At 65.1% G+C, this 56,099-nt stretch carries 53 protein-coding genes and 2 tRNA genes; 34 read left to right on the forward strand and 21 right to left on the reverse strand.

Annotated features, from left to right (window positions below):
- Positions 1-53 precede the first annotated feature (53 nt).
- Entirely contained in the window at positions 54-527 is a 474-nt protein-coding gene (locus A5773_RS13950; protein WP_066949219.1) for a MarR family winged helix-turn-helix transcriptional regulator, read from the reverse strand.
- A 116-nt stretch (positions 528-643) separates the two neighbouring features.
- On the opposite strand from A5773_RS13950, the gene A5773_RS13955 reads away from it, so the two are divergent.
- From A5773_RS13955 to A5773_RS13970, 4 genes are read left to right on the forward strand one after another with little or no spacing between them, the layout of a single operon-like run.
- On the forward strand, positions 644-2,692 hold the full coding sequence (locus A5773_RS13955; RefSeq protein ID WP_082948234.1) for an ABC transporter ATP-binding protein: 2,049 nt from the start codon (positions 644-646) through the stop codon (positions 2,690-2,692).
- Positions 2,689-3,540, forward strand: a complete 852-nt coding sequence (locus A5773_RS13960) for a CbiQ family ECF transporter T component (RefSeq protein WP_066949213.1) — start codon at positions 2,689-2,691, stop codon at positions 3,538-3,540. The genes A5773_RS13955 and A5773_RS13960 overlap by 4 nt, the downstream gene beginning before the upstream one ends.
- A gap of 21 nt (positions 3,541-3,561) precedes the next feature.
- On the forward strand, positions 3,562-4,023 hold the full coding sequence (locus tag A5773_RS13965; RefSeq protein WP_066949209.1) for an SRPBCC family protein: 462 nt from the start codon (positions 3,562-3,564) through the stop codon (positions 4,021-4,023).
- Positions 4,016-5,818: a sulfatase-like hydrolase/transferase gene (locus A5773_RS13970; protein WP_156659288.1), complete on the forward strand. Its 1,803-nt coding sequence runs from the start codon at positions 4,016-4,018 to the stop codon at positions 5,816-5,818. Before A5773_RS13965 ends, A5773_RS13970 begins: the two co-directional genes overlap by 8 nt.
- A gap of 79 nt (positions 5,819-5,897) precedes the next feature.
- On the opposite strand, the gene A5773_RS13975 is transcribed toward A5773_RS13970, so the two are convergent.
- Positions 5,898-6,344: an Lrp/AsnC family transcriptional regulator gene (locus tag A5773_RS13975; RefSeq protein ID WP_066949203.1), complete on the reverse strand. Its 447-nt coding sequence runs from the start codon at positions 6,342-6,344 to the stop codon at positions 5,898-5,900.
- Positions 6,345-6,455: 111 nt separating this feature from the next.
- On the opposite strand from A5773_RS13975, the gene ddaH reads away from it, so the two are divergent.
- The 4 genes from ddaH to A5773_RS13995 are packed head-to-tail and all read left to right on the forward strand — an operon-like array spanning position 6,456 to position 10,880.
- On the forward strand, positions 6,456-7,301 hold the full coding sequence (gene ddaH, locus A5773_RS13980) for a dimethylargininase (protein WP_066949200.1): 846 nt from the start codon (positions 6,456-6,458) through the stop codon (positions 7,299-7,301).
- Positions 7,298-8,533, forward strand: a complete 1,236-nt coding sequence (rocD, locus tag A5773_RS13985) for an ornithine--oxo-acid transaminase (RefSeq protein WP_066949197.1) — start codon at positions 7,298-7,300, stop codon at positions 8,531-8,533. The genes ddaH and rocD overlap by 4 nt, the downstream gene beginning before the upstream one ends.
- Before the next feature lie 26 nt (positions 8,534-8,559).
- Positions 8,560-10,005: an amino acid permease gene (locus tag A5773_RS13990; RefSeq protein WP_156659286.1), complete on the forward strand. Its 1,446-nt coding sequence runs from the start codon at positions 8,560-8,562 to the stop codon at positions 10,003-10,005.
- Positions 10,002-10,880, forward strand: a complete 879-nt coding sequence (locus tag A5773_RS13995; RefSeq protein ID WP_066949191.1) for a universal stress protein — start codon at positions 10,002-10,004, stop codon at positions 10,878-10,880. Before A5773_RS13990 ends, A5773_RS13995 begins: the two co-directional genes overlap by 4 nt.
- Here the strand turns inward: A5773_RS13995 and A5773_RS14000 are convergent.
- The 3 genes from A5773_RS14000 to A5773_RS14010 form a co-directional block, all read right to left on the reverse strand.
- Entirely contained in the window at positions 10,877-12,199 is a 1,323-nt protein-coding gene (locus tag A5773_RS14000) for a sugar ABC transporter substrate-binding protein (protein ID WP_066949188.1), read from the reverse strand. The two genes, A5773_RS13995 and A5773_RS14000, sit on opposite strands and share 4 nt — an antisense overlap.
- Positions 12,200-12,278: 79 nt before the next feature.
- The gene (locus tag A5773_RS14005; protein ID WP_066949185.1) at positions 12,279-13,094 is read right to left on the reverse strand and encodes a carbohydrate ABC transporter permease; all 816 of its coding nucleotides are present in this window, start codon (positions 13,092-13,094) and stop codon (positions 12,279-12,281) included.
- Complete coding sequence (locus A5773_RS14010; protein ID WP_156659292.1) at positions 13,081-13,950, reverse strand: carbohydrate ABC transporter permease; 870 nt, start codon at positions 13,948-13,950, stop codon at positions 13,081-13,083. Before A5773_RS14010 ends, A5773_RS14005 begins: the two co-directional genes overlap by 14 nt.
- A 74-nt stretch (positions 13,951-14,024) precedes the next feature.
- Between A5773_RS14010 and A5773_RS14015 the strand changes: the two genes are divergently transcribed.
- From A5773_RS14015 to A5773_RS14035, 5 genes are all read left to right on the forward strand, one after another.
- A complete protein-coding gene (locus tag A5773_RS14015; RefSeq protein ID WP_066949225.1) occupies positions 14,025-15,542 on the forward strand; it encodes a TldD/PmbA family protein in 1,518 nt (505 codons plus the stop codon).
- The gene (locus A5773_RS14020; RefSeq protein WP_066949178.1) at positions 15,539-16,912 is read left to right on the forward strand and encodes a TldD/PmbA family protein; all 1,374 of its coding nucleotides are present in this window, start codon (positions 15,539-15,541) and stop codon (positions 16,910-16,912) included. Before A5773_RS14015 ends, A5773_RS14020 begins: the two co-directional genes overlap by 4 nt.
- A 40-nt stretch (positions 16,913-16,952) precedes the next feature.
- The gene (locus tag A5773_RS14025; protein ID WP_066949175.1) at positions 16,953-17,819 is read left to right on the forward strand and encodes a carboxymuconolactone decarboxylase family protein; all 867 of its coding nucleotides are present in this window, start codon (positions 16,953-16,955) and stop codon (positions 17,817-17,819) included.
- 393 nt (positions 17,820-18,212) lie between these two features.
- Positions 18,213-18,635, forward strand: a complete 423-nt coding sequence (locus tag A5773_RS14030; RefSeq protein ID WP_066949172.1) for a hypothetical protein — start codon at positions 18,213-18,215, stop codon at positions 18,633-18,635.
- Positions 18,636-18,932: 297 nt separating this feature from the next.
- Positions 18,933-19,328: a DUF732 domain-containing protein gene (locus A5773_RS14035; RefSeq protein WP_197505438.1), complete on the forward strand. Its 396-nt coding sequence runs from the start codon at positions 18,933-18,935 to the stop codon at positions 19,326-19,328.
- A gap of 123 nt (positions 19,329-19,451) precedes the next feature.
- Here A5773_RS14035 and A5773_RS14040 read toward each other — a convergent pair whose 3' ends face one another.
- On the reverse strand, positions 19,452-22,061 hold the full coding sequence (locus A5773_RS14040; RefSeq protein WP_066949169.1) for a cation-transporting P-type ATPase: 2,610 nt from the start codon (positions 22,059-22,061) through the stop codon (positions 19,452-19,454).
- Positions 22,062-22,265: 204 nt separating this feature from the next.
- Here A5773_RS14040 and A5773_RS14045 point away from each other — a divergent pair.
- The 4 genes from A5773_RS14045 (at position 22,266) to A5773_RS14060 (ending at position 26,151) form a co-directional block, all read left to right on the forward strand.
- A tRNA-Ile gene (locus A5773_RS14045) sits at positions 22,266-22,342 on the forward strand.
- Positions 22,343-22,700: 358 nt separating this feature from the next.
- On the forward strand, positions 22,701-23,954 hold the full coding sequence (locus A5773_RS14050; protein ID WP_067791344.1) for a cytochrome P450: 1,254 nt from the start codon (positions 22,701-22,703) through the stop codon (positions 23,952-23,954).
- Positions 23,947-24,645: a TetR/AcrR family transcriptional regulator gene (locus A5773_RS14055; RefSeq protein WP_066946029.1), complete on the forward strand. Its 699-nt coding sequence runs from the start codon at positions 23,947-23,949 to the stop codon at positions 24,643-24,645. Before A5773_RS14050 ends, A5773_RS14055 begins: the two co-directional genes overlap by 8 nt.
- A 303-nt stretch (positions 24,646-24,948) precedes the next feature.
- Entirely contained in the window at positions 24,949-26,151 is a 1,203-nt protein-coding gene (locus A5773_RS14060; RefSeq protein WP_066946025.1) for a cytochrome P450, read from the forward strand.
- A gap of 37 nt (positions 26,152-26,188) precedes the next feature.
- Here A5773_RS14060 and A5773_RS14065 read toward each other — a convergent pair whose 3' ends face one another.
- From A5773_RS14065 to A5773_RS14090, 6 genes are all read right to left on the reverse strand, one after another.
- Complete coding sequence (locus tag A5773_RS14065; RefSeq protein ID WP_066946022.1) at positions 26,189-26,584, reverse strand: nitroreductase family deazaflavin-dependent oxidoreductase; 396 nt, start codon at positions 26,582-26,584, stop codon at positions 26,189-26,191.
- 45 nt (positions 26,585-26,629) lie between these two features.
- Entirely contained in the window at positions 26,630-27,043 is a 414-nt protein-coding gene (locus A5773_RS14070; RefSeq protein WP_066946018.1) for a limonene-1,2-epoxide hydrolase family protein, read from the reverse strand.
- A gap of 78 nt (positions 27,044-27,121) precedes the next feature.
- Entirely contained in the window at positions 27,122-28,237 is a 1,116-nt protein-coding gene (locus tag A5773_RS14075; RefSeq protein ID WP_067791346.1) for an NDMA-dependent alcohol dehydrogenase, read from the reverse strand.
- A complete protein-coding gene (locus tag A5773_RS14080) occupies positions 28,234-28,434 on the reverse strand; it encodes a ferredoxin (protein WP_067791348.1) in 201 nt (66 codons plus the stop codon). The genes A5773_RS14075 and A5773_RS14080 overlap by 4 nt, the downstream gene beginning before the upstream one ends.
- Positions 28,435-28,439: 5 nt before the next feature.
- Positions 28,440-30,788: a CaiB/BaiF CoA-transferase family protein gene (locus A5773_RS14085; RefSeq protein WP_067791350.1), complete on the reverse strand. Its 2,349-nt coding sequence runs from the start codon at positions 30,786-30,788 to the stop codon at positions 28,440-28,442.
- Between the two features lie 219 nt (positions 30,789-31,007).
- Positions 31,008-31,697, reverse strand: coding sequence for a TetR/AcrR family transcriptional regulator (locus A5773_RS14090; RefSeq protein WP_066946009.1), 690 nt, complete (start codon positions 31,695-31,697; stop codon positions 31,008-31,010).
- Positions 31,698-31,922: 225 nt separating this feature from the next.
- Here A5773_RS14090 and A5773_RS14095 point away from each other — a divergent pair, with 225 nt between their 5' ends.
- The 4 genes from A5773_RS14095 to A5773_RS14110 all read left to right on the forward strand — a co-directional run bounded on the left by A5773_RS14095 (position 31,923) and on the right by A5773_RS14110 (position 37,142).
- On the forward strand, positions 31,923-33,149 hold the full coding sequence (locus tag A5773_RS14095; RefSeq protein WP_197505721.1) for a cytochrome P450: 1,227 nt from the start codon (positions 31,923-31,925) through the stop codon (positions 33,147-33,149).
- 65 nt (positions 33,150-33,214) lie between these two features.
- Positions 33,215-34,420 (forward strand): amidohydrolase family protein, encoded by a 1,206-nt coding sequence (locus tag A5773_RS14100; RefSeq protein WP_082948236.1) that lies wholly within the window; start codon positions 33,215-33,217, stop codon positions 34,418-34,420.
- A gap of 8 nt (positions 34,421-34,428) precedes the next feature.
- Positions 34,429-35,952: an aldehyde dehydrogenase family protein gene (locus A5773_RS14105; RefSeq protein ID WP_067791352.1), complete on the forward strand. Its 1,524-nt coding sequence runs from the start codon at positions 34,429-34,431 to the stop codon at positions 35,950-35,952.
- Between the two features lie 17 nt (positions 35,953-35,969).
- Positions 35,970-37,142 carry a CaiB/BaiF CoA-transferase family protein gene (locus A5773_RS14110; RefSeq protein WP_066958341.1) on the forward strand — a complete coding sequence of 391 codons (1,173 nt, stop codon included), beginning with the start codon at positions 35,970-35,972 and terminating at the stop codon, positions 37,140-37,142.
- A gap of 392 nt (positions 37,143-37,534) precedes the next feature.
- Here A5773_RS14110 and A5773_RS14115 read toward each other — a convergent pair whose 3' ends face one another.
- From A5773_RS14115 to A5773_RS14145, 7 genes are read right to left on the reverse strand one after another with little or no spacing between them, the layout of a single operon-like run.
- Complete coding sequence (locus tag A5773_RS14115) at positions 37,535-37,720, reverse strand: FAD/NAD(P)-binding protein (protein WP_066958339.1); 186 nt, start codon at positions 37,718-37,720, stop codon at positions 37,535-37,537.
- Entirely contained in the window at positions 37,717-38,736 is a 1,020-nt protein-coding gene (locus tag A5773_RS14120) for an NADP-dependent oxidoreductase (protein WP_066958337.1), read from the reverse strand. Before A5773_RS14120 ends, A5773_RS14115 begins: the two co-directional genes overlap by 4 nt.
- A complete protein-coding gene (locus A5773_RS14125) occupies positions 38,733-39,710 on the reverse strand; it encodes an alpha/beta hydrolase (protein ID WP_082948237.1) in 978 nt (325 codons plus the stop codon). Before A5773_RS14125 ends, A5773_RS14120 begins: the two co-directional genes overlap by 4 nt.
- Entirely contained in the window at positions 39,707-40,681 is a 975-nt protein-coding gene (locus tag A5773_RS14130) for an enoyl-CoA hydratase/isomerase family protein (RefSeq protein ID WP_066958334.1), read from the reverse strand. The genes A5773_RS14125 and A5773_RS14130 overlap by 4 nt, the downstream gene beginning before the upstream one ends.
- A 51-nt stretch (positions 40,682-40,732) precedes the next feature.
- On the reverse strand, positions 40,733-41,599 hold the full coding sequence (locus A5773_RS14135; protein WP_067791354.1) for an alpha/beta fold hydrolase: 867 nt from the start codon (positions 41,597-41,599) through the stop codon (positions 40,733-40,735).
- On the reverse strand, positions 41,596-42,462 hold the full coding sequence (locus A5773_RS14140; RefSeq protein ID WP_067791363.1) for an alpha/beta fold hydrolase: 867 nt from the start codon (positions 42,460-42,462) through the stop codon (positions 41,596-41,598). The genes A5773_RS14135 and A5773_RS14140 overlap by 4 nt, the downstream gene beginning before the upstream one ends.
- A 56-nt stretch (positions 42,463-42,518) precedes the next feature.
- Positions 42,519-43,373 (reverse strand): SDR family NAD(P)-dependent oxidoreductase, encoded by an 855-nt coding sequence (locus tag A5773_RS14145; RefSeq protein ID WP_067791364.1) that lies wholly within the window; start codon positions 43,371-43,373, stop codon positions 42,519-42,521.
- Between the two features lie 263 nt (positions 43,374-43,636).
- On the opposite strand from A5773_RS14145, the gene A5773_RS14150 reads away from it, so the two are divergent.
- The gene (locus tag A5773_RS14150; protein ID WP_066958329.1) at positions 43,637-44,233 is read left to right on the forward strand and encodes a TetR/AcrR family transcriptional regulator; all 597 of its coding nucleotides are present in this window, start codon (positions 43,637-43,639) and stop codon (positions 44,231-44,233) included.
- Positions 44,234-44,395: 162 nt separating this feature from the next.
- On the opposite strand, the gene A5773_RS14155 is transcribed toward A5773_RS14150, so the two are convergent.
- Entirely contained in the window at positions 44,396-45,130 is a 735-nt protein-coding gene (locus A5773_RS14155) for a hypothetical protein (protein WP_067264065.1), read from the reverse strand.
- Positions 45,131-45,410: 280 nt separating this feature from the next.
- Here A5773_RS14155 and A5773_RS14160 point away from each other — a divergent pair, with 280 nt between their 5' ends.
- The 11 genes from A5773_RS14160 (at position 45,411) to A5773_RS14210 (ending at position 54,930) form a co-directional block, all read left to right on the forward strand.
- Positions 45,411-45,908, forward strand: coding sequence for a hypothetical protein (locus A5773_RS14160; RefSeq protein ID WP_067791366.1), 498 nt, complete (start codon positions 45,411-45,413; stop codon positions 45,906-45,908).
- A 133-nt stretch (positions 45,909-46,041) separates the two neighbouring features.
- Positions 46,042-47,136, forward strand: coding sequence for a cytochrome P450 (locus A5773_RS14165; protein WP_067264062.1), 1,095 nt, complete (start codon positions 46,042-46,044; stop codon positions 47,134-47,136).
- Between the two features lie 375 nt (positions 47,137-47,511).
- On the forward strand, positions 47,512-48,582 hold the full coding sequence (locus A5773_RS14170; protein WP_067791356.1) for a phosphotransferase family protein: 1,071 nt from the start codon (positions 47,512-47,514) through the stop codon (positions 48,580-48,582).
- Positions 48,583-49,228: 646 nt separating this feature from the next.
- On the forward strand, positions 49,229-49,381 hold the full coding sequence (locus A5773_RS14175; protein WP_156664343.1) for a hypothetical protein: 153 nt from the start codon (positions 49,229-49,231) through the stop codon (positions 49,379-49,381).
- A 165-nt stretch (positions 49,382-49,546) separates the two neighbouring features.
- Complete coding sequence (locus A5773_RS14180; RefSeq protein WP_066958317.1) at positions 49,547-50,548, forward strand: MoxR family ATPase; 1,002 nt, start codon at positions 49,547-49,549, stop codon at positions 50,546-50,548.
- Positions 50,549-50,565: 17 nt separating this feature from the next.
- Positions 50,566-51,432, forward strand: coding sequence for a DUF58 domain-containing protein (locus A5773_RS14185; protein ID WP_066958315.1), 867 nt, complete (start codon positions 50,566-50,568; stop codon positions 51,430-51,432).
- Positions 51,422-51,895 carry a hypothetical protein gene (locus A5773_RS14190; protein WP_066958313.1) on the forward strand — a complete coding sequence of 158 codons (474 nt, stop codon included), beginning with the start codon at positions 51,422-51,424 and terminating at the stop codon, positions 51,893-51,895. The genes A5773_RS14185 and A5773_RS14190 overlap by 11 nt, the downstream gene beginning before the upstream one ends.
- Complete coding sequence (locus tag A5773_RS14195) at positions 51,886-52,863, forward strand: hypothetical protein (RefSeq protein WP_066958310.1); 978 nt, start codon at positions 51,886-51,888, stop codon at positions 52,861-52,863. Before A5773_RS14190 ends, A5773_RS14195 begins: the two co-directional genes overlap by 10 nt.
- On the forward strand, positions 52,860-53,783 hold the full coding sequence (locus tag A5773_RS14200) for a VWA domain-containing protein (RefSeq protein ID WP_067791361.1): 924 nt from the start codon (positions 52,860-52,862) through the stop codon (positions 53,781-53,783). Before A5773_RS14195 ends, A5773_RS14200 begins: the two co-directional genes overlap by 4 nt.
- On the forward strand, positions 53,780-54,523 hold the full coding sequence (locus A5773_RS26050; protein ID WP_067264052.1) for a hypothetical protein: 744 nt from the start codon (positions 53,780-53,782) through the stop codon (positions 54,521-54,523). Before A5773_RS14200 ends, A5773_RS26050 begins: the two co-directional genes overlap by 4 nt.
- Before the next feature lie 20 nt (positions 54,524-54,543).
- The gene (locus A5773_RS14210; protein ID WP_066958303.1) at positions 54,544-54,930 is read left to right on the forward strand and encodes a YchJ family protein; all 387 of its coding nucleotides are present in this window, start codon (positions 54,544-54,546) and stop codon (positions 54,928-54,930) included.
- Here the strand turns inward: A5773_RS14210 and A5773_RS14215 are convergent.
- Positions 54,922-54,992, reverse strand: a tRNA-Cys gene (locus A5773_RS14215). The genes A5773_RS14210 and A5773_RS14215 overlap by 9 nt on opposite strands.
- 113 nt (positions 54,993-55,105) lie before the next feature.
- On the opposite strand from A5773_RS14215, the gene A5773_RS14220 reads away from it, so the two are divergent.
- Positions 55,106-56,011: a YgcG family protein gene (locus A5773_RS14220; protein ID WP_067264050.1), complete on the forward strand. Its 906-nt coding sequence runs from the start codon at positions 55,106-55,108 to the stop codon at positions 56,009-56,011.
- Positions 56,012-56,099 lie beyond the last annotated feature (88 nt).

A 56,099-nucleotide genomic window follows, 5' to 3' on the forward strand; every position in this document is an offset into this window, starting at 1 on the left:
GCTCGACTTAGTGTCTACCCGCCGGCCACCGTCCATCCACCGGGGTCCTGCGATCACAGGGTGTGGCGCCGGCCCGCCACCGATGCATTGTCGAGCAGCCGGCGCAATACCTTGACCGCGTCCGTCAGCACCTGGCGGTCCACCGGCTCGAGCAATGCCAGTTGCGGTTCGATCGCGGCGGCACGGTCGGCGCGAACGGCGTTGAGCGTGCGCTTCCCCTGGGGGGTGATGCGGATCCGGACCGCGCGGGCGTCGCCCGGGTCCACGGTTCGGGTGACCAGGCCGGCGTCCTCGAGCCTGCGCACCTGCGTGGTCATGGTCGGTTGCGAGCAGTGATCGACTGCGGCGAGGTCGCCGATCCGGGCCTCTCCATGCGCTTCGATCGTGGCAAGCAGCCTGGCCTGCGCCGCAGGCAGGGGCATCTGGATCCGCTGGGTGGCCAGCCGGTTGAGCCGCGCCACTACGGCGAGCAAATCCGCGCCCAGCTGTTGGGCCTCGATGTTTGCGGTCTCGACAACTCTGTCCATGTCTCCATAGTTCCATAGCTTTGCTAAGTGAGACGAATGGCGGCCGGCCGAACCGGGTCGGAAGTTACTCAGTGTGATGAAGCGACTTGGCGCCGCGCCCTGGCACAATCAGTGAAGTGAATGCCCGTCGCCCCGTCCGTTCGCGCCGTCGGGGTGGACCGTTACAACCGGCCGAATTGGCACAGGCATCGGTTATGGGGGCGCTCTGCGCGGTCATCGCGATCATCGCCGGAGTAATTCCGTTCGCCCAGGGACTGGCGCTGCTGGGCACGGTGCCGATGGGGCTGCTGGCCTACCGTTACCGGCTGCGAGTGCTGCTCGCCGCCACCTTTGCTGCCGGAATGATCGCCTTCCTCATCTCCGGGCTGGGCAGTTTCCTCACCGTCGTCAACTGCGCATACATCGGCGGGTTGACCGGATTCGTGAAACGCAGGGGCAGGGGCACCCCGACGGTGCTCGCCTCGTCCCTCGTCGTCGGGCTCGCCGTCGCCACCGCAACGGTCGGCATGTTGATGGTGCTGAATCGGCTGCGGCATCTGATTTTTCAGGTGATGACGGCCAACGTGGATGGTGTTGTCGCATTCCTCAAACGGGTGGACCTGCAATGGCTCGGCGCCGACGTGAAGCGGTGCTTCGAATTCGGGCTGCATTACTGGCCGTGGCTGATGCTCGGCTATGTCACCTACGGGGTGATGTTCTCGTCGTTGATCGGGTGGTGGGCGCTTTCGCGCCTGCTCGAACGGATGGGCAACGTTCCGGACGTGCACAAACTCGACGCCCCTGACGAGTCGCCCGGCGCCACGATCGGGCCGGTGCCGGTGCGGTTGGAGAAGGTGCGGTTCCGCTACCCGCACGCGAAGCAAGACGCCCTGCGCGAAATCAGCCTGGAACTCCAAGTCGGAGAACACGTTGCCGTCATCGGCGCCAACGGTTCCGGAAAGACGACGTTGACCCTGATTTTGGCCGGTCGGCAACCGACGTCGGGTACCGTGCAGCGCCCGGGCGCGGTGGGGTTGGGCATGTTGGGCGGCACGGCGCTTGTTCTGCAGCACCCGAAGAGCCAGGTCTTGGGAACCCGGGTCGCCGACGATGTGGTCTGGGGGTTGCCGCCGGGCACCGAGGTCGATGTCGACCACTTGCTCCGCGAAGTAGGTCTCGAGGGTTTTGCCGAGCGTGATACCGGCAGCCTGTCCGGTGGGGAACTGCAGCGCTTGGCCCTGGCCGCGGCGCTCGCCCGGGAGCCGGCGCTATTGATCGCTGACGAGTTCACCAGCATGGTCGATCAACAGGGCCGTAACGTCCTGTTGAACGTGCTGTCAGGCCTTCCCCAACGGCATCGGACTGCGCTGGTGCACATCACGCATTTCGACAACGAGGCCGCGTCGGCGGACCGGACCATCAACCTCAGCGATTCCCCCGGCAACGCCGGCATGGTCGAGACGGCTCCGCCCCCGGCGCCGGCCATCGCAGTCAAGCGGGGTTTCAGCAAGCCGGTACTCGAAATCGTCGACGTCCGACACGAATACAACAGTGGCACGCCCTGGCAGAAAACCGCGCTGCGCGGGATCAGCTTCGTAGTCGAACAGGGCGACGGGATTTTGATCCACGGCGGCAACGGGTCGGGCAAGTCGACGCTGGCGTGGATCATGGCCGGGCTGACCGTTCCCACCAGCGGTGCCTGTCTGCTTGACGGTCAACCCATCCGTGAGCACGTCGGCGCGGTGGGGTTGTCGTTTCAGACGTCGAGGCTGCAATTGATGCGCAGCCACGTTGGCCTGGAAATCGCTTCCGTGGCCGGGTTTTCGGAGCGTGACGTGAACCGCGTGGCCGCTGCTCTGCGCGCGGTCGGTCTGGAGCCCGCCATGGGCAATCGCCGCATCGACCAGCTCAGCGGTGGCGAGATGCGGCGGGTGGTGCTGGCCGGACTGCTGGCGTGCTCGCCACGCGTGTTGATCCTCGACGAGCCGTTAGCCGGGTTGGACATCGGTAGCCAGCGGGGCCTGCTGCGCCTGCTGGCCGATCTGCGCCGTCACCGAGGCCTCACCGTGGTGGTTATCTCGCACGACTTCGTGGGTTTGGAAGAGGTGTGCCCAAGGGTCCTGCATCTGCAGAATGGCGCGCTGCAGTCTCTGTCGGCCACCGCCGCGGCCGGGGGTGTGGCGTGACCACAACCTCATCCTCCGCATCGGGGAGAAAACGGCGCAGTTCTCGTCCGGTGGTGCTGCTGGTTCCGGTGCCCGGAAGGTCGGCCATTCACAACTTGTGGGCCGGCACCAAACTGCTGGTGGTATTCGGTGTTTCGGTGTTGCTGACCCTCTATCCGGGCTGGGTGACCATCGGGGCGGTGGCCGTGCTCGTGGTGGCGGCGATCTGGATCGCACATATCCCCCGGGGTGCGGTTCCGTCGATTCCGCGGTGGCTATGGGTCCTCCTGGCATTGGGTTTTGTGACCGCGGCGTTGGCCGGCGGTAGCCCCGTGATCTCGATTCACGGCGTCAACATCTGGCTCGGCGGAGCGTTGAACTTCCTGCGGATCACCGCGCTGTCGATCGTTCTGCTCGGGCTGGGGGCCATGGTGTCCTGGACCACCAACGTCGCCGAAATCGCCCCGGCGCTGGCCATTTTGGGCCGCCCGTTCAAATGGCTGCGGATTCCGGTCGACGAGTGGGCGGTGGCCCTGGCCCTGGCGCTACGCGCCTTCCCGTTGTTGATCGAGGAATTCCAGGTGCTCTACGCCGCTCGTCGATTGCGGCCCAACCACATGCCGCAGGGTCGCAAGGCTCGGGTTCGCCAGACGACGGGCAACTCGATCGACTTGGTTGCCGCCGCCATCGTGGTGACCCTGCGGCGTGCCGACGAGATGGGCGACGCGATCACCGCTCGCGGCGGCATCGGTCAACTCTCCGCCGATCCGGCGCGGCCGAGATTGGGTGATTGGGCGACGCTCGCGGTCACCCTGGCGATCAGCGGTGCCGCGGTGGCGATCGAGACGATATTCCATCTGACTCGATGATCATTCGCGTAGCGTGAGCGCGTGGCCGACATCCACCGGACTCGCACGATCGCGGCTCGCATCGGTGACGTCTGGGAGACGCTCGCGGACTTCGCGGCGATCAGTTCGTGGGCCGGCAATGTCGACCACTCGTGCATCTTGTTTTCCGGACCGGACGGAGCTCCCGTCGGGACCGCCCGGCGGGTGCAGGTCAACCGCGACGCACTCGTCGAGCGCATCACCGAGTTCGACCCGCCCCGCGCCCTCGGCTACGACATCGAAGGCCTGCCCAGGCGCCTGCGCAGGGTGTCCAACCGCTGGACGCTGGCACCCGCCACCGCCGATTCGGCCGCCGCGACGGCGGTGACCCTCACCAGCACCGTCGAAATCGGTCCGCACGCAATGCAAAAGCTGGCCGAACTGGCCCTGTGCCGCGTCCTCGCGCGACAGTCCGAATCAATGCTCGCCGGGCTTGCGAATCGATTGGAGCATGCTGGTGTCTGATCGCCCCGACGTCATCGTCATCATGACGGACGAGGAACGCGCGGTGCCGCCGTACGAGGCTCCCGACGTGCTCGCCTGGCGCGACCGGAGGCTGACCGGGCGCAAGTGGTTCGACGACCACGGCGTCAGCTTCGCTCGGCACTACACCGGCTCGCTGGCCTGCGTGCCAAGCCGCCCAACCATTTTCACCGGACACTATCCCGACTTGCACGGCGTCACCCAGACCGACGGCATCGGAAAGACCGCCGGCGATTCGCGCATGCGCTGGCTACGCCAGGCTGAAGTGCCCACGCTGGGCAATTGGCTGCGGGCCGCCGGCTACGACACTCACTACGACGGCAAGTGGCACATCTCGCACGCCGACCTCACCGACCCGAGGACCGGTGGGCCGCTGGCGACCAACGATGAGAACGGTGTCGCCGACGCCGCCGCGGTGCGGCGCTACCTGGAGGCGGATCCGTTGGGGCCGTTCGGATTCTCGGGATGGGTCGGCCCGGAGCCGCACGGGGCGGCACTGGCCGATGCCGGTATCCGCCGCGACCCCCTGATCGCCGATCGGGTGGTCGCATGGCTCACCGACCGCTACGCCCGCCGCCGCGCCGGCGACCCCGCCGCGCTGCGCCCGTTCCTACTGGTCGCCAGCTTCGTCAATCCCCACGACATCGTGCTGTTCCCGACCTGGTCGCGGCGGAGCCCGGTCAAGCCGTCGCCACTCGACCCGCCCGCGGTGCCCGCCGCGCCCACCGCGGACGAAGACCTGTCCACGAAACCGGCGGCGCAGATCGCCTTTCGCGAGGCCTACTACTCCGGCTACGGCCCCGCGCCCGCGATCGAGCGCACCTATGGGCGCAACGCGCAGCGCTACCGCGACCTGTATTACCGGCTGCACGCCGAGGTGGACGGACCGATCGACCGCGTCAGGCGTGCCGTCACCGAATGCGGCTCGCGCAACGCCGTTTTGGTGCGCACGGCCGATCACGGCGACCTGCTGGGCGCCCACGGCGGTCTGCACCAGAAATGGTTCAACCTCTACGACGAGGCCACCCGCGTCCCCTTCGTCGTCGCCCGCATCGGTGCGCACTCGACGCGGCCACGGCTGGTCACCGCACCCACCTCACACGTCGACCTGGTCCCCACGCTGCTGGCGGCGGCGGGCGTCGATGTCGCGGCGGCGACCGCCACACTGGCCCAGTCGTTCTCGGAAGTACATCAGCTGCCCGGCCGGAACCTCATGCCCATCGTGGATGGTGCCCCGGCCGACGAGACCCGCGCCGTCTACCTGATAACCCGCGACAACATGCTCGAAGGGGACAGCGGCGCTTCGGGATTGGCTCGCCGCCTGAAACGGACCGTCGATCCGCCTGCGCCGCTGCGCATCCGGGTCCCCGCCTACACCGCCTCCAACTTCGAGGGGCTGGTGGTCCGCGTCGACGAGGCGACGGCCACCGGTGGCGCAGGCCATCTCTGGAAGCTGGTGCGCACTTTCGACGACCCGAGCACCTGGACGGAACCAGGAGTGCGGCACTTGGCGGCCAACGGGCTCGGGGGAGAGGCTTACCGGACGTCCCCGCTCGACGATCAGTGGGAGCTATACGACCTCACCGCGGACCCGATCGAAGCGATCAACCGTTGGCCCGATCCGGATCTGCACGGCGTGCGTCAACACCTGCGGACCGAGCTCAAGCAGGCCAGGGCCAGTTCCGTCCCGGAGCGAAACCGTCCGTGGCCCTATGCATCTCGCCGACCGCCGACGGCGGGGCCGTCGAGGCTGAGGCGCCTCGTTCGAAAGCGCTGAGGCCGCGAGCGTAACGGGACTGCGAATATGGACTGCAATTTCGCAGTGTCGTTACGCGCGCGCCGCGCGCGACCGCGTCTCAAGTCCGCATCCGGTCGATGAGATTCGACAGCACGACGATGCTTTCGCTGCGTTCGATGTCCGCGCTCGAGCGGATGCGTTCGAGCGCCGCCTCCAGATGACGCATGTCGCGGGCCAGCACATGCAGGATCGCATCCGACGTGCCGGTGACCGTCGCCGCGCTGACCACCTCGGGCATGTCCACCCACGCCGCCCGCAGTCGCTCGGGCTCGATGGTGCCGTGGCAGAACACCTGCACGTAGGCCTCTGTCTTCCAGCCGAGCGAGCTAGGGTCGACAACCGTCGTGAAGCCCCTGATCACACCGTCATCGAGCATCCGATCGACGCGGCGCTTGACCGCCGGCGCCGAGAGGTTCACCGTCTGGCCGATTTCCGCAAAGGTGGCCCGGGCGTTTCTGGTCAGCTCGGCCAGGATGCGCTCGTCCGTCTCATCCAGGCGGTCCATCCGTGACTCCTTAATAAATCGCCGTTACACGCGCAATGGCGCAATAGATCGACTATAGATGCGCAAGAAACGTCGTTTGCTTGTTTTAGGAGGCGCAAATACCGTTGATCTATGACGGATTCGTACGTGGCGGCACCCGCGACTGCCAAGCTCGTGCGCACGCCGCGGGCCCGCCGGTACGCGATGACGCCGCCGGAGTTTTTCGCGGTGGAGTACGCGATCAACCCCTGGATGGACATCGCCACGCCCGTCGACGTCGGCGTCGCGAAGGCCCAATGGGACGCCCTGCGCACGAGCTACCTACGGCTGGGGCACCGGGTGGAAGTGATCGAGCCCGTGCCCGGGCTCCCGGACATGGTGTACGCCGCCAACGGCGGATTCATCGCGCGCGACGTCGCGATCGTCGCGCGGTTTCGATTCGCCGAGCGGACGGGCGAATCACGCGCCTATGCCGAATGGATGTCCTCACTCGGGTACCGGCCGGTGTCCACCCGTCATATCAACGAGGGGCAGGGCGACTTGCTGATGGTCGGGGAAACGGTGTTGGCGGGTTACGGCTTTCGCACCGACCGGCGCGCGCACCCAGAAATCTCCGCGGCGCTGCGGGTGCCGGTCGTCTCGCTCGAGCTGGTGGATCCGCGCTTCTATCACCTCGACACCGCGCTGGCGGTTCTCGACGACCGCACCATCGCGTTCTACCCGCCGGCGTTCAGCGCGGCCGCACAGGACCAGCTGCAGGCGCTGTTTCCCGACGCGATCGTGGTCGGAAGCGCCGACGCGTTCGTGCTCGGCCTCAATGTCGTCTCCGACGGCCTGCACGTCGTCCTCCCCGCCGCGGCAACGGGTTTCGCCGCGCAACTGCGTGCGGCCGGTTTCGAGCCGGTCGGCGTCGACCTGTCCGAGCTCCTCAAGGGCGGCGGTTCGGTCAAGTGCTGCACATTGGAGGTGTTTCCGTGACGATCCTCGACGCCCGGACTTCGACCCAAACCGAGGCGGCGATCGGCCTGGTCGAACGCTATGCGGCGCATAACTATTCGCCGCTGCCCGTGGTGGCGGCCAGCGCGGAGGGTGCGTGGATCACCGACGTCGAGGGCCGGCGTTATCTGGATTGCCTGGCCGCCTATTCGGCGGTCAACTTCGGCCACCGCAACCCCGAGATCACCGCGGCGGCCCATGCCCAGCTCGACGCCGTCACGTTGGTGAGCCGCGCGTTCCATTCCGATACGCTCGGCCCGTTCTGCGCCGCCCTTGCCCAGCTGTGCGGCAAAGACCTGGTGTTGCCGATGAACTCGGGCGCCGAAGCCGTGGAGAGCGGTCTCAAAGTCGCCCGCAAGTGGGGTGCCGAGGTCAAGGGTGTGCCCGACGGCCGCGCCAATATCATCGTGGCGGACAACAACTTCCACGGCCGCACGATCAGCATCGTCAGCTTCTCTTCGGATCCCGTGGCCCGGGACGGATTCGGACCGTTCACCCCGGGATTCCGCTCCGTGCCCTTCGGGGACGCCGCCGCTCTGGCCCGCGCGATCGACGACGACACCGTCGCGGTCCTGCTCGAGCCGATCCAGGGCGAGGCTGGCATCGTCGTTCCGCCCGACGACTACCTGCCTACCGTGCGCGCCTTGTGCAGCGAGCACGACGTGCTGATGATCGCCGACGAGATTCAGTCCGGCCTGGCGCGCACGGGGCACACCTTCGCGTGCGATCACTGGGGCGTGGCGCCGGATGTCTACCTGCTCGGCAAGGCGCTGGGCGGCGGCGTCGTTCCCCTGTCGGCGGTGGTCGCCGACGACGAGGTCCTGGGCGTGTTGCATCCCGGCGAACACGGGTCCACCTTCGGCGGCAACCCGCTGGCGGCCGCCGTCGGCACCACCGTGGTTTCCATGCTGGGTCGCGGAGAGTTCCAAGCCCGCGCGGCGCAGTTGGGCGCGCACCTGCACGCGCGCCTGCGCGAACTGGTGGGTCACGGCGTGCTGGCGGTGCGCGGCCTGGGACTGTGGGCCGGCGTCGACGTCGACCCCGCGCTCGGGACTGGCAAGCAGCTGAGTCTTCGGCTGGCCGACCGTGGTGTGTTGGTGAAGGACACCCACGGGTCGACGTTGCGATTCGCGCCACCGCTGGTGATCGGCGAGCAGGAGATCGACTGGGCGATTGAGCAGTTCGCTATGGTGTTGCGGGAGGCTGGCCCATAATCAGCTGATCGAGCAAGGAGGGGCCATTGCCACCCACGTCGATCAGCTTGAAAGAGCAGATGCTGCGGCGCCGCCCGGTTGTCGGCACGCCCGTCGCGTACGGGGCCGCGGACCACCTCAAGCGAACCATCGGCACCTTCCAGTTGACCATGTTCGGGGTCGGCTCGACGGTCGGGACGGGCATCTTCTTCGTCATGTCTCAAGCCGTGCCGGAAGCCGGCCCCGGAGTGATTCTCTCGTTCCTCATCGCCGGGCTCGCGGCCGGGCTGGCGGCCATCTGCTACGCCGAATTGGCCTCCGCCGTACCCGTTTCCGGATCTTCCTATTCGTATGCGTACACCACTCTGGGCGAGGTCGTCGCGATGGGGGTGGCGGCCTGCCTGCTGCTCGAATACGGGGTGTCGACCGCCGCGGTCGCGGTGAACTGGAGCGGTTACCTCAACAAGCTGCTCAGCAATGTCTTCGGTTTCCAATTGCCGCATGTCTTGTCGGCCGCGCCGTGGGATGCGCGGCCCGGCTGGCTGAATCTCCCGGCGATCATCTTGATCGGGATGTGCGCGCTGCTGCTCATCCGCGGCGCCAGCGAATCAGCCAGGGTCAACACGATCATGGTGCTGATCAAGCTGGGAGTTCTGGTCATCTTCGCGATCGTCGCGTTCACCGCCTTCGATGCGAGCCATCTCCGCAATTTCGCGCCATTCGGCGCTGCGGGCATCGGCTCGGCCGCCGGCACCATCTTCTTCTCTTATATCGGCCTCGACGCCGTGTCCACCGCCGGTGACGAGGTGAAGAACCCGCAGAAGACCATGCCGCGCGCGCTGATTGCGGCGCTGGTGACGGTCACGAGCGTCTACGTGTTCGTCGCGCTCGCCGCACTGGGCACCCAGCCGTGGCAGGACTTCGCCGGGCAGCAGGAGGCCGGCCTGGCCACCATCCTCGACAAGGTCACCCGCGGCAGTTGGGCCAGCACGATTCTGGCCGCGGGCGCCGTCATCTCGATCTTCTCCGTCACCCTGGTCAGCATGTACGGGCAGACCCGCATCCTGTTCGCGATGGGACGCGACGGGCTGCTGCCAACGCGCTTCGCGCGCGTGAACACGAACACCATGACGCCGGTGGGCAACACGGTGATCGTGGCCATCGCAGCCTCTGCGCTGGCCGCCTTCATACCGCTGGAAAAGTTGGCGGACATGGTGTCCATCGGGACGCTCACCGCGTTCGTCGTCGTATCCGCCGGAGTGATCATCTTGCGGGTGCGCGAGCCCGACTTGCCGCGCGGCTTCAAGGTTCCCGGTTATCCCGTCACGCCCGTCCTTTCGGTGCTGGCGTGCGGTTACATCCTCGCCAGTTTGCACTGGTACACCTGGATCGCGTTCAGCGGCTGGGTCGCGCTCGCATTAGCCTTCTACTTCGTGTGGGGCCGCCATCACAGCGCGCTCAACAGCGAAGCGCTCGAGCGGGACGCGCTGTGACCGTCGTCGTCGGTTACCGTGCCGGCAAGGTGGGACTCTCGGGTTTGCACCTGGGCGTGCGCATCGCGCGCACCCGCGGAACCTCGCTCACCGTGGTGACGATTGTGCCCAAACCGTGGCTGACGCCGTCGCTCGCCCGCGTCGACGCCGAATACGAGCTGTGGGCCGATGCCATGGCCGACGAGTCGGCGAAGGAGGCCGGCGGCGTCCTGAACACGGTGGCCGACGGAATCGCGGTCACGTACCTGCACCGCGCGCACGGCTCCGTGTCGGGGGGACTCCTCGAGGTCATCCACGAGATTGACGCCGACGTGCTGGTGCTGGGTTCGTTGCCCAGCGGCGGGCACGGCCAAGTGCTGATCGGCTCCACCGCCGACTGGCTGCTGCATGCGTCGCCCGTTCCGGTGGCCATCAGCCCCCGCAATTACCGTGCACACCAAGGCAAGTTGACCCGCCTCACCTGTGCCTACTCGGCCACCCCCGATGCGATCGACGTGGTGAGACGCTGCTTCGAGTTCGGTCAGCGATTCGGCGTGCCGATGCGGGTGATCACGTTTGCGGTCCGTGGCAAGACGATGTATCCGCCGGAGGTCGGGCTCGAGGTCGAGGATCAGGTATTGCAGGCCTGGGCGTCGCAAGCGCGCGGCATCCTCGAGGAGCTGAAGACGAGCGGGATCGTCAGCGAAGATGTTGCGCTGCAGGTGGTTACCGGCCGCAGTTGGAAAGATGCGCTGGCGGAGGCGGATTGGCAGGAGGGCGAGATCCTGGCATTGGGCACCCGGCCGCGCGGCGACATCCGGCGGGTCTTCCTCGGTTCCCGCAGCGCGAAGATCATCCGGGAAAGCCCCGTGCCGGTGCTGGTGCTGCCGGGCTAACGCTGCGCCGCGGCGTTCGCGGCCGCCTGCGCCCGCTTCAGGGTTGCCGCGATATCGCCGCGGCCCAAGAACATCTCGTCGAAATAGGGCCGCAGGGCATCGTTGCCGGCGGCGAAGCCGGCGCCGCCGGGAGCCGCGATGCGCGGGCCGTTGAGCACGGCGAAGAAGGGTGTGACGTCGACGCCCCTGGTGGACCAGTAATGGAAGTAGACCGGCTGAGCCGACAGGACCGCCGGGATGGCCGCGCCCTCGCGACCCAGGAACTCGTTGCCCTCCTTGCTGCCCATCCAGGCCAGGACCTGACGCACCGCGTCGGGATGTTTCGTCGCGGCATTGCCCGCCGCCGCAATGCCGTTCGTGACGCTCACCCGTCCGACCGGGCCCACCGGCATCATCGCCACCCCCCAGCGGAAGCGGGCATCGCGGGCCACCGGCGCCAAGTTGTAGGTGCCGGACTGGAACAGCGCCATCCTGCCGGCCAGGAACTGGTTGCGGGAGAAGTCGCCGTTGTCGTTGGTGTCGGACGCCGGCGGCGCGACGTGGTCGTCATTGATCAGGCCGACCAGATAGCGGAAGGCTTGCACGGCACCGGGATTGTCGAACGCGAACGTGTCGCCGCGCTGGAAAACACCGCCGGCCGAGCCGATGTAGTTGAGGTAGATACCCTGCGGGTCGTTGGCGGCGTTGTAGCCCCACTGCCGGACCCGTCCGGCGTCGAAACCCGCCGTGTTTCCGGGACGTCCGTCGGCGTCCACGGTGAGCCGGGTGAGCATAGGCCGCAGCGTGTCCTCGTCAGCGGCGCCCCACCGCAACCCGTTCAGCTGGGCGGGGTCGACGCCGGCCGCGGCGAGCAGGTCTGCGTTGTAATACAGCGCGATCCCGGCATCGGTCAGCTGCGGCACCCCCCACAGCGTGTCTCCACGGGTGAACTGGCCGACGACCGCCGAATCCCACGCCGGGGCGGCCCTGTCGATCTTCATCAGCCGACCACTGTCGGCGTAGGCGGCCAGATAGGCGTTGGACAGCCAGAAGATATCGTCGGCACTGCCGCCGGCGATATCGGTGCGAAGCGTGTCGAAGTACGTCGAATACGCGACCACGCTGGTGTGCACCGCGATATCGGGATGCGCGCGATTGAACGCCTCGAACGACTGCCGATAGGCCGCGGCGATCTGCTCGGCCCAGACCCGCACCGTCACGACGATTTTGCCGCCGGGGGGCTGGCCGGAGTAGTCCAGCAGTACCGCGGTCGCACCCAACAGCACTGCGACCAGCGCGAGCGCCCCGGCCATCAGCGTCGAAAAGCGGGGCCGGCTCATGTCGCGCACCGAGATTGCCGTGGTGGTCGTGGATCGCCCGGAATCGCAGCCGTTACGGCAATCTCGGCGCGCGAACGGCTCACTTGAGCCCCGAGACGACGATCGATGCGACGATGTGACGCTGGAAGACGACGAACAGCGCGATCAGCGGGACGATCGCGACCGTCGTCGCCGCCATGACCAACGTCCACTGCGAGTTGAACCGCGACTGCAGATCGGCCGTCGCCACCGTAAGCACCCGCCACTTGTGGCCACTGGTGATCACCAAGGGCCACATGAAGTTATTCCACTGCGAGACAACCGTGATCAGCGTCAAGGCGGCCAACACCGGTCGGCTGGACGGAATCACCACGTGCACGATCACGTCCAAGGTGTTGGCTCCGTCCAGGTGGGCGGCGTTGACCAAGTCGTTCGGGATGATCCGAAAGTGCTCCCGCAACAGGAAGATCGCGTACGGCGAGCCGAACATGAAGGGCAGCACCAGCGCCCAGAACGTGTTACGCAGGCCGAGCTGGGCCATCATCAGATACAGCGGCACCACCGTGACCGTCCCCGGCACCATCAACGTCGCGATGTAGACCCAGAACAGAGCGTCGCGCCCCGGAAACTGCAAGCGGGCGAACGCGTATGCGGCCAATACCGAAAAGGTCAACTGGCCCACCAGGATCACCGCGGTCATCAACGCGGTCACCGCCGCCGCGCGGCCGAATCCGGCTCCACCGAGGTCGGCGTAGTTGGACAGAGTGAATGGTCGTGGCAGCTGCAGCGGCGTACCGGTGGCGAACTGGTGCGCCGAGGTGAACGAGGTCAACAAACCAAGGAGAAAGGGGACCAACGTGATCAGCGCACCGAGGATGAGCCCGCCGTAAATGGCGAGCCGGCTAAGTGAGGTCATAGCTGATCCGCCGCCGGAAGTAGAGGTGCTGCACCATCGTGGCGCCGATCAAGATGACGAACAGCACCACCGCCATCACCGACGCCCGCCCGATGGCCGCCGCGCCAAAAGCCTCGGCGTAGATGCGGTGGGCTACCAGATCGGTGCTGCCCCCCGGTCCGCCGCCGGTCAACGCGTAGACCATGTCGAAAACCTGTGCCGTGCTGACAATTCCGGTCACCAACACGAAGAACGTGGTCGGCCGCAGCATGGGCAGGGTGATGCGCCAGAACCGTTGCCAAGCGGTGGCGCCGTCGGTGCGCGCGGCGGCGTGAATGTCGTCGGGGATCGCCAGCAGGCCCGCCAGGAACGACAGGGAGACGTAGCCGACGTTGGTCCACACGACGACGGCCGACACGAGCGGCAGGGCAAAGCTGGGGTCCGAAAGCCATTCGATGCTGTGTCCCAGCAGGGTGCTCACGGCCCCGTCGGTCGGGGCCAAAATCCAGCGCCACAGCACGGCGATCGCCAGCGGCGCGCAGATCCAGGGCAGCACGTAGAGGGTGCGGAACAGGCCGGTGCCGGGAAGCTGGCGGGCCAGCATGGACGCGGCCAGCAGGCCCAGCACCGTCTGCGCCGGCACCACGATCGCCACGAAGAGAGCCGTGACGATCAGCGAGTTGGCGAAGTTGCGATCCGTCAACACCGACCGCCAGTTGGCCACGCCCACATAGTGCAGCGGGCCCAGCAGGTCCCAGCGGTAGAGGCTCAGCCAAATCACCACGAGGATGGGCAACAGCAAGAAGGCCACGACGCCGAACAAGCTGGGCGCCAGCAGGGCATAGCCCAGCGCGGTGGAACGAGGCTGTGTCCTCAGGGCGCCGCTGGCCATGGAGGTAATTAAAGCGGGCGGGGCCGGGGTTTGGGGTGAACGGCCGTTACGGTGGATCCGTGACACCGAACCGGGGGATCGATGCCGACTTCCTGAACCTGCCCCGCCACCAGTTGGCCGAGGCTGCGCTTTCGGCGGCCGGCGCGGCCGGCGCCAGCTATGCCGACCTGCGGGTTCACCGCATCGTCACCGAGATCATCCAGCTGCGTGACGGCGAGCTCGAGACGGCGGTTGTCAACCGCGAGGTCGGTCTGGCGGTGCGGGTGATCGTCGATGGCACGTGGGGATTCGCCTCGCACGCCGAGCTCGCGCCCTCGGTCGCGGCCGAGACGGCGCGTCGCGCCGTGCAGGTGGCCACCACCCTGGCGACGCTGAACAGCGAGCACGTCGAGTTGGCGCCCGAGCCGGTGTACGCCGACGCCACCTGGGTTTCCGATTACCGGATCGACCCGTTCAGCGTCCCGGCGAGCGACAAGATCGGTGTGCTGGAGGAATACTCCGGCCGGCTGCTCAGTGCCGACGGCGTCGATCACGTGTCGGCCGTTCTCACCGCCGTCAAGGAGCAGACGTTCTACGCCGATACCTTCGGATCGTCGATCACCCAGCAGCGGGTGCGGGTGCAGCCGTCGCTGGAGGCGGTGACCGTCGACGCGGAGGCGGGCAGCTTCGACTCGATGCGCACGCTGGCCCCGCCGACGGGGCGCGGCTGGGAAGTGCTCGCCGGCGACGAGGTGTGGAACTGGACCGACGAGCTGGCGCAGTTGCCGTCGCTGCTCGCCGAAAAGGTCAAGGCGCCCAGCGTGACGGCGGGGCGCAAGGACCTGGTGATCGATCCCACCAACCTGTGGTTGACCATTCACGAATCCATCGGGCACGCAACAGAATACGACCGGGCCATCGGCTATGAGGCCGCTTACGCGGGAACGTCTTTCGCCACGCCGGACAAGCTCGGCACCATGCGGTACGGCTCCCCGGTGATGAACGTGACCGCCGACCGCACCGTCCAGCACGGGTTGGCCACCATCGGTTACGACGACGAGGGGGTGGCGGCGCAAAGCTGGGATCTGGTGCGCGACGGGGTGTTCGTCGGCTATCAGCTCGACCGGGTGTTCGCTCCGCGTCTCGGGCAGCCGCGGTCCAACGGGTGCTCGTATGCCGACTCGCCGCATCACGTGCCGATTCAGCGGATGGCCAACGTGTCGCTGCAGCCGGCGCGCGAGCACGTCAGCACCGCCGACCTGATCGGCCGCGTCGAGGACGGCATCTACATCATCGGCGACAAGTCATGGTCAATCGACATGCAGCGCTACAACTTTCAGTTCACCGGCCAGCGGTTCTTCCGCATCCGCGACGGTCGGCTGGATGGTCAATTGCGAGACGTCGCCTACCAGGCCACCACGACCGATTTCTGGGATTCCATGGAGGCCGTGGGCGGCCCGTCGACCTGGCGGTTGGGCGGCGCGTTCAACTGCGGCAAGGCGCAGCCCGGCCAGATCGCCCCGGTCAGCCACGGCTGCCCGTCGGCCTTGTTCCGCGGCGTCAACGTGCTCAACACCCGGACCGAGGGCGGCCGATGATCACCCCGCAGCATGTCGTCAACCTTGTGTTGGAGGAGGCCGCCAAGCTCGGCGGTGCCAGCGAGACCATGGTGCTCGTCACCGACAAAGTCGAGGCAACGTTGCGCTGGGCGGGCAATTCGATGACCACCAACGGTGTTTCGGTCAACCGCAGCATCACGGTGATCTCCGTCGTCCGCGCAGGGTCCAGCGCACGGGTCGGCACGATGGTTTCCGCCGAGGTGGATCCGCGGGTGATCCCCGAACTGGTGGCGGCGTCCCAGGAGGCGGCCCGCTCGGCGCCCGAGGCCGGTGACGCCGCGCCGCTGTTGACCGATACCGGGGCGCCGGTCGATTGGGACGCGCCGGTGCCCGGAACCGGGCCGTTGGTGTTCGCCGATGTCGCCGACTCCTTGAGTCGTGGGTTCCGTGGCGCCGATCGGTTGTATGGCTTTGCGCACCACAGCGTTTCGACGACGTTCCTGGCATCGTCGACCGGAGTGCGCCGCCGCTACACCCAACCCGCCGGGGCGGTGGAGATCAACGGCAAGCGCGGCGACGCAAGCGCATGGGCCGGTATCGGCACGCCCGACTTCGTCGACGTGCCAATGGATTCGCTGCTCGAGGAGCTGTCGATGCGGCTCGGCTGGGCCGAGCGCCGCGTGGAACTTCCCGCGGGGCGCTACGAGACGATCATGCCGCCGTCCACGGTGGCCGACATGATGCTTTACCTGGCCTGGTCGATGGCCGGCCGGGGCGCACAGGAAGGCCGCACTGCCTTCTCGGCGCCGGGCGGTGGGACGCGGGTGGGGGAGCGGCTCACCGAACTGCCTCTGACGCTGTTCTCCGATCCGATGGCGCCGGGGCTGGCGTGCACGCCGTTCGTCGCGGTGAGCAGCTCGTCGGAGACGGCGTCGGTCTTCGACAACGGCATGGAGATCGGTCAAGTGGACTGGATCCGCAACGGGGTGATCAACGCGCTGGCGTACCCGCGCGCGACCGCGGCCAAATACGATGCCCACGTCGCGGTGGCCGCCGACAACCTGGTGATGACCGGCGGATCGGCCGAGCTTGCCGACATGATCGCGGCCACCGAACGCGGCCTGCTGCTGACCACGCTGTGGTACATCCGCGAGGTCGACCCCACCACGCTGTTGCTCACCGGGCTGACTCGCGACGGCGTCTACCTCATTGAAGATGGCGAGGTGACCGCCGCCGTCAACAACTTCCGGTTCAACGAAAGTCCGCTGGACCTGCTGCGGCGGGTCACCGAGGCCGGGGCGAGCGAGAAGACCCTGCCCCGGGAGTGGGCGGACTGGGCCACCCGCGCTGCCATGCCGTCCCTGCGGATACCGGACTTCTATATGTCTTCGGTGAGCCAGGCGCAATAGGCGATTGCCGCCGGGCCGGCCGCGTTCTAGCGTGTGACGAATGGTGGCTCCGGTTTCGGTCCAAGAAGATCAGCTCTCCCGGTTGGTGGCCCTGGCTCCGGGCTCGCCGGCGGACGCGCGCATTGCGGCCCTAATTCGGCGGACGTGCGCCCAGACGCTGTCGCTACCGCCACTGCCCAGTCCCGTCGATGTCGTCGCGCCCGAGTCGGAGGCCGAAGCCGTCGCCACCGAGTTCGCCGAGCAGTTCAGCGCCGACGTCTCCGCGATCACCGAAGGGCAGCGGTCCCGGTTGATCAAGCACCTGGGCGATAAAGCATTTGGCGTAGTGGTCCTGATGTATATCGCCGACTTCGTGCCGCGGGTGCGGGCCGGGCTGGAAGCGCTCGGAGTCGGATCGGGGTACTTGGGCTGGGTCGACGGCACCATCGAGTGGGACAGCACCACCGACCCGCAGGGGCCGGTGTTCAACGACTTCTTGCCCGCGGTGGCCCGGATGCGTGCGCTGGACCCGGTCACCTCCGAGCTGGTCCGGCTGCGCGGGGCGGCTCAGCACAATTGCCGGTTGTGCAAGTCGCTGCGCGAGGGCACGGCACTCGATGCCGGCGGTTCGGAGACGCTCTACGACGAGATCGATCGCTTCGAGTCGTCGGCGCTGCTCGATGACCGCGCGAAAGCGGCCCTGCGCTACGCCGATGCGTTAATTTGGACCCCTGCGCACCTCGCCGCCGACGATGTCGCCGAGGTGCGCTCCCGGTTCTCCGACGCCGAGGCCGTCGAGCTCACCTTTGACATCATGCGGAATGCAAGCAACAAAGTTGCCGTCGCTTTGGGCGCCGACGCCCCCAGGGTGGAGCAGGGTACCGAGCGATACCTGCTCGGAGCCGACGGCAAGACCGTCTTCAACTGAGCCGTTCGGCGGCCGAAGCGGCCCCGGTGCGGGGCGATTAGCCAATGGTCAAGAGGCTTTCGACCCTGCCTAGGAGGCCTCAGCGGGCGTGGATCGGACGACGGCCCGAGGCCCGGGGCGAAGTAGCGAATGTTAACCATCCGTACACGGTCACGCAAACTAAAGTTCGCCGCTCAGGCCGCAGGTACTGGCTAAATTTATGTCGCGACACCAAAACTCATATGTGAACTCATATGTGCCGGTGATCTCAGATGGCAGCGCCGCCTGAGTTTACGACCATAGACCGCGTGACTGTTAGCCGTTGCCCGGATCGCTGTCGGTTAGCAGTTACCACACAAGGCTTGGCTTGCGTCGGAGAGCAACTTCGCTTCCCACGCAGAGGGAGGACCGGAGATGACAACCACCCGTTCGCGCCCGCGCATGCGCGGGTCATCGGTCTGGGTTGCAGGCGTCGCGCTGGGGGCCTCGATGCTCGGTGGCGCGGTGCTGTCGGCGCCGCAAGCCTCGGCGTCTTGCCAATTGAGTCCGAAAGACGACCAGTACATCCAGCTGCTCGCGCAGAACAAGATGGTCCACAACGCCGACTTCAGCGATTGCACCGAGGCCGCCGAGGGACGGTGGTTCGCCGACCAGGTCCGCAACCATCCGAATCCGTTCGGAGAGGCCCAGGAGCTGGTCAACATGATCACGAACACGACGTCGATGAACCAGGCCCAGGCCGAGTGGGAGGTCGAGTCGGCGATCTACGTCTACGCGCCGGACGTGATCCCCAAGATCAAGGATCAGGCCGCGCACGCAGACTGGCCGACGGCGTAACGACTCGGCTCGCCAGCTAACTCAAGTAAGGCACCGGCACCGCCGGCATCGGCGATCAAAGCGAAGCGCGTGATTGCCCGTCGGCGGCGGCCGTCGATCGCCTGCGGGTCACCTGGCGGTCGGAAGCTTCTGAATCGCAACGATTTTGGCTAACCACTGTTCATTCATTGTTTGACGAACCGGTCGTTTGCGACGCTCGTCGACGGTGGTACTAGAGCGTTAGCGCGAAAGGAAAATCAGCAAATTTCCACGATGAGGGGGTCTGGAGAAGTGACGACTACACGATCGCGCGCGCAGATGCTGGCGGTGGGGGCCGCCGGCGTTGTGGGAGCCGCAATGTTCGGTGGTGCCGTGCTCACAGCGCCGCATGCCTCGGCGTCGTGCAACATGAGCCCCGCCGACGATCAGTACATCAAGCTGCTGGCGCAGAATAAGATGGTTCACAACGCGGATTTCAATGATTGCAGCGAGGCCGCCGAGGGACGGTGGTTCGCGTCTCAGATCCGGTCCAACCCAAACCCGTTCGGAGAGGGTCAGGAGCTGATCAACATGATCACCAGGACCACGCCGATGAGCCAAGCCCAGGCCGAGTGGGAAGTTGAGTCGGCGGTCTATGTCTATGCACCGGACGTGATTCCCAAGATGAAGGACGAGGCCGCGCGGCAAGTGCCCGGGCAGCCCGCGCCCGTGTGACGCCCCGATGCCGCCCCCGGCGGCGTACTTCGCGGGCGTGAGCTGGCCTGTGCGTAAGGAATGTTGAAGCGCCGAAAGGGCTTTGGCTCTTTGCGTTCGCTATGCAGTGAAACTGCACGAAGGTCAGGGATGCGCCTCAACCCGTACTGCGCGTGATTTCGAGGACGCTGGTCGGCGATGCGCCCGCCGGTACTTGTCCAGCGCGTCGACGCCAAACAGGAGCGGCATCGCGGCCAGGGCGACGGCCCAGCCCCACAGGGGTGGATTCCATTGACCGAGCAACCGTGCGATGGGTGGCACCCACAGTTCGACAAGGGAAAAGGCCAGCCCGATGAACGCCGCGGGCACCAGGAGCCGGTTGGTGACCCAACCCAACGCTCCCGGCCAGCGCGAGGAGGACCTGCACGCGAAGACGTTGGCGGTCTGGGCGAAGACGACGGTGATGAATGCCGCGCCGGATGCCATTGCCAGGTTGTGCCCGGTCGGGAATGGGTTCGGGGGACGCCAGCCGAGCGCCATCAGGGACACCACGAAGGCGGTGAGCGAGACGGCCGCCTCGAGCGGCCCTAGCACCCCGAAGGCCCGGCGCAGCACCGTGCGGTTCATTAGCCGGCCGTGAACCGGTGGTCCCTCGAGCAAGTGCTTCGCGGGCGGCTCGGCGCCGAGTGCGACCGCCGACAAGGTGTCGGTGCCGATGTCGAGCGCGATGATCTGCAGAACACCGAGCGCGAGTGGGAACAGGCCGCCCGAAAGCGCCCAGACGAGGAAAGGTGCCAGCTCGGCAACATTGTCGGTCAGGTGGTACGTCAGGAACCGGCGGATGTTGACGAAGGTGGCGCGCCCTTGCTCGATGCCGGCCACAATGCCTGCGAAGGAGTCGTCGAGCAGAACCAGGTCGGCCGCCTCGCGTGCGACGTCGGTGCCGGAGCGGCCCATCGCCACGCCGATGTCCGACTCGTGCAGTGCCGGCGCGTCGTTGACTCCGTCGCCGGTCATCGCCACCACGTGGCCCCGGGAGCGAAGGGCACGGGCGATGCGGAGTTTGTCCTCGGGAGAGACCCGAGCGATCACCACCCCGTCGTGGTCGAGGACGGCGGCGAGATGCTGCTCGTCCTCCGGTAAGTCCGCTCCCAACAGCACGGCGGAGTCGGCGGACCGTAGCCGTACCTCGTTGCCGATGGCCGTGGCGGTGGCCGGATGATCACCGGTCACCATCGCCACTTTGACGCCCGCCTTGCGGCACGCGTCGAGGGATGTGGAGATGTCTTCACGCGGCGGATCCTCGAGCGCCACCAGGCCGAGCAGGCGCAACCCCTGGTCGCATTCCTGCTGGTCCCGGGGGGTGCGACCATTCCTCGGGGCCGCGGCGACGGCGAGTACTCGGAGCCCCCGGGCGGTCAGGGTATCCACGGCTTGGTGCGCCGCCGGCTCGTCACCGCAGAGCGGAAGCACGGCGTCCGGCGCCCCCTTGACGACGATCTCGTCGGCCAGCGCGACAGCCATGCGGCGCAGCCGGGGATCGAAGGGGAACCGCAGCTCGGCGTGGGCGGTACGACGGTCTTCGACGGTGTCGATGCCCAGTCGTCGGGCGAACGTATCGAGGGCAGCCTCCATCGGGTCGCCGTGGGCCCGCCACTGCCCGTCGACTTCTTCGGCGTATCCAGTGGAGCAGCGTTCCCCGGCCAGGGCGAGCCGGCGAATGGGCTCCTCTGCGATTGGTGAGGACCACGTGAGCCGCGCTGTGGGCGAGTAGCCGGCGCCGTCGATGGTCAACGAGCCGGCCGGCGACCAGGCTTCGACCACCGTCATCTGGTTGCGAGTGAGGGTTCCCGTCTTGTCGGTGCAGATGAAAGTCGTGGACCCGAGCGTCTCGACGGCCTCGAGGTTGCGGACCAGGATCTGCCGCTTCGCCATCTGCTCCGAGCCCCAGGCGAGAGACAACGTCACGGTCGGCAGCAGCGCCTCCGGGACCAGGGCGACCGTGACCCCGATCGCGAACACGAAGGCCTGCTGGATCGGGTTGCCTACGAGCACAGAGACGAGCAGGAACAGCGCACCCACACCGATTGCGATCGCTGCGATGAGGCGGACGACGCCACGCAAACCGCGGGTCAGTGGCGTGTCCGGTTTCCTGGTCGAGGTTGTCAGTCGGGTGATGCCGGCCAGGCGGGTCTGTTGGCCGATAGCGGTGACCAGGGCACGCGAATCTCCTTCCACCACAAAAGTGCCCGCGAACAGGGGCTCGCGTGCTGCGACTGCGCCGGCCTCGCTCTCGCCGGTGAGCATGGAGGAGTCGACGAGCAACCGGTTCTGGCTGAGCACTACGGCGTCCGCGGGAACGCGGTCGCCGCTCTCGAGTAGCAGCACGTCGTCGACGACTACGTCCTCGGCCTCGATCACCCGCCGAGCGCCGTCGCGCAAGACCGTGACGCGCGTCGGCAGCATCTCTTGGAGCCGGTCGGCGGCCCGGTCTGCCCGCGCTTGTTGGATCAGGGAGAAGACCCCGTTCAGCACGATGACCGCGATGATGGCGCCGCTGAGTTGGGGCAGCTTCGCCATGAAGGCGAGCACCGCGGCTGCCCAAAGCAGCAGGGCGAAAAAGTGCGTCAGCTCCCCGAGCAGCCGGCGAGCGGTCGACGGCCGCCTCGCCGCGGGGAGCTTGTTGGCACCGCCCTGCGCGCGTCGCTTGGTCGCCTCGGCGGTCGTCAGGCCGAGCGTCATGACGTCGGCCATGGCTCTCCTCTCGCTGAGCGCGACGTGTGATCTCTCGGCGACGATGCCAAGTGCTGTGGCAGGGCCCCTCACGATTCGTCGCCAGCAACCGACGAAATGCTATAACCGGCGCGGCCGAACGGCCGAACACCTGATCTGCCCGGGATCCCGCCCGGCGGACATCGATGTCGGCGTTCGGCTACCGTTTCCTACGGAACATCGCTAGGGGCGGTAGCTCAGTTGGTTAGAGCCGCGGACTCATAATCCGTTGGTCGCGGGTTCGAGCCCCGCTCGCCCCACCAGGTGTTTTGTGAAGCTAGAGGGCCTGCGCGGCGTCCCGTTCCGTGCTGTTCGCCACGGCTCAAGGGGCGCCACGTCCACGCCGCGTCCACAGGGCGTCCACACACCGGGTCATGAGCCGTGTGAGTCAGCAACCCGACTCCGCTACTGGGCTGCCTTCAGGGCACTACATGAGGTTGGGTTCTGCTGAACACTGAGCGGACGTTAAGACCATAGAACGTATGATCACAGCAGGCGATTTGTCTCTTGAACACGCGATTTATCACGTTGCATTGACTAACTTAGGACGCTGGTCATACGCTTTTGGTATATATGTCCGTAACTGACGCCTATCTGGCTCCAACGGAAGTTGAGACACCGATGAACGCCCACAGCACCGCCCCCAACGTCCTCGACGCCGGCCTGCCCACGTTCAATTACAGCCTCACCGCCACGCCGCACGACATCCTCGAGGATGTCCGAGAGGCGCAATCGTGCGCGCCCATCGCGATTGGGCCCCTCGGCCCGGAAATCCTTTCGTACGATATGGCTCGGGAAATCCTGCGCGACAACAGGTTCCGCATGCCGCCCGGCATCACGCTGGCGGCGCAGGGCATCACCTCGGGCCCGCTATACGACAAACTGATGAGCAGCCTTTTAGGCCTCGAGGGCGCCCCCCATACTCGCTTACGCAAGCTGGTGTCGAGAGCGTTCACCCCCCGCGCCACAGCCGGTCTTCAAGACACGATCCACGAAGTGGTGAATGGCCTGATTGATCGGGTGATCGACGCCGGACGATGCGAGGTCGTGAGGGACATTGCCCGCCCTTACCCCACCCCCATCATGTGCGCGCTGATCGGCGCGCCCCGCGAGGACTGGCATCTGTTCGCACAATGGACTGACCACATCTTCAAGGCCTTCAGTTTGCAGACCGACGCCACCTTCGATGAAGACGCGATCATGCGCGCCTGGGGTGAACTCGACGCGTACGTCGACGACATGGTCGCCGCTCGCCGAAACAACCTGACCGATGATCTGCTGTCCGAGCTCATCCGCGCCGAAAGCGACGGTGACCGGCTGAATCTCGACGAACTGCGCAGTCTGGTGGCCGGCTTCCTGATGGCGGGAACGGATACGACGCGAAACCAGCTGGCCGCGTCGGTGCAGGTGCTCTGCGATCATCCGGATCAATGGGCGAAGCTGGGCGACCAACCAGAACTTGCGATGCAGGCGGTCGAGGAGAGCATGCGTCACTCACCGGCGGTCTGTATCGCGCCGCGCGCCGCCACCGAGGATGCCGAATTCGGCGGCTACATGTTCCCGGCAGGGACTTTCGTAGTCGTGAATACCTTTGCAGCCAATCGTGATCCAGCGATCTATGACGATGCTGACCGCTTCGACATCGCACGCCAGGATTTGCCCGCAATTCTGACCTTCGGCGGCGGTGCGCACTATTGTCTCGGGGCGAACCTCGCACGTCGGGAATTGGCAGAAGCGCTTACAGTCCTCACCCGACGTCTCCGTGCGCCCCATCGCGTCGGTTCGGCCCCGTGGAAATCCCTGCTGGGAATGAGCGGCCCCGAAACACTCGAGATCAAGTTCGAGGCCGAAAGCCTCGTGACGGCGGATGCGTAGTCGCGGCTGGGCGGGATCTACGCCCGCCTCGGACGAGGAGGCAATCGACCGCATTCTGAATGCGGTGGCCGATGTGGTCGCCGAACACGGACCAGCGATACGCCTGGCCGACGTCGCCCGGAAAGTCGGAGTCACTCGCCAGACGGTGTACCGCTACTTTCCCAATGCCGACGCGCTGCTCATCGCCAGCGCGATGCGTGCGGTCGACGGTTTCATCGACCAAGTCGCGGAACACGTTCGGGGACTCAACGACCCAGTCGCGGCAATCGTCGAAAGCGTGTCGTTTGGAATCGACAATCTTGCCGGTGATCCACAGCTGGAAAATCTGCTGACCCGGCGGCATGAGGGCGAAGCCGCCACCTCTTTGACTTCCGACACGGCCATCACAATCTGTTTGTCTGTCTTCCACCGGTTCGATGTGGATTGGAAGCTGCACGGGTACGACGGCACCGCGCTCGCTGAACTCGCCGAAATGACCCTGCGCACAGTGCAGTCCATCCTGACCGATCCCGTACAACCACCCCGCGAGGGAGTCGAAATGCGCCGGTTCATTACTCGATGGCTCGGTCCAGCGATCCTCTATCCACGGATGGCGTCGCTATCGATCCACGAACGACACGCATCGGTGGACCGCCACTTCGAAACAGAAAGACGCACCTCGCTGTCGCAAACTGGGCCCCAAGGAGATTGAGGCGTCGCGTACCCGCCATCGATGGAAATCAGCCGACCCTCGTTCACGATTAGTTCGAGGCGCCGCGGATGCCCACGCCCAGGTCATGAGCGGTCGTGTCGCAGGCGATTGACGGATCGTGAATGAAATTTCATAGCCAGGGGGGGATTACTAAGTCATTGACTGAATTGCCCTGCGGCGTCAGGATGAGCACGGTTGTGCGTGGCTCGATTATCGCGGCTCGCAGGTGCGTGCTGTCCTGACCTACCCAGTAGTTCGTCCGACGAACGGTCGGATGCGCCCGATGGAGGGAGTTGCAGATTTATGGGTGTCAAGACTGCGAGTGAGGTGTTCTACGACCCCTACGATGTCGAACTCAACGCCGACCCGTATCCGCTGTTTCAGCGGCTCCGCGAGGAGGCGCCGTTGTCCTACAACGAACAACACAGCTTTTACGCGCTGAGCCGATTCGACGACGTGCATGCGGCGCTGAATGACCATGAGACGTTCAGCTCTGCCCGGGGCAACATTCTCGAGTTGATCAAGGCTGACATGCCGATTCCGCCCGGACTGTTTCTGATGGAGGACCCGCCCCTTCACGACATCTATCGGCAGAGCCTTTCTCGCATGTTCACACCACGCAAGATGAGCGAGGTCGAGGCCACCGCACGGCAATTCTGTGCCGAGAGCCTAGATCCGTTCGTCGGTACCGGGGGCTTTGACTTCATCGCCAATTTGGGTGCCGAGATGCCGGTGAGAGTCGTGTGCAGGCTGCTGGGAATTCCCGACGAGATGCGGCATGAGGTCCTCGACCTCGCCGAAGGTCACGTCAACACCGAAGCCGGCGGGGAAATGAAAGCCGCGTCCTCAGGGCTGGAAACAGGGCAGTTATTCGCCGACTACCTCGACTGGCGCGCTGAACACCCCTCCGACGACATTGTCACCGAATTGCTCGGCGTCGAATTCACCGACCTCGATGGCACGACACGGGGGTTGACCCGTGAGGAACTACTGATTTGCATCACGCTGGTGGCTGCGGGCGGCGCCGAGACAACGACCCGCCTAATCGGATGGGCGGGCAAGGTTTTAGCCGAGCATCCCGAGCAGCGGCGGGAGCTGGTCGCCGATCGCAGCCTGATTGCCGGCACAATCGAGGAGCTGCTGCGTTTCGAACCCCCCGCGCCACACATCGCGCGCACCCTCACACGCGATATGCCGTACTACGGGCAGCACGTGCCAGCCGGCAGCATCATGATGTTGCTCGCCGGTGCTGCGAACCGTGACCACCGGCAATTCCCACCCGATGGTGACGTCTTCAACATTCACCGTAAAGCCGGAGCCCATGTCGGCTTCGGTGTTGGCGTGCACTACTGCCTGGGAGCGTCATTAGCCCGGATGGAGGGACGCGTGGCACTCGACGAGGTGCTCAACCGCTTCCCCGAGTGGACCATCGATATGTCTGGGGCACGCATGACCACAACATCGACAGTCCGAGGCTGGGAAAGGTTGCCGGCCGTCCTTGCATGAAAACGCCGCCTCAACTTCTTCGCTCTACTGCCCAAAGTCACTGCGTGGAGTTGACTTTGGTCAACACCAGCGCCGCTTCGTTGTACGGAAACAGGCGGTAGAACACACCAGATAGCCCCGTAACGAGCGCTGCGCCCTCAGCTTTACTCAGGAGGCGGGGATTGGCGAGCGCGATACTCTTGCCGCGCTTGTGCAGCACCGCCTGTCCACTGGCGAACACATTCGTCAACCAGTCCGATTTCAGCCCGTACCCGATCAGAACGACGAAGCCGTCGTGGATGGGAAAAACCAACAGCGGCGTTCGATAACGCTTGCCTGATTTGCGTCCGACATGTTCGAGGGTCCCTTGACCGGGAAGCCATGGCGTGATCGACCGAGCCGCTGGATTGGTGACTCGACTATTGAAGTTTGCGACGGCCCTTGGCACGCGCATGGCTCCCTCATTCCCAACGAAGCTCGAAATGATCAATGTCCCAACTCATGCGGTCGCCGGCACCAGGGCGCTGATGTCCTCACCTTGAAGGAGCTTGATCGTCAGATTCAGGTCGAAATAATCGGTCCAGCGAGTGATCCTTCCATCGTCATCGACGACGAAGGTCCCCATTACCGGGATGGCCGGCTTGCGTCCGTCCGGAGCCTGGATGTAGTCCAGGCGTTCGGTGAGCACCACGGAACCCTCGGTGGCGAGGTTGACGATTTCGAAGGCGTAGGCGTCCGGGAACATCGCGAACTGGGCGGCCATGTTCTCCACGATGGCGTCTGGTCCGGTGAAGGCGGGCATCCCCACATTCTGATAAACGGCCCCTTCGGCGAGGAGGGGACGCAACGCTTCGGGGTCCCGCCGCTCCATCAATGCGCAGAAGTGGCGGACGACATCGGCTGGCGAAGACATGAGTGAAATCCCTTCACGGCGAGTAGGTGAATCATCTTGAGCGGGCTGGAAACTGATACGGATTCGTCCTTCTAAGACTCAATGGTCGTGGATGATCACCCCACGGATGTTGCGGCCTGCGAGCATGTCGTCGTAGGCCTCATTGATGTCGTCGAGCTTGTACTCGGTGGTGACGGTTTCGTCGAGCAACAGCTTGCCGCTTCGATAGAGGCTTATGAGGCGAGGGATGTCGGCCCGCGGGTTGGCTTCGCCGTACAGGCTGCCCAGGAGGCGTTTTTGGAACAGCGTGAACAACGTCAGCGACAGCGTCGGCGTCACGTCGGACATCGATGCCAGGGCGGTGGCCACCACGGCACCGCCCTTCCGCACCGCATTGAGCGCGTCGTTGATCATCGCGCCTTCGAGCACACCCGGCGTGAGGATGGCCGAGTCGGCCATGACTCCACGCGTGATCTCACCAACCAACTGGGTTGCCTCCCCCATCGAGGTGACAAAGTGCGTGGCTCCGAATTGAAACGCTTTGTCGCGCTTGCTCGGCTCGATATCGACCACAACGATGTGCTCCGCCCCCGCCAGCCGCGCACCCTGAATGGCACCGCTGCCGATCCCGCCGCAGCCGACCACGAGCACCACGTCGCCGGGACTGACGTTCGCGGTATTGACGGCCGAGCCCCAGCCGGTGGTGACGCCGCAGCCGAGCAGACATGCGCGCGACAGCGGCACATCGTTGTCGATCTTGACCACTGAGGCTTCCGACAACACGCCCCACTGCGCGAAACTGCCGACGCCCGAGAGGGCTCCGATTCCCCGTCCTCTGGCTCGGCGCCGGAAGGTGCCGTCGGCCTGGACTCCCGCGAGGATGATCGCCCCGTAATCACAGAGGTTTTGATGACCAGTGGCGCACCAGCGGCAGCGACCGCACGCCGGCAGGAAAGATGTGACCACGTGGTCTCCCACCGCCACATCGCGCACTCCCGGGCCAACCTCTTGAACGATGCCCGCCCCTTCGTGTCCACCGATCAGGGGAAAACTCACCCCGAACATGTCGCCGGTGCGGATGTGGTGGTCGGAATGGCAGAGACCGGTGGCTTCGAACTCGACGAGTAACTCGCCTTCCTGCGGCGGATCGAGTTCGATCTCCTCCACCGACCACTTCTCGTTCAGCCCCCACAGAACTGCTCCCTTGGTCTTCATGGCGACTCCTTGACGATGTGTATGGCACGCTCGGGGCAGTTCGCGATTGCGTTGTGCGCCCGGTCTTCCCATCCGGGGGGAATATCTTCCACGGTGACGAAAGCGGTCCCTTCGTCGTCGATGTCGAACATTTCGGGATATGTTGCGTAACAACGGCTGTGGCCTTGGCAGATTTCCCTGTCGACATGAAGTTTCACGCTGTCTAGTCCAACCCGCCCGGTCTGGTCCCGATGACTCCTTTTTCTGTGAGCGCTGCAATCGATGCGGCGTCGACGCCGAGTAGGTCGCCGAGAATGCTCGCGTTGTGCTGCCCCAACGTCGGCGCCGTTGACCGATACCACTTGTCAACGCTGCGGTACTTGAAGGGAATCGCCGGCACGTGATGCCGTCCCACGATGGGATGATCGAGGCTTTCGAAAAAGCCTCGTGCGGCCAGCTGAGGGTGCATCGAACCGATCCTGGCGTCTACCAAATCCGCAGCCGGAACACCATGTTTGACGAGTAACTCTGCAGCGGCTGAGGAATCGTGGTGGCCAGCCCATAGCTCGAGATGCTTATCGATCACATCATGTGCCCGCACACGCCCTTCGTGAGTGTCCAACGCGGGGTCGTTCGCCCAATCCGGTTCACACAGAGCCGACTTCAGTAGGCGCCACTGCTCGTCCGTGGCGATCGAAATCGCCAGCCACCGCTCGGTCCCCGCGCATTGATAGAGCCCTTGTGGGGCGGCGTCGCGGCTGCGATTTCCCAGTCGCGATATCAGGTTGCCACAGGCGGTGAATTCGACCACCTGCTCGGCGGCCGCGTTGAGTGCGGCCTCAACCATCGAGACTTCAATGAACGACCCGCGGTCCGTTTGATCCCGTTGCCGGAGGCCGGCGAGCATGGCGAATGCGGAGTGCATTCCTGCCAGTGGGTCACACGGGCCGCGGGGGATTCGCGGCTGGTCGTACTCGTGGCCGGTCACCCACGCCATTCCGGTCATCTGTTCCATCGTTTGCGCGAAACCCACGTTGTTGCGCCATGGTCCGTCGAGCCCGAACGCGGGCATTCGAACCATGACTATTCGAGGGTTGAGCTCACTGACGGTTTCCCACGTGATGGCGAAGTTGTCGAAGACGCGTGGGGAGAAGTTTTCAACGAGGATGTCGGAGCACTTGACAAGTCGGAACAACAGCTCCCGCCCTTGGGAGGAGGACAGGTCGAGGGTGAGTCCTCGCTTGTTGGTGTTGGTCGCCAGGTACATCCCCGACCGCTCCCACCACTCAGGCTGATTGGCGAACGCTGCCGCCGCCATCCGTGCGCCGTCAGGGTGGTGCGTCGACTCTAGGTGAATGACCTCAGCGCCCAGTGCGGCGAGAATGTGGGTGGACGAGGGGCCCGCCCACCACGCTGTCGCGTCGAGAATTCGTACGCCGTCCAGTGGAAGTCCCGGTGCACGGTCGGCAGCGGTCGCAATCCCGTTGTGGGCGGGTACTTTTGCCATTTCGCCGAGCGGAGGAGCACCGGCTGTTGGGGCGGGTCGTCGGCCATTGATCTGGTAGGGCGCCAGCGGGTGGGTGAAGCTGCCGTCGGCGTACGTGCCCCACACACCGCGCGCGGCGAACTGAGGGTGGTCCAACACGGTCTGGCCATTGTTGACTGGTGAGACGGGGATCCGCAGATCGGAGGCCAACGCGACGATCTCGTCTGTGGAACGTTGCGTCGTCCATTCCCGCACAATCTGATTCCACTCGTCCCGGCGTTCCCACCGCGTCGTGGCGAGTGCCCACGCCGGGTCATCGTCGAGCAGGTCCAGTCGGCCGATCATTGCCAGGAACGACTCGAATTGTTGGCGGGTGTTGGTGTTGAAGCCCACCCATCCGTCTGCGGTTGGTTCGATGGAAGGGATTTCAACCTGTCGGGCCGGCAGGGTCAAAGGGGGACGACCGGCCAACTCGTGGTAGAGGTCGGCGAATCCGCTGGCGCTGAGGTGACAAGTTTCCAGCAACGAGCAGTCAATGATTTCACCTGCGCCGCCGAGTTGAGCCCGACGCAATGCGCCAAGCGCCCCGACGGCGGCATAACTGGCCATGACCCATTCGAAGATTCGACCGCCCGCTTGAATGGGCGGTTGGTCCGGACGACCTCGCAACGCCAGGGTTCCGCTCTCTGCCTGGATCGTGAACTCCGTCGAGGGTCGGTCCCGGTACGGTCCGGTCAATCCGTACGGAGACAACGCCACGATCACCAGGTGTGGTGCACGCCTTAGTAGGGCCTCGCGGTCGAGTGCCCCAGGGCCGAGAGAATCGACGAACACATCGGCGGAAACGATCAGCGCCTCCAGGTCGGCCAACGAAGTGCCAACGACTGAGCGCTTGCCGGCGTTCAAGAATTTGAACAGCGCGTCGGCGTCGCTTCGATCGCCAAACGTTCTGCGGCGGAACGGATCCCCGTTTGGGGCTTCTATCTTTATGACCTCTGCTCCGAGGTCGGCGAACAACTTGGTGCAGTACGGGCCGGAGATCTCCGTCGCCCACTCGACAACACGAACCCCACGCAGAGCGTTCATCGCCTTGCGACTTCCCGCGTCAATGTCTTCGGAAGTGAGTTACTCGCGCCGATGGGTGCACACACGCCACTTCCTGTCCTCACGCTCGTGCCGGTCGACCAGGGTGTTCTGCATCCGCATTGGCTGCGGCTTGGCTGGCAACGACGCTAGCGATGGGAAACCTGAAGTGTCAAGTGTGACTCGATAACCACGGCCGCGGTGGGGCTCGTCAGGGAGCTCTTAGTCGGCCGCACGCACCTTGGGGGCCCGCTGGACCCGCCCGCCTCGCTTGGCGGGTGGCTTCATAGTTGACGTGCTTACGCCTTTGGCGAGGACCTGCGTACCCAGTTCGATCTGCGCGCGGATGTCTGACTCGCCCGTACCAAACCAGCGTGGTCCGAGGCTCGTTGTGAAGATGATGAAGTTAGCCAGCAGCTCCGCGAATAGGTCGGCGTCGACGTCGGCCCTGATCTGCCCCGCGGCTTGGTAGTGGCGAACGCCTTCGGCGATAACGGCCGTACGGCGCGCGTGATTGGGTTGCAGCACCCGCAGCGAGAAGTCCGGGTCTGACAGCGCCCGACCGGAAATGTCCCAGCCGGGAACACCGCTGTCCCGGTCATCGATCCTCAGTCTCGCAAGAAAAAGCTGCTCGATGTAGTCCTCGAAGCGGGCAGGCAGGGCCGCCACGACTTGCTCTTCGGCCTCGCTGACGAGGTCCGCGATCTGTCGAGAAACAACTTGCTCGAAGATGCCTCGCTTGTCCCCGAAGTAGTGGAACAGCATCGCCTCCGAGCAGTCGGCGCGACGGGCGATCTCCTTCGTCGCCGCGGCCGCGTATCCCGCCTCGGCAAAGACCTCAGCAGCCGCTTCAAGGAGGGCTCGTTGTTTGCCGTCCTTGTCGCGAACTCGCCGCCGCGCGCCTGTAGTCATCACACACACTTTAGCGAGCACCCTTCGACTGAGGGGAAGCTCGCATGCAAGTGGTCTCAGATAGTTATCGAGTGCGACTTGACTCTGCTCGGTCGACGATTTACTGTGCTGCCAAAGCAAATTTCGGCGTGTGCGAGAAATCCGAGGGCCGGCGCAGATGGCACATGGACGGTGGCGTGACCACGGTGTCGGCATGCGCAGTTCCGGTGTCGACGAGGACGGCACATGTTGAGCAAATCACCGGAGGAACACGCCCGGAACCTCGATCTTCGTCATGAGGATTTCAACGACCAAGACTTCCTCTACGAGGTCTACGCAGTTATGCGAGAGGCGGGACCGTTCAGTCACCAGGATGTCCCATTCCTGGGCCCGACGCCGGGGGGTGCGTGGGTCGCCACCCGCTATGACGAGTGCTACGAGATCTTGCGGGATTGGCGCACTTTTTCCAGCAAGCCCGTTGGGATGGAAGGCTCCCCGATGTCGTTCGGTGACATCGTTATCACCTTGGATCCGCCACGGCAGCAGCAGCTTCGCAAAGTTCTCAACCCGTATTTCTCTCCTGGTCGCATGAAGGACTTGGAGCCGCAGGTGCGGGCGGTCACCGACGGGCTGATCGACAACTTCATCGAATTGGGCCGCGGCGATCTCGCCGACGTCGCATGGCAGCAGCCGGGGATCGTGTTCTTCCGGTATGTACTCGGCATGCCCGTTGAGGACGTGCCGCTCTACATCGAGACAGCTGACCTAGCGATCAACGGTGAGAGCGAAGAGGTCCGAAACGGTTCGATGACGAATCTCTACCTCCGCGTACGCGAGGAGATCGACAAACGCCGTGGTCAACCGCCGCGCGACGACCTGATCGATGTCTTGCTCGCCGCCGAAATCGACGGCGAAAAACTGAGCTTCGACGACGTTGTGGCGAATGTGATGCTGCTGGTGCAGGCGGGGCTCGAAACAACATCTAGTGCAATGTCGTTCGCCTTCTTCTATCTGGGCTCTCATGCTTCGGAGCGCGACCGGCTCGTACGAGAAGCCGAGTTGTTGCCCACGGCGATAGAGGAATTCATCCGGTTCGCCGGTTCGGTCCACGGGCTGCATCGCTCAGTGGCGGAAGAGGTTGAACTAAGCGGCCAGAAGTTCTGTCCCGGCGAGACGGTCGTCGTGAACTATGCGGCGGCCAACCGCGACTCGCGCGAGTTCGACGAGCCGAACAAGTGCATTCTCGACCGACAGACCAACCGCCACCTCGGGTTCGGGGCCGGCGTCCATCGCTGCTTAGGCTCCAATCTCGCCCGGCTCGAGTTTCGGGTGGGCGTCGAGCAGACCCTGAATCGGATACCGGACTACGCCATCCCCCCTGGGGCAAAAGTCGACTTCCACGGGAACTCGGTCACTCGGGGCTACCGCGCCTTGCCGGTCGTCTTCAGCCCGGGCGCCCGCGTCGCCCAGTGAGAGGCGGCTGGCGACCGCCGATATCGTCTCGCAACCAACGTAATAGCGACATCAGGGAGGAACCCGTGGACAAGCAAGATCTTCAATGGATGATCTCCGTCGATGACCACATCATCGAGCCACCGAACCTGTGGGTCGACCGCGCATCGGCCGCCGACCGCGATCGAGTGCCACACGTCGAGCGCATCGACGGCGTTGATACGTGGGTCTACGAGCAAGCGCGCGCGTCGGTGCTTGGCATCTTGGTCGCGGCTCACCAAAGGCCGGCCGAGTATTCCCCGCTGCCAGTGAATTACGACGATATGCCCCGCGCATACTTCGACCCGGTGGCCCGCATCCCTGACATGGACGAGGATCATGTGATCGCGGGACTGAACTTTCCCTTCTTCCCCCGGTTCTGCGGTCAGATGTTCGCCCACCTCGGTGACCGCGACCTGGGGCTCAAGTGCGTGCAGGCCTACAACGACTTCGTCATCGACGAGTGGTGCGCGGCCGCGCCCGGTCGCTACATCCCGATGGTCATCGTCCCGCTGTGGGATACCAGACTGGCCGTCGAGGAGACGTTACGATGCGCCGGCAAGGGCGCGAAAGCCATTGCCTTCTCGGAGAACCTGCACCCGCTGGGATTTCCGTCCATCCACTCGGGAGCATGGGACGATTTCTTCGCGGTGGTGAACGAGACGAAGATGCCGCTGTGCACGCACATCGGATCCTCCTCGGTCAGTCCCACCACGTCGCCTGACGCACCCTTTGGGGTGCAGGCGGTCAACATCAACCTCAACCTGGCGAACTCGACCACCGACTGGCTCTTCTCGGGGAAGCTGCAGAAGTACCCCGACCTGAAGATCGTGCTGGCCGAGGGAGGTATCGGCTGGATTCCCTACCTCATCGAGCGTGCGGAACATGTCGCCGCCGACTACCAATACCTGCGCGCCAACAACTGGGCGGTTGACCCGGCAACGATGCGTTTGACCCCCGTACCCACCGACCCCGAGATTTTTCCGGAGTCACCGCGCCAGCTCTTCCGCGACCACATGTACGGCTGCTTCATCGAGGATGACTTCGGGGCGGCTAACCTCGACTCCATCGGCGTCGACAATGTGATGATTGAAACGGATTACCCGCACACCGACAGCCTGTGGCCCAATTCCCTTCAGGTGGCTCACAAGGCACTCGACGGCCGGTCCGACCTCGACAAGTACAAAGTGCTGCAGGGTAATGCTCGCCGGGTCTTCGACTTTGAGCCCGCCCCGTACCCGACGCTGACATAGTTCGTTTGATGCGGGAGTACCAGAGCTTTATCGACGGCAAGTGGTTGAGCGACAACGCGCTCGGCGTCATCGACGTCATCGATCCGGCCACCGAGGAGTTGATCGGACGAGTCGTCGACGGCGGGCCAAAGCAGGCGACCATGGCGATCGAGGCCGCCCGACGGGCTTTCGACGAAGGTCCGTGGCCGTGGATGTCGGTGCGGGAGCGCGCAAAGGTCATCAAGCGGTTCGCTGACATCCTCGACGAGCGCATAGCGGAACTTCGAGAGCTAGTCGTCGCCGAGATCGGCTCGACGAGCTTCATTACCGACCTGGTGCAGGTTGGCGGCGCCATCGAGGCCGCCCACTACTACGGCGAGTTCGTCGAACACGATGTGACGTGGGTGGAGACACCGGGCGGCCCGGTGGTGTCGCCGACCGGCCTGGGCGGCGTGACGGTGGTCCGCGAACCGGTCGGGGTGGTCGGAGTCATCACCCCGTTCAACTTTCCTTTCTCGATCAACATCCAAAAGTGCCTGGCCGCATTGGCCGTCGGCTGCACCGTGGTACTCAAGCCCCACCCGTGGACCCCAATGAACGCCCTGGAGCTGGCCAAGGTGGGAGAGGAAGCCGGCCTTCCGCCCGGGGTGTTCAACGTCGTCGTGGGCGGCGCGGACGTGGGGGAGGAGCTGTGCACCCACCGAGGCGTCGACATGATCGGATTCACCGGTTCGACAGCGACCGGTCGACGCATTCGTGAACTATCGGCGGCAACCATGAAACGCGCACAGCTGGAACTCGGCGGCAAGAGCGCGCACATCGTTCTCGACGATGTCACCGAAAGTGACGTTGCGGGAATAGGATTCGGACAGGTACTGATGCATGCCGGACAGGCGTGCACCGTCACGTCGCGACTTCTCTTGCCCGAGCACCTGCTCGACGCGTACGTCGATGGCTTGAAAGCGATGGCTCCGATGATCACGGTCGGCGACCCGCGTGATCCCACCACTGTCGTCGGGCCGCTTATCAGGGATCAGCAGCGTCAGCGAGTCGAGTCGTTGGTTCAGGCCGGGGTGGAGGAAGGCGCGTCGCTGGTGGCTGGTGGCAAACGTCCCGAACACCTCAAACGCGGCTTTTACTACGAGCCGACGGCATTCGTCGACTGCCGCAACGACATGCGCTTGTGCCAGGAAGAGGTGTTCGGGCCCGTGCTGGCGGTGATGACCTATCGCTCCGAAGACGAAGCCATCCGCATCGCTAACGACTCCATCTACGGTCTGGCGGGTTTGGTGATGACCCGCAATGCCGCAAGGGGATTCAACGTCGCCAGGCAGATCCGAACCGGCACCATCATGGTGCAGACGGTCGCACCCGGTGCCGACCTAGGAGCCAATCCGGGTGGCGGGCAGGGGCCCGGCTGGTCTCTGCCGGCGCGCGGAATGTTCAACGGCGGCGGCCCCTTCGGCGGATTCAAACAAAGTGGGCTCGGCCGCGAGCAGGGTCGCTGGGGCTTCGAGGAGTACACCGAGCTGAAATCAATCACCATGATGTAGCGGGGAAAGGTCGCGTGATGGAACTTCTCAGGGACGTCCGAGTCCTCGAGGTGTCACTCTTCTCCGCGGATGCACTCGGCGGGCATCTGGCTGATCTCGGCGCAGAAGTGATCAAGGTGGAGCCGCCCGGCGGCGGTGGCTTCCGCGGTTCGGCGGTTTCCGGCGGCGAGCTGCAGGACTCTCACTGGAATCGCGGCAAGAAGAGTGTGGCGATAAACCTGAAAACGACTGAGGGCCAAGATGCGTTTCGCCGCCTGGCCGCGACATCCGCGGTGGTGATCGACGGTCTGCGTTACGGCACGGCGGAGCGGCTCGGTTTCAGCTACGACGACGTCGTTGCAGTCAACCCGACAGTCGTCTACTGCGTGCTCAATGGCATGGGCAGCTATGGGCCGTACACCCGATTGGCCACACACGGGCTGTCGTTCGACTGTTTCGCCGGCTTGAGTCCGCCGATCATAGATGCGGATGGAACACCGCGCCTTTCGGGGGCGGCCACAGGGACCACAGGTGTTCTTGCGGGACCGCTGTACGCAGCGATGGGCGTACTCGCCGCGCTGCACGCCGCCGGGCGCGACGGCAAGCCGCAGCACGTCGAAGTAGCGCAGGTCGATGCGGCGATTAACTGGAACTTCCAGCACCTCACCGCGTTGGCGAACGGTCAACCGACCTACGGTGAGGGAATCCGCGCATCGCTTCGCTACCAGTACTACGAAACCAGCGACGGCAACTACGTGGTGTTCAACGCCTTGGAGGACAAGTTCTGGCTGAGATTCTGCGAATCACTCGACAGGATGGATCTCTACGAACCCGGGCGCCAGAAGCCGGGGCAGGATCTCGAGGCAGAGGCACGGCTGCGCGAGGTGCTGACGGCAATATTCAAGGAACGCACACGCAAGGAATGGATTGACTTCTTCATTGCGACCGATATCGCAGGAGCCCCGGCATTCTTGGGCGCAGACCTGTTCGACGACGACCACTCTAAAGCTCGTCGACTCGTCTACGAGCAGGCTCAGGCGGACGGGACTTCGCAGCGATTGATGGGAACATGCATCAAGACCAAACCCGACGAGGGATTTGCACCGCCGGCAGCGCCGCACGTTGGGCAGCATACGGAAGAGTTACTCCGCGCCCTGGCAGGCTACGACGAGGCCGGAATGGAGCGCCTCCGTTCGACCGGCGCAATCTGAACACCGGCGCATGCCCCACTCAAGGGGCAAATATGAGGAGCGCGCCGTCTCATCGGCCGATCGCTAGCTAACAGACCTGCGCGCATCTTCACCCAGGCGTCACCCCGGCGACCGGGGGCGTTTTGCAGCCGTACTGGACCCGTACCGCGCCCGTACCGGCAACGGCAGATATTACTGTCTGGCAGGGGATATGGCGCGAATCAGGCAATCGTTCGGCCTGGTCGCAAGAGGGCTGTCTAGGGACTCATAATCCGTTGGTCGCGGGTTCGAGCCCCGCCCGCCCCACAAAGTAAGGCATGGTCAGAGGTGTACAGCCACGCGGGGCCGCCGGCTAGCGGTGTTCACCCCGGCGCCTAGCGGCCTAGCGGCCTGGCGGTCGCGGCGATGATGCGCTAGCTAACTTGGGCGAAATTGTGGGTCTGCCACGCCGAGGCGGGTAGGTCGGCGGGCTCGTAGCGGCGGCCTCGTTCGAGGACACCGACGCGAAACCCCTTCTCCGACAGCCGCTGCGCGGAGACGCTGCCCCCGAACCCGGATCCGATGACCGGCAAGTCGAAGGCGACCGGCTCTGCGGTCACGACGGCGGTTCTTCGCTAATGACGGACACGACGACCTTGCCCTTGGCGCGTCCGCTCTCGACGTAGGACAGCCCCTCCAACGTGTCGGCGAACGGAAACACCCGGTCGATAACGGGGCGGATCACCCCGGCATCGACGAGGGCACCCAATTGGCGCAACTGTTGGCCGTTGGCGGTCATGAACAGGAACGAGTAAGTCACCGAACGTCGTTTGGCCTTGCGCCGGATGGAGAAGCTCAGGGCGCGCATCGCCTGCACCAGAATCCAGTTGGCGCCGAATTCACGGGCGAACACGGGGTCGGGTGGGCCGGCGACCGAGATGACCGTGCCGCCGGGTTTGAGCACCTCCAGCGACTTCTGCAGTGTCTGTCCGCCCTGAGTGTCCAGAACGACGTCATAACCGGACAATTCGGCGGCGAAGTCCTGGGTCTTGTAGTCGATGACGACGTCGGCACCCAGGTCCTTGACCCAGCCGGCATTTACGGCGCTGGTCGTGGTGGCGACGGTCGCGCCGAGATGTTTGGCCAACTGGATGGCGATGCTGCCCAGTCCGCCGGAACCCGCGTGGATCAGGACCTTCTGACCGGGTTGAACGTGGGCCTTCTCGACCAGCGCCTGCCATGCGGTGAGCGCGACCAGTGGCAGGGAGGCGGCTTCGGCCATGTCGAGTCGCTCGGGCTTGGGGGCGACGTCGCTCTCATCGATGGCGATGTGTTCGGCGAAGGCGCCGATGCGGTCCTGCCGGGGTTTGGAGTACACCTCGTCGCCGGGCGCGAATCCGCGCACCCGCGGACCGGTCTCAACGACGACGCCGGCCAGGTCGTTGCCCAGCACGATCGGAAGCTTGTAGCGCAGTAGCGGTTTGAGTTCGCCGTTGCGGATCTTCAGATCCAGTGGGTTGATGCTGGCGGCGTGGATCCGCACCAAGACGTCGTCGTGGCCCAGGGCGGGCTGGGTTCGTTCGACGGCGTCGACGTTGTCGGTCTTGCCGTAACGGGTCAGCGTGAACGCCTTCATCGTGTCGCTTCCTGATCAGCCAGCGGGAGCCGCCCGCCCGGTCCGTCGGCGTGGTCGGCGCTCACGACGGTGCCCCGCCGCAGGTGGCGGTTAAGGAACTCGATCTGATCGCCGACCAGTTGCTCGAAGGGTTCGCCTAGGTAGAACTCGAAGTGCCCGGCGTCGTAGTGCTTGATCTCCCCGCGCGGCGCGGTCCAGGCATAGCGCTCGGTCTGCTCGGGCGGGGTGACAGTGTCGGTGTCGCTGATGCAGAACAGGATCGGGTAGGCGATCTCCTTGGCCGACAGTCCGGGCCGATAGGTCGTGATCGTCGGGGCGACGCGGGCGGCCACCTCGTTGCGGAACGTCGTGTCCGCCGGCAGAAGGGCCCGATAGCCGGGCAATGCGTCCGGGGCGTTCATCAGGGCCAGCGAGCCGGGCGGGCCGGCCAGCGGGATCATCGCCGGGGCCTTCCCGCGCAGGATGGAGACGTAGTCCCTGGCCACCGAGGGCAGCACCTTCAGGGATGCCAGCGGCCCTAGTGCCAGCGCGGAGGTCAACCCATCGGTGAACGGGCATTGCGCCACCGCCGCGGTGAGTTCGGGATGCCGTGACGCAACGGTGATGGCGTGCCCACCGCCGAACGAGCTGCCCCACACCGCGATTCGCGTGCGGTCGACTTCGCGACGGCCTTTGACAAAGGCGATGGCGGCATCCCAGTCCGCCAGTTGGCGTTTGATCGACAACAACTGGCGGGGCTGGCCGGTGCTGTCACCGAAGTGCCGGTAGGTGAATGCCAGCGCCGCGATCCCGGCCTGGGCGAAGCGTTCGGCGAAGGCGTCCAGGCGCATCTCGCGGGTACCGCCCAGGCCGTGGCCCAGGATCACCACCGGCGGGGCGGTCACCCCGGTTGGCAGGTAGAGCCAGGCGGCGCAGGTGTCGTCACCAGAGGTGAAGGACACGTCGTGGCGGGTGAACGACTGCGTGGCACTCACTTGACCATCACCTCCGCGCCGAGAGCGGGCACTGTGCCGGCTTCCAGGGCGCGGTCGTAGGTGTCGCCGTGATAAAGCGGCAACTCGCCGACCGAGTCGATGTCGTCGAGGTACTGCAGCATCAGCTGCTGGCCCCGCGGGGACTGGTCGGTGCCCAGGAACTCGGTGCGCTCCACGTGCAGGCCTTCGGTCAGCGACATCGATCCGCCGAAGTAGACCGAGCGTTTGATCGCCTCGACCGACCCCTTGGTTCGCTTGCCGAAGTACTCGGCCACCTCGACCGCCCGCTCCACAACCTGGTCGGTGGGCACCACGTCGTCGACCGCGCCGTTGGCCAGTGCCTGGGAGGGGGTGAACGGCTTGCCCTCCAGAATCGCGACCAGCGACTTGTGGGTGCCGATCAGCCTTGTTAGGCGCTGGCTGCCGCCGCCGCCGGGCATGATGCCTAACAGCACCTCGGGCTGACCGATGAAGAAGCTCGCGTCGTCGGCCATGATCCGCAGATCACACGCCCAGGCGAACTCCGCACCCAGTCCCAGCGCTGATCCGTTGAGGGCGGCGACGAAGATGACGCCGCTGGCGTTCATCCGCAGGAATGTGTTGTGCAGGCGGTCCAGTTGGGCGACGCCGCGTAGCGGGGTCTTCTGTACAACCGGGTCCAGCGCCCGGGCCCGGTCGATGCCACGGGCCAGCCGCAGCGCGGCCGAGGCGGCACGGCGGTTCAACTCCGGCACTGCCACGCCTTCGGCCTGCAGCCACCGCACGTCGGCGTGGCTGACGAACCGCCCCTCGCGGGCGCCGGTGAACACCACCGCGTGAACGTTCGGGTCGCGGTCGACGCGGCTCACCAGCGCGTCGAGCTCGTTGGCGATGTCCAGGCCGAACAGGCTGTGCGGGCCGCCATCCACTCGCACGATCAGAATGGCTCCGCGGTCCTCGATCTCGAGGTAGCTCTTGTGTTGCTGGGTCATGTCTTCTTCCGTTGTGATTTCGCCGGGAGGTGATATTGCCGTTGATGCAGATCACGCATCAATGAATTGAATTGCAGTAGAAGCGAACTCGTGGTGGTACTGGAAGATCGCGCCGTGCCCAGAGTTGGGATAGATGACGAGTTTCGAGTCAGCGATCCGAAGATGCATGTCTTCGGAGAGAGCCGTGGGGACCATGCGATCGTTGTCGCCGTTCGCGATCAACGTCGGATGGGTGATCACAGACAGGTCTGCGGGTGTCGAGCGCCCCCACCGCTTGATCGCTTTGAGTTGGGTTCGGAAAGCCTTCACCGTGATCGGCGCGTCCCGATCCTCGGTGCGTTCTTCTAGGCGCTCCACGAACGCGCGTGCGGCGCGTCTGCCGATGTCGTCGCGGTTGAAGAACAGAAACTCCTTGGGGTCCTTTCGGGCAAGGGCGGCACGCAGCGTGTCGTAGTAGGTGGTACCGGCAACCTTGTCAATGCTCTTTCCGCCTGCGGGTCCGGTTCCGGTGAGGATCAGCTTGCGGACGAGTTCAGGATGTTTGAGCACCAGCGCTTGGGCGACCATTCCGCCGAGGGAGAAGGAGAGGATGTCGACGGTGTTGAAACCGAGTGCGGTGATGAAGGTATAGGCGTCGTCGGCCATCGACTCGACGGTGTCGGGGACGGTGCCGGTGGAGGCTCCTACGCCGCGGTTGTCGAAAGCGATGACGTGGTGGTGCTGAGCGATCGGATCGATGATCCGGGGATCCCAGTTGTCCAGCGTGGCGGCGAGATGGACAAAGAAGATGACCGGAACCCCGCCCGTCGGCCCAAGTTCGCGGTAGGCGTAGGTGACACCCGCTGCGGTGACTGTGCGCGATGGCGCATGCGTGTACGACGTGATCGTGTCGCTGCGCTGATTTTGATCCGCGTTCATGATGTTCTCCTGTTGGTCTCGGAAGCGCTTTCCTCGGCGAGGAATCGCAGGGCGTCGGGTACGAAGGTCCGGTGGTGCTGGAACACTCCGCCGTGTCCCGAGTTGGGGTAGATCTTCAGTTGGGCGTTCGGCAGTCGGCGTGCCATGTCGGCTGAGTGGCTGCTGTCGACCATGAGGTCGTGGTCGCCGTTGGCCACTAAGACGGGCTGGGTGATGAGCGACAGGTCGTCGGGTTCGCTTTGTCCGGCGTGTCGGATGGCTTTGAGCTGAGCGATGCGGGCCTGCATCGAGATTCGTTTGTCACGGTTTTGGGTGCGTTCCTTGAGGCGGATGAGATAGTCCGACGCGGCCCGTTTGCCCTCGGCGGTGCGGGGAAAGAACAGGAAATTTCTAGGATCGCTGAACGTGAGTGCCGCTTTGAGGTAGGCGATCCCGACGATGGTTGCCATTTTGTCGATGCCGCCGCCGCCGCGTGGGCCGGTGCCGGCGAGGATCATGCGCCGCACAAGGTATGGTGCCTGTAGGGCGATCATCTGCGCGACGCCGCCGCCGAGCGAAAAGCCCAATAGATCAACGTGTTTGAGTCCCAACGCGCGGATGAAGGCGATGGCGTCGGTGCCCATCTGCTCGACCGTGGGTGGCACCGAGGAGCCCGTCGCGCCGACACCGCGATTGTCGAAGGCGATCACGCGATGGTGCGCGGCGATACCGTCGATGATCCGCGGGTCCCAGTCAGCGAGAACCGCGGTGAGGTGATGGAGGAACACCACAGGAACGGCTGACCCGGTGCCGAGTTCGCGATACGCGAACTCGACGCCGCCGACGTCGATCTTGCGAGTCGGTGTGTCTATCCACGAAGCCATTTCGTGCCTTTCGATGTGGTCGTATGTCCACGCGGGGACATTGGGATTGTTGGTTCTCACTGTGCGATGTGGGTCCGCGCGTCGAGTTTGGACAGCGCGGAAAGGGTTCGCCGGTCACGGGCCAGATGCGAATCCATTGCAGGCGCGAGGAGTCCTCGCAGCGCCGAAAGGGGCTTCCATCTGGATGGCTCCACCACGCGCGGTGACCGATGAGCGAGGCCGTCGGCGAGTGCTGTTGCAGCGTAGTCGGGTTGAAGGCGTTTCAACAGGGGCCGGGGCAAGGTCGCGAGCAGATCGTCGACAGCGGGGTCGGCGTCGACGCCTTGCCTGATCATGTTGGTTTCGATCAGTGAGAAGTAGGCGATCGTGGTCGAGACGCCGTGCGCGGCAAGTTCTACGCGTAACCCGCGGCCGAGCTGCTCAACCGCTGCTTTGCTCATGGCATAAGGAATCGTGCCCATGCCGTTGAGAAACGCGAAAACCGAACTGATGAGGACGAATTGGCCGCGGTGAGCGATGACCTGATCCATGGCGGCTTGGATGGTGTTCACGACGCCGGTGACGTTGATTGCGAGCACGGAGTCGATCGATGACTTCGGCGTGGTCCGCAAAGTGGCGGCACGAGAGAGAATGCCGGCGTTGGCGATCGCGATGTCAACCCGTCCGAAACGGTCAACGACTTCGGCAACGGCGAGGTCGAGTCCGTCGCGGTTATACACGTCGGCGACTGAGCCGAAGGCCGAGTGTGAGGACATGTGCGCAGCAATTTGTGGTGTCTGCGGGTCGACGTCCACCAGGGCGACCTTCGCGCCGCGGCCGATAAGTTCGCGCGCGGTAGCGCTGCCGATTCCGCCGGTTCCGCCGGTGATGAGCACGACCTTGTCGCGAATGTCGTAGGACAGACGTGTCATCGAATATCCCGACTCCACGTCGGGCAACGCCGCCCACGGCGAGCGCCGCGCGGGTTCCCCGGGATGGCGAGGGCCGCTCGCACCGCGGCCTTCATGATCGGGCTCGGTGACACAAGGCCGCAGGCCACCTGCCGTGGTTCATTCAGAGGAGCCATGGGTCTTCCTCGGTGTAGACCGATTGGCTGACGATCATAATATTATGACTGTAAGGTAATCGGCTATGATGCGCAAGGGCGACTTGGAGCCGAACGGAGGACGCGACTGTGGCGAGGTACGACGCGGAGCACAAAGGCGAAACGCGGCGAAGGATTATCGATTCCGCAGGCCGGCGTTTCAAAGAGGACGGCATCGACGGTTCAGGTGTCGCTGCCCTCATGTCTGACGCGGGGCTGACAAACGGCGCGTTCTACGCGCACTTCGAATCCAAGGATGACCTCGTGGCCAACGTGGTCGCCGACCAACTGCGCGCCCAGCATGCCAACCTCGGCTCGCTACCCGAGGGCCGCGCGGCACTGGAGGAATATGTGCGCGACTACCTCTCGCCACGTCATCGGGACGATCCGAGCACGGGCTGTCCCTCTGCGGCCCTGCTCGATGAAATCGGCCGCTGCGATGACGCCATCCGCGATTCCTACACCGAGGGAATGCAATCCATCATCGACACGGTTGCGACGCACTTGTCCCCACACGACCCTTCCGCCGCCCGCACCAAGGCGCTCGGGTTGTTCACGCTTCTCGTTGCCACCCTGCAACTCGCACGCGCCGTCTCCGATCGGCAACTCTCCGACGAGATACTCGAATCAGGCATTCGCAATGCACAGATCCTGCTTGATTGTGGAGAGTTCGATGGCCGTTGTTGAGGCCATCAACACCTTTCGTGTAATCCCAGGTGTTTTCGCGTGCTTTTCGCGTGCTGAACCAGTGTTTCCGCAGGTGACCTGCGGTTTCGGAACGGGTTCGAGCCCCGCCCCCGCCCTACTCAGGCATGTATGCCTTCGGCTGATGCTTGTCAGTCACTTCGGCTAATCCTTGAGGCTTCCTGGATGGGATGCATCTGCTCGCGCTGCCAGTTCCGTGAGAAAGGAATAGACCCCCTGCAAGGGAAAGTGGAACGGTTCATCCGTCGTCTTGCGTAGGACGGCGCAGGCGAGGCTGTCCCGGATGCCTGGATTGGCGGCGACGATCTCGGAGGTGATCTGGCCGGGGACCATCGGGACCATCATGCTCTCGCTCGACAGCACGGCGAGCAGGACTTCATAGCTGTTCGCGGTAGCCAGGTCGTGGAAGAAACCCGGCTGGACGTTGTAGAAACCGTGGTCGACCCATCCCAGACACGGCGTCCAATGGATCATCACTCCCCCTGGGGCGGTGTGATCGTGAATCGCCTTGTAGCAATTGGCTTGATTGAAGACGTGCTCGGTCGTGCCGTTGTTGATGCAGACGTCGAACCTTGTCCCAAGATCGAAGGGCAGGTTGAGATCCTGCTGCAGGCGATAATCATTGGGCGGGAGCAGATCGATGGCGTTGTAGCTGCGGAAGTCGAACAGGGCTTTGTAGATTCGCTTGGCGTCGGCATAGGCCTGAGACATGCCGTCCGGCGCCGTCTCGGCCAGCAACGCGTCCCGCCGTGGTCCTTCGGCGAGAAGAAGCGGGATTGCCTGCGCCGCATCGATCACGGACTCGGCTTCGCCGAATTCCAGGAGGCGGCCTTTCTGAGGAAGCAGGCCGCGGCGCGACGCCTCCAGGAGGAAACTCAACTCGATATTTGTAATTGCCATCACGAAGCCGGGCTAGGGAGGTGGCAGCGCATCGTCGTTGATCCTATGGCTCGTCGCCGTTTAGCCTGTGCCGGCTAATCATTACACCTGTTCGTCAGAGGCGCTTGCTACAGGACTCACAATCCGTTGGTCGCGGGTTCGAGCCCCGCCCGCCCTACTTTCCATCCGAATGACGTGGGCCAATTGCAGTGGTGCGCGCTATCGTCTGCGGGTGGCCATATCAACTCCGGTGAGCGCAGCGGTCGCGGCGTTGCTCGCGATGACGGCTGGCCTAACGGCGCCGCTCGGTGCCGCCGATCCAACACCCCAACAGCAGCCGTTTCCGATAGGCAAAGCCGGCACCACCATCCATGTCACGGAATACAGCGCCGCGACCGCCGACGTCACGCTCAACAACGCGAGCTGGGTGTCGTCGAGCTGCACCGGGAGCGGCGGGGGCTGCGACGTCATCGAGCTCACCATCGTCGGCAAGTCCGACACACCTTTCAGCTACGGCGAGGCCTACGTGACTGCCGCGTCGTCGCCGTGGAGGCAAGACCCTTACCGGGACGTCGAACGCGGCTCACTGACGGTTGATTACCAGAAGATCAACAAGACGCCGCCGCTGCGCTCGGGCAGTGTGACCAACGGCCAGACCGCCCACGGATACATCGCCTACGACGGCTCCGTCAACCAAGGCGACATCTACATCGAGTTCAATGACCCCAACGCTCCGGCGGCCCCCACCCCACTAGCGGGTTGGAAAGTCCACACCTAGCCGCCGCAGGCCAGGCGGCTGTTGCGGCGACGCCTCGCCGTCTCGGCGATAGACTTTCGGCGTCGGAGTTCCAGGCGGCGCCGGTCATGCTTGGTTCGCAGCGACCGCCGATTGTGAAGGTCAGTGGTGCGCGATGATCGAGTCGGGTAGCGACGCCGCGCTGGAAGTCATGCGTTCCGACGAGGAAGCAGCCAACGGTTATCGGGAGTGGCTGGCCGCCGCGGAGCGCTCCGGTCAACGAGTGCTGCGGCAGCCGGACGGCACGTACGTGCTGTGGCGGCGCGACGACGTTCTTGCTGCCATGCGCGATGGCGAGGTTTTCGCCAGCCGCCAAGGCGAGCTGATGCCCGGTAATCCGCCGTTCGGTCCGTACCGGAAAATCATGGTCGAACAGTTGTTCACTCCCGGCAACTCGCGGGACATGCTCAAGCCCGTGCGCGCGATCATCGAACAATGCGTCGGCGCCGTAGCGGCGCAACTGGACCGCTGCGACGGTGTGGGTGTCGCCGAGGTCGTCTGGCGCGCGGCCTTCGTCACGGTCTGCGGGCTGCCGACGGATACCGCTCCCGACGCGGTCAACACGCAAATGGTGGCGGCAATCCGCCGAGCCCCACAGAGCGGCCCCGATTTGATCAGTATCCTCGCCACCGAACCCCTGACCGACGAAGAAGTACTGGGACTGATGGCCTCGGTGGGCCGAGGCTTCATCTTCGCGTCGTTTGCTATCAGGGCCGGACTGGCTGTGCTGGCCCGACAGCCGATATTGCAGCGTGAACTACGCGAAAACCCTGACCGGCAACGCCGGTTCATCGAGGAGCTACTGCGGTTGGATGGCGGGGCGAAGACCGTGTCCCGAATCACCAGCCGCAACGTGACAATCGGCGAAACGACGATCCCAGCCGGGTCGCCTGTCGAGTTGTGCGTCGGGTTCGTGCATCGCGACGAGTTTGATGACATGTCAGGTCACGTCATCAAACTCGATGGCCCGCAGCGCAATTGGAGTTTCGGGGGAGGCCCGCACCGGTGTCCGGCCTCGCACCTGGCCCGGGACCTGTTGGGCGTGTTCTTTGAAGTGTGGCTCGCCAAGATTCCGTACTTTTGGTTCGACTGGAGCGGTGGCGAGGTGCCCAAAGCGTGGCATCCCAAACCCTACAGCCCTTCGCCCAGCGAGATTTTCGACGGTTGGTTCCCCGTTCACGTGCCGCTCAGGTGGCGTCCGGAGCCGTGATCGGGGGCGAGGCCTTGTGCCATCTCGCCCTGAAGCCAAGGATGTGCCAACGCCCGCCGGCCATCTCCGCGGCTTCGGGGCGAAGATCGTCGGGCAGCGCGACCTGCGCGAGCCTGCGCGTGGCACCCCCGGCGTGACGAACTTCATCGTGATTTCGCCAATGGACACCGGTGTGTTGCGGGCGTTGAACGCGGGCATATGCAACATTGGAGCCATCTCCAAGACGCCGCTCGATCCGCTCACGTTGGGGTTTGCAGCCCATCGGCGATGGTTGCTACTCCGGTTGAGATATCGGCAGCACATTCAGGCTGCCGTGACACGTCGCAGACGACGATTTCCGTAGCGGCTCGGGAATTCGCACGTAACGTTGCAGCGATGGACGGCGTGGCAGAACTGGTGCCGGTGCTAGCCGCGCACCGGTTCGATGAAGCCGGCCTCGCGCGGCACCTGCGCGGAAAGCTTCCCGGCTTCGACGGTGAACTGAAGGTTCGCCAGTTCCAAGGCGGACAAAGCAACCCGACGTTTCACCTGCAAACCACCGCTGGCGAGTACGTCCTTCGCAAGAAGCCGCCGGGCCGGTTACTCCCCCGGGCACATGAAGTGGAGCGCGAACACCGCGTCATGTCGGCGTTGCGAGACACCGGTGTGCCGGTCCCGCGTATGCGGCTGTTGTGTAATGACGAATCTATCATCGGCACAACATTTTTCATCATGGACTACGTCCCCGGACGTATCTTTCACGACCCGGCCATGCCCGAGAGCGCTTCGGCACATCGTGCGGCGGTCTACGAGGACCTCGCACGGGTCCTCGCGGCGCTGCACCGGGTGGACTGGCGCGCGGTGGGCCTCGAGGGTTTCGGCAAGCCAGAGGGTTACCTGCAACGCCAGGTGGCGCTGTGGACGAGGCAGTGGCAGGCCGCGCGCGTGGAGGACATGCCGGCGATGGATCTGTTGGCGCAGTGGTTGCCAGAACACCTGCCAACGGACGACGAACCGGCTTGCATCGCGCACGGCGACTACCGCTTGGGCAACGTCCTGATCCATCCAACCGGGCCCCGGATCGTTGCAGTACTCGACTGGGAGCTGGCGACCATCGGCCATCCGTTGGCCGATCTTGCCTACACCTGTTTGACCTACCATCTGCCGCCGGACTTCAGCGGCACGAAGGGTGTAGCGGGCGAGGACCTGACCGGCACCGGGATACCCGACGAGCAGGCATTCGTTGCGAGTTACTGTCGGCACGCCGACCGAAAGCCACCTCGCTCGCTCGACGCCTTCATCGTGTTCTCTATGTTCCGCCTCGCCTCCATCACCGCCGGCGTGTGGCGGCGCGGGCTCGATGGCAATGCTGCCGACTCCCGCGCCGGCACATCAGAAATCCGGGACCGCTACCGCGCACTGGCGCAGATGGCGTGGGCTTTGGCGCAACAACTGCCGGGCGGGTAAAGCCACCCGACCGAAGGTATACGTCTTCAGCGACTTGCCTTGAGTCGCTTTGGCATTCAAGGGAGCGCAATTCTTCCAGCGCTCACGTCTTGGCGCGTTGGGGGATGCACCCGCCCGACGTTGGCGTCACCTTCGCGGGCGGGCCCCGGCCGAAGATGGGGACTCCCCGGCGGGCTAGGGGCCGAGGTGGTTACCCACAAACCTGACCGATCTGTCCGTGATTTGGGCTCGCCTCGCACTGGCCAAGTTCGCGTCTGTAGATCTCACGCATGTAATTGTCGAGGCAGGCTTGGTGGGCGGCGGGATCGGTGACGTCGACGCAGGGGTCGCCGGCGTCTGCTGGTGCCAAGGGAACACAGAGGGGTACTAGTGCTAGGGCTGCTGCCGCCGACACGCCGAATATTGCTCTTTTCATCGAATCCCCAAGCGCAGCGTGGTGGAGTACGTCGTCCCAGTTAACCGCAGGCGGGTGCTATCGGGCTAGCGGCGAAAGTCCCACAAACAAGGGTCATTGGTTTCGACATCCGCAGCCGCCCACGTCCAAGCCCTGCCAGCTGGCCCGCGCCAATTAGCAGTTATCTCGGCGCTGGGTGTAGCGACATCGAGGGTGGGTATGGGTTCCGGATCGTCAAAGAAGGAGATGCCGATGACCCGACGCCGTGCGGATGAAGCGTCCAACAACACCGCCGACGACCCGAAGTCCGAGCCCAAGCGGGATGCCGAGCAGGTAGTGCCGGAGGAGGGCGAGGGACCGTTCCCTCCCGTGGCCGGTGTACCCCGGCCACCCATCGGCAATTGACCATCTGAGCTGTCCATTTCCGTTTTGTCGGCGGCGCGCGTCGGCATCGCCAGGCGCAGAGTGCAGAGGTTTCGCGCGGTATCAACGCGAATTCGGCACTCCAGGGTGGGGAGGACGAGGCCGACCACGTGTGGAGATTCGGGTCCGGGGTATCCCCCCGGGCGTATGACTACAGCCAGGACACAACCGGATCAACGCGAAATCGACGAAGTCCGGGGAATCGTTGACGCCATTTCCGGGGCCTTCGCGGCCAAGATCGTCGGGCAGCGCGACCTGCGAGAGTCGCTGCTCATCGGCCTGCTCGCGGGCGGACACATCTTGCTGGAAAGCTTGCCGGGCCTGGCAAAGACCACCGCAGCCAAGGTGCTCGCCGAGTCGATTCACGGCCGCTTTCAACGCATCCAGTGCACGCCCGACCTGCTGCCCAGCGACATCGTCGGCACGCAGATCTATGACTCGGCGACCAACTCGTTCGTCACCCAATTAGGGCCGGTGCACGCGAACATCGTGCTGCTCGACGAGATCAACCGGTCCAGCGCGAAGACGCAAAGCGCGATGCTCGAGGCGATGGAGGAGCGGCAGACCACGATCGCCGGGCAGGTGCACCCCCTCGCGGACCCGTTTCTGGTCATCGCCACCCAGAACCCCGTCGACCAGGAAGGCACCTATCCGCTCTCCGAAGCGCAGACCGACCGCTTCCTGCTCAAAGAGATCGTGCGCTACCCCTCCCCGCAGGAGGAGGTGGAAGTGATGTCGCGGATCGACGCCGGCATCTACGACAAGGGGCGGCCCGCACCGCCGGTGGTCGGCCTCGAGGACGTGCTGCGCGTCCAGGACGTGGTGCGCCATGTCCACATGGATCGCGCGCTGATGCTCTATGCCAGCCAGCTGGTCGATGTGACCCGTCACCCCGCGGGGGCGCTGCCCAAGCAGATCGCGCGACTGGTCGAATACGGCGCCAGCCCCCGCGCAACGATCGCGTTCTGTAAGGCGGCCCGGGCGCAGGCCCTGCTGTCCGGGCGTGCGCACGTACTGCCCGAGGACATCGCGAGGCTCGCGCACCGAGTGCTGCGGCACCGGCTCATCCTCGGATTCGAAGCGGCCAGCGCCGATATCACCCCCGAGCTCGTCATCGACGCCGCGCTGCGGGTCGTCAGGGTCCCCTGAGGCGCCGGAAGGCCACCTTGGGTAAGCACCTCAACCGGGCCAAGGCGCACTTCGGCACCGACACCCGCGGCCTGCTCGAAGGTGGCCGCTATGCGCTATTGCACACGCGTAGCATGGAATTCGACGATCTACGCCCGTACGTGCCCGGCGACGACGTCCGGGACATCGACTGGAAGGCCTCGGCGCGATCGGGCAGCGTACTCATCAAGCGGTTCGTCTCCGAGAAGCACCACAAGATTTTGCTCGTCGCCGATGCAGGTCGCAACATGTCGGCGCTCGCCCCGAGCGGGGAGGGCAAACGCGACGTCGCCGCGCACATCATGGGCGCGGTGGGGTTGATCGGTCTGCGGCGATCGGATCAGATCGGCATGGTCTACGGCGACCGTCGCGGCAGTGTGAACATTCCGCAGCGGCGCGGCGAGTCGCACATCGAGGGACTACTGCACCGCTGGTACCAGCACACCAGCACCAACCCCGGCCGCAGTGACATCACCACCCAACTTGACTACGTGGCAACGCATTACCGACACACCATGTTGATCATCGTGGTGTCCGATGAACCCGAGGCCGATGACAAACTCGGCGCAGTGCTCGCCCGACTGAGCGGGCGCCACGACATCATGTGGGCGATGGTGTCGGACATGCCCGCGGTGGGTCCCGACAACACCGACGGATACGACGTCGCCACCGGTCGTTTCGTCCTGAATGGAGCCGACCTCGGCCCGCGGGTCGTCACCGCTTACCGTCGCGCCGAGCAGTCCCGTCGCAACCGCCTCGACGCGCTCCTCACCGGTCACGCGATTCCCCACGCGACTATCGCCGGCAGCGATCACATCCGGCGCGAACTCGTTCGCCTGACCGAGGTGGCCGCCCGTGCCGGATGATCTGCTGCGCCACATATTCGGTCCGCAGCCGTACTCGTCGTGGTGGTTGTTGTTGGCCGTGGCGTTGGTGATTGCCGTAATTATCTGGTACGTAATCGTTTTCGTATGGACGCTGCCCTCGCACCGACTGCGGCGCATCCCCGTCGTGCGGCGAGTGCACGCCTGGCTGATTCGTGACCGCTTCGCCCGCCGCGTGCAAGGCATCGCCGACGAGCACGACGCCGGGCAGATGTCGGCTCCGGCGGCGTGCGCGGCAATCAGCCGGACGGTGCGCAGCTTTCTGCATCAAGCGACCGGAGCGCGGGCGCAGTACCTACACGTCGGGGCCATGGCCGACGCGAACCTGGCCGCGGCCGCGCCGCTGCTGACCCGGCTCGGGGACGCGCAGTTCAACGCCGCCGCGCACGTCGATATCGCCGACGTGAGCACCCGGGCGCAGGAGTTGATCCGCTCGTGGATCTGAAATGGTGGCCCATACTGGCCATCGGATTGGCCTGCTTAGTCGCGGTTGTGGCGCTGGCGGCATTGCTGCCCATGACCGCTGCCCGCCGGCAGCTGCGCCCGTTAGCCAACATCGCACGTCTGACCCGGTTACCCGAGTACGCGAAAGTAGCCCGGCTGCGATCACTGTCAACGGTGGTCACCCTGGTGGTCCTGACGGTCATGTTCGGCGCCGCCTCGTGGGCGGCGGCCCGTCCGACCGTCGCCGGCAACGACTTCGACGCCGCCTACCCCGAAGACATCATGCTGTGTGTCGGGCAGCCGGTGACCGACGCGGCGACGACCGAACTGCTCGACTACTTCGCGCGGCAGGCCGGCACGTCGCCTCAGCGTCAACGGATCGGCTTGACATCGGTCAACCGCCGCCTGGTGCCGCTGACGCGCGACCACCAGTACGCCGCGGCACGATTCGGCGAATACACCGGGGCTCATGCGGCACAGTCGGCGTCGTTCGCCCCCGCGGTACCCTACACGGACTATGCGACCAGCGTGAACGACGTTCTGGCGCTCTGTATGTCAGGATTTCCGACGATCGAGAAGGGCGACACGCATCGACGGTCGGTGATCTATCTTGGGCCCTCAGATCTCCGTGCCGCAGGAGACTCGCGCCCCGCACTGTTCACCGACACCAGTGTGTGGGACGTGGCCGAGCGCGCCGGAACGCAGCTCAATGTCATCGACACCGCGCCGTCAGCGGCAAGTGGCCCGCTCGTCGCCCTCGCCAAGCGGAGCGGGGGCCGGTACCTCGCGCCGGGACGAGGATCGGTGATCAAGGCAATCAACGAAATTCGCGCACACACCCCACCCGCGCGCCTGGCCGACGGCACCATCGTGACCGCGGACTTCCGCGACGACCCGGTGGTACCGCTAGTAATCGCGCTGCTGTCAGCGGCCGTGCTGTCGGTGGCCCTGTTGGTGCTGCGCCGATGACATTCCATCCTCTGCTGCCTTGGCCGATCTTCGCGGTCGTCGCAGGTGCGCTACTCCTGGCGCGACTGGTGGCGCTGCGCCAGGCGCTCCTATCGGCGGGGCGCCGGCGTGGCCGCACGGCGCTACGTTGGACCGGTGTGACTTTCACGGTGCTGCTGCTCCTTGCCGCGACCACCCGCCCCGGACTTCGTGACGACGAAAACGGCCGTGGCGCAACCCGAGCGGCTGGCGAGAACCTCAACGTGTTCCTCGTCGTCGATCGATCGGCCGACTCCGGCGTCGACGACTACGGCGCCGGCGAACCGCGGATCGCGGGGATGCGTGACGACGTCGCCGCCGTGATCAAGCAGTACCCGGCGGCACGGTACGCGCTCGTCGGCTTCGCCTCGCGGGCCTCGCTGGACTGGCCGCTGGCCGAGGATGTCTGGAGCCTGCGCCCGACCGTCGCCGCGATCGGCCCCGAAAACGCGGGTTCCGATGTGAACGGGGGAGCGGCGGACAACGTGCTGCGATATCAGTTGATCCAGGCGGCGCAGCAGTATCCGGGTTCGCGAAACGTGGTGCTCTACTTCGGCTCCGGTGCGCCAGGTTCGCGCGCCCCCCAGGGCGACTTCAACCTCACGCAGAGCGCGGTGGCCGGCGGAGCGGTGCTGGGCTACGGCCGCAGCGACGCGATCAACGAAGCCGAATTGCGACAAATTGCAGCACAACTCAACGTGCCGTATGTACATCGGGATCCGGGACAGGCTTTCCGGCGCGACCTGCCCGACACGGCGGATTTCCGGGCGGAGGCCGACGGACAGACCGAGCTGTACTGGCTGCCTGCGCTGCTCGCCGCGGGGCTGCTGCTCGCCGAGATCTACCTTTCGGTCCGCGAATTCCGGCGCGGCCGCATCGCCCGGCGGGACCTGACGTCGTGACTCCCCAACCGGCACGGCTGCGGCTGCGACGGCGGCTGCTGGTCTACTCGGCACCGGTCACCGCCGCCGCGCTGCTGGTTGCGGTCAAGCTTTTTTCGGTTGTGGTGGCTGGCAATTCGGCGGCTCACGCCTTCGCGAGCGGCGATGGGAACACCTTGCGGTCCGATGCGGCAATCCTTGGCGTGGCCAACGTAATGGAACCCGCGAAGGCGCCGTTCGCTGCGGGCGCCGCCGCCGTGCTTGACGGCCGACTCGACGATGCCGACAGTCACTTCTCCGCCGCGCTTGCCCGCAGCAGCGCCGACCGCTCCTGCCCGGTGCGGGTCAACCTCGAACTGGTCCGAGAGACCGAGGGCGACCGTGCCGCGGCGGCCGGGGATCGGGCGCGCGCCGAGGAACATTATGCGAGCGCGCTATCCGTCGTAGACCAGGCGCCACAAAGCTGTTTTCTCGGTAACGGTGACACGGACCCGCAACGGCGGGCCATCCGGGATGACGCCGCGAACCGGTTGGCGGCCAAACGAACTGCGCTCAACGTTCCGCCGCCGGCAACACCGCCACCGCCACCGCCCCCGCCGCCAGCGGCACCACCTCCACCGCCGCCGGTCGCCACCGTCGCACCCCACGGCCGGGAGATCCCACCACGGCGGCTTGATCCCGCGGGAGGCGATCCGCTCGACAAATTGCAGCAGATACTGCAGGACGCGGCGGGTGTTGCGCCGATGGGGGAGGCACCGTAACGGTCTGTCAGGCTCTTGGCATGAACGAACCGTGTCCGTGCGGCAGTGCCGAAAGCTATTCGGCCTGTTGCGGGCCGTTTCACCACGGCGAGTCGCAGGCCCGGTCGGCCGAGGAATTGATGAGATCGCGGTATTCGGCATTCGCCCACGGAGACGCCGACTACCTGTACCGCACTTGGCACCCCCGCACGCGCCCGGCCGACGTGACGATTGACCCGGGCACCACCTGGATCGGCCTGAACGTGATCGACACGGTCGCGGGTGGTCCGGACGACGATCACGGGGAAGTGGAATTCACGGCCCAGTTCGAGTCCGCGGGCCGCGTCGGCCGCCTGCACGAGCGCAGTCGGTTCGAGCGCCGCGCCGGCCGATGGTTCTACCTCGACGCCATGGCGCAGAGCGAGTGACGGGACTCGAACCCGTGTATACGGCTTTGCAGGCCGCTGCCTAGCCACTCAGCCACACCCGCACGAAACGCCACCATGCCAGCGCAAGCCCCTGCGGCCTAGTGTTTTCCTCGGCCCGATCATTTCCTGAGCTGCAGTTGTCCGCCTTTCCGCGAAGGACGGCTAAATTACCCGTATGCGGGTTGTTCGCCTGGCGGGTGTGATTCTGACAATCCTCACAGCGGGGCTGCTGTTGGCAAGCCCCGCCGGCGCACAACCGCCGTCCAAACTCACGGATCACATCACTGACAGCACCGGGGTGCTGACGGATTCCGGTCGGGCAGCGGTCAGCTCGGCAATCGACCGGCTTTACCGCCATCAGCACATCCAATTGTGGGTGGTCTACGTCGACAACTTTTCCAGGTTCAAACCAGAAAACTGGGCTGACCGCACCCGCGACGCCAGCGCGATGGAAGACCACGACGCACTGCTTGCCGTGGCCACGAACACCAAGCTGTACGCGTTCACGGTGCCGCCGCAGGTGCAGGGCCTCACAGCAGCCGAGTTGATCGGTTTGCGCAGCAAACAAATTGAACCGGCGATTGCCGCCAAAGACTGGAGTGGCGCTGCGGTCGCCGCGGCTGACGGGTTGGACAGATCGGCAAGTTCATCAAAGCCTGCAAAGCCGATCTGGGTGCCGATCGCGATCGGCGTCGTCGTCCTCGTGGTCGTCGTCGTGGTGGTTTTCATGCTCTACCGCGCGCGACGCCGCCGGCGGGTCACCCCTACCGATGGGCACGTTGGAGGGCACGACTATTCATTGGAGCAGGCGTTATCCATGGCGGACGGCAGATTGCGCCAGATCTCCGACTACGTCGCCAGACATCGCGAGAGCGTCGGCACCGGGGCCCAAACCAGGGTCGAAGAGGCGAAACGGCATTTGGCGGCGGCGCAAGGCAAGCAGGCAACCAGCGACACCGAGGCCATCGCCCACGCCAACAGGGCGTCCACCCTGGCCGCTGAGGCCCAATCGTTGGCAAATGCTGACGTGTTAGCGGCGCACCGCACGCGGCGAGGTCGAGGCACAGCGTCTAAGCGGTGAACGGTATAGCAGCCGCCGTTTCAGAAGCATCCGCTTACATGAACTCGCCGGCCGGCTCCGACGCAAACATTCACCGGGGGCGCGGACC

It is taken from the genome of Mycobacterium sp. 852014-52450_SCH5900713, assembly GCF_001667075.1.
In the GTDB taxonomy this organism is placed as follows: domain Bacteria; phylum Actinomycetota; class Actinomycetes; order Mycobacteriales; family Mycobacteriaceae; genus Mycobacterium.

Coding starts and splice junctions, on each gene's coding strand:
- A5773_RS13950 (WP_066949219.1), bottom strand. CDS start 527: ATGGACAGAGTTGTCGAGACCGCAAACATCGAGGCCCAACAGCTGGGC.
- A5773_RS13975 (WP_066949203.1), bottom strand. CDS start 6,344: ATGGACCGCCTGGATGAGACGGACGAGCGCATCCTGGCCGAGCTGACC.
- ddaH (WP_066949200.1), top strand. CDS start 6,456: ATGACGGATTCGTACGTGGCGGCACCCGCGACTGCCAAGCTCGTGCGC.
- A5773_RS14000 (WP_066949188.1), bottom strand. CDS start 12,199: ATGAGCCGGCCCCGCTTTTCGACGCTGATGGCCGGGGCGCTCGCGCTG.
- A5773_RS14005 (WP_066949185.1), bottom strand. CDS start 13,094: ATGACCTCACTTAGCCGGCTCGCCATTTACGGCGGGCTCATCCTCGGT.
- A5773_RS14020 (WP_066949178.1), top strand. CDS start 15,539: ATGATCACCCCGCAGCATGTCGTCAACCTTGTGTTGGAGGAGGCCGCC.
- A5773_RS14025 (WP_066949175.1), top strand. CDS start 16,953: ATGGTGGCTCCGGTTTCGGTCCAAGAAGATCAGCTCTCCCGGTTGGTG.
- A5773_RS14030 (WP_066949172.1), top strand. CDS start 18,213: ATGACAACCACCCGTTCGCGCCCGCGCATGCGCGGGTCATCGGTCTGG.
- A5773_RS14035 (WP_197505438.1), top strand. CDS start 18,933: ATGCTGGCGGTGGGGGCCGCCGGCGTTGTGGGAGCCGCAATGTTCGGT.
- A5773_RS14040 (WP_066949169.1), bottom strand. CDS start 22,061: ATGGCCGACGTCATGACGCTCGGCCTGACGACCGCCGAGGCGACCAAG.
- A5773_RS14050 (WP_067791344.1), top strand. CDS start 22,701: ATGAACGCCCACAGCACCGCCCCCAACGTCCTCGACGCCGGCCTGCCC.
- A5773_RS14055 (WP_066946029.1), top strand. CDS start 23,947: ATGCGTAGTCGCGGCTGGGCGGGATCTACGCCCGCCTCGGACGAGGAG.
- A5773_RS14060 (WP_066946025.1), top strand. CDS start 24,949: ATGGGTGTCAAGACTGCGAGTGAGGTGTTCTACGACCCCTACGATGTC.
- A5773_RS14065 (WP_066946022.1), bottom strand. CDS start 26,584: ATGCGCGTGCCAAGGGCCGTCGCAAACTTCAATAGTCGAGTCACCAAT.
- A5773_RS14070 (WP_066946018.1), bottom strand. CDS start 27,043: ATGTCTTCGCCAGCCGATGTCGTCCGCCACTTCTGCGCATTGATGGAG.
- A5773_RS14075 (WP_067791346.1), bottom strand. CDS start 28,237: ATGAAGACCAAGGGAGCAGTTCTGTGGGGGCTGAACGAGAAGTGGTCG.
- A5773_RS14085 (WP_067791350.1), bottom strand. CDS start 30,788: ATGAACGCTCTGCGTGGGGTTCGTGTTGTCGAGTGGGCGACGGAGATC.
- A5773_RS14090 (WP_066946009.1), bottom strand. CDS start 31,697: ATGACTACAGGCGCGCGGCGGCGAGTTCGCGACAAGGACGGCAAACAA.
- A5773_RS14095 (WP_197505721.1), top strand. CDS start 31,923: ATGTTGAGCAAATCACCGGAGGAACACGCCCGGAACCTCGATCTTCGT.
- A5773_RS14105 (WP_067791352.1), top strand. CDS start 34,429: ATGCGGGAGTACCAGAGCTTTATCGACGGCAAGTGGTTGAGCGACAAC.
- A5773_RS14110 (WP_066958341.1), top strand. CDS start 35,970: ATGGAACTTCTCAGGGACGTCCGAGTCCTCGAGGTGTCACTCTTCTCC.
- A5773_RS14120 (WP_066958337.1), bottom strand. CDS start 38,736: ATGAAGGCGTTCACGCTGACCCGTTACGGCAAGACCGACAACGTCGAC.
- A5773_RS14130 (WP_066958334.1), bottom strand. CDS start 40,681: ATGACCCAGCAACACAAGAGCTACCTCGAGATCGAGGACCGCGGAGCC.
- A5773_RS14135 (WP_067791354.1), bottom strand. CDS start 41,599: ATGAACGCGGATCAAAATCAGCGCAGCGACACGATCACGTCGTACACG.
- A5773_RS14140 (WP_067791363.1), bottom strand. CDS start 42,462: ATGGCTTCGTGGATAGACACACCGACTCGCAAGATCGACGTCGGCGGC.
- A5773_RS14145 (WP_067791364.1), bottom strand. CDS start 43,373: ATGACACGTCTGTCCTACGACATTCGCGACAAGGTCGTGCTCATCACC.
- A5773_RS14160 (WP_067791366.1), top strand. CDS start 45,411: ATGACGGCTGGCCTAACGGCGCCGCTCGGTGCCGCCGATCCAACACCC.
- A5773_RS14165 (WP_067264062.1), top strand. CDS start 46,042: ATGATCGAGTCGGGTAGCGACGCCGCGCTGGAAGTCATGCGTTCCGAC.
- A5773_RS14170 (WP_067791356.1), top strand. CDS start 47,512: ATGGACGGCGTGGCAGAACTGGTGCCGGTGCTAGCCGCGCACCGGTTC.
- A5773_RS14175 (WP_156664343.1), top strand. CDS start 49,229: ATGACCCGACGCCGTGCGGATGAAGCGTCCAACAACACCGCCGACGAC.
- A5773_RS14180 (WP_066958317.1), top strand. CDS start 49,547: ATGACTACAGCCAGGACACAACCGGATCAACGCGAAATCGACGAAGTC.
- A5773_RS14200 (WP_067791361.1), top strand. CDS start 52,860: ATGACATTCCATCCTCTGCTGCCTTGGCCGATCTTCGCGGTCGTCGCA.
- A5773_RS14210 (WP_066958303.1), top strand. CDS start 54,544: ATGAACGAACCGTGTCCGTGCGGCAGTGCCGAAAGCTATTCGGCCTGT.
- A5773_RS14220 (WP_067264050.1), top strand. CDS start 55,106: ATGCGGGTTGTTCGCCTGGCGGGTGTGATTCTGACAATCCTCACAGCG.